The organism is Streptomyces albus subsp. albus, assembly GCF_000725885.1.
GTDB classification, from domain to species: Bacteria; Actinomycetota; Actinomycetes; order Streptomycetales; family Streptomycetaceae; genus Streptomyces; species Streptomyces albus.
The window spans coordinates 1-55,953 of sequence record NZ_JODR01000026.1 but is presented as its reverse complement, the minus strand read 5'-3'; the positions used below and the strand labels follow the sequence as shown (position 1 = coordinate 55,953).

The 55,953-nt window shown below is 73.7% G+C and carries 51 protein-coding genes and 1 pseudogene (1 of these 52 only partly in view); 30 read left to right on the top strand and 22 right to left on the bottom strand.

Annotation, left to right across the window (positions count from 1 at the left end):
* Window positions 1-136: the start of a TetR/AcrR family transcriptional regulator gene (locus tag IO40_RS0126750; RefSeq protein WP_016470956.1), read on the bottom strand. It extends 503 nt beyond the left edge of the window; the window shows 136 of its 639 coding nt (coding positions 1-136); it begins with the start codon at window positions 134-136; the stop codon falls past the left edge of the window.
* Between the two features lie 208 nt (window positions 137-344).
* Here IO40_RS0126750 and IO40_RS0126745 point away from each other — a divergent pair, with 208 nt between their 5' ends.
* Window positions 345-1,763: a carboxypeptidase regulatory-like domain-containing protein gene (locus IO40_RS0126745; RefSeq protein WP_016470957.1), complete on the top strand. Its 1,419-nt coding sequence runs from the start codon at window positions 345-347 to the stop codon at window positions 1,761-1,763.
* A gap of 3 nt (window positions 1,764-1,766) precedes the next feature.
* On the opposite strand, the gene IO40_RS0126740 is transcribed toward IO40_RS0126745, so the two are convergent.
* Window positions 1,767-2,978, bottom strand: coding sequence for a PP2C family protein-serine/threonine phosphatase (locus IO40_RS0126740; RefSeq protein WP_016470958.1), 1,212 nt, complete (start codon window positions 2,976-2,978; stop codon window positions 1,767-1,769).
* 244 nt (window positions 2,979-3,222) lie between these two features.
* On the opposite strand from IO40_RS0126740, the gene IO40_RS0126735 reads away from it, so the two are divergent.
* The gene (locus tag IO40_RS0126735; RefSeq protein WP_041968883.1) at window positions 3,223-3,747 is read left to right on the top strand and encodes a MarR family winged helix-turn-helix transcriptional regulator; all 525 of its coding nucleotides are present in this window, start codon (window positions 3,223-3,225) and stop codon (window positions 3,745-3,747) included.
* Between the two features lie 92 nt (window positions 3,748-3,839).
* Window positions 3,840-4,256, top strand: a complete 417-nt coding sequence (locus tag IO40_RS0126730) for an SRPBCC family protein (RefSeq protein ID WP_031031508.1) — start codon at window positions 3,840-3,842, stop codon at window positions 4,254-4,256.
* Window positions 4,257-4,333: 77 nt separating this feature from the next.
* Here IO40_RS0126730 and IO40_RS0126725 read toward each other — a convergent pair whose 3' ends face one another.
* Window positions 4,334-4,726, bottom strand: a complete 393-nt coding sequence (locus tag IO40_RS0126725; protein ID WP_016470961.1) for a DUF2267 domain-containing protein — start codon at window positions 4,724-4,726, stop codon at window positions 4,334-4,336.
* A 334-nt stretch (window positions 4,727-5,060) separates the two neighbouring features.
* Between IO40_RS0126725 and IO40_RS0126715 the strand changes: the two genes are divergently transcribed.
* Entirely contained in the window at window positions 5,061-5,255 is a 195-nt protein-coding gene (locus tag IO40_RS0126715) for a hypothetical protein (protein WP_031176279.1), read from the top strand.
* A 132-nt stretch (window positions 5,256-5,387) separates the two neighbouring features.
* Here the strand turns inward: IO40_RS0126715 and rpsR are convergent, their stop codons facing one another.
* The 4 genes from rpsR to rpmG all read right to left on the bottom strand — a co-directional run bounded on the left by rpsR (window position 5,388) and on the right by rpmG (window position 7,282).
* On the bottom strand, window positions 5,388-5,624 hold the full coding sequence (gene rpsR, locus IO40_RS0126710) for a 30S ribosomal protein S18 (RefSeq protein ID WP_016470962.1): 237 nt from the start codon (window positions 5,622-5,624) through the stop codon (window positions 5,388-5,390).
* A gap of 64 nt (window positions 5,625-5,688) precedes the next feature.
* The gene (locus tag IO40_RS0126705) at window positions 5,689-6,840 is read right to left on the bottom strand and encodes a CobW family GTP-binding protein (RefSeq protein ID WP_016470963.1); all 1,152 of its coding nucleotides are present in this window, start codon (window positions 6,838-6,840) and stop codon (window positions 5,689-5,691) included.
* Entirely contained in the window at window positions 6,837-7,094 is a 258-nt protein-coding gene (locus IO40_RS0126700) for a type B 50S ribosomal protein L31 (protein WP_016470964.1), read from the bottom strand. Before IO40_RS0126700 ends, IO40_RS0126705 begins: the two co-directional genes overlap by 4 nt.
* 23 nt (window positions 7,095-7,117) lie before the next feature.
* Window positions 7,118-7,282, bottom strand: coding sequence for a 50S ribosomal protein L33 (rpmG, locus tag IO40_RS0126695; protein ID WP_030406076.1), 165 nt, complete (start codon window positions 7,280-7,282; stop codon window positions 7,118-7,120).
* Between the two features lie 65 nt (window positions 7,283-7,347).
* Between rpmG and rpmB the strand changes: the two genes are divergently transcribed.
* Complete coding sequence (gene rpmB / locus IO40_RS0126690) at window positions 7,348-7,584, top strand: 50S ribosomal protein L28 (protein ID WP_016470966.1); 237 nt, start codon at window positions 7,348-7,350, stop codon at window positions 7,582-7,584.
* Window positions 7,584-7,889 (top strand): 30S ribosomal protein S14, encoded by a 306-nt coding sequence (gene rpsN, locus IO40_RS0126685; RefSeq protein ID WP_016470967.1) that lies wholly within the window; start codon window positions 7,584-7,586, stop codon window positions 7,887-7,889. Before rpmB ends, rpsN begins: the two co-directional genes overlap by 1 nt.
* A 222-nt stretch (window positions 7,890-8,111) precedes the next feature.
* Here rpsN and IO40_RS0126680 read toward each other — a convergent pair whose 3' ends face one another.
* The gene (locus IO40_RS0126680; protein ID WP_016470968.1) at window positions 8,112-8,333 is read right to left on the bottom strand and encodes a hypothetical protein; all 222 of its coding nucleotides are present in this window, start codon (window positions 8,331-8,333) and stop codon (window positions 8,112-8,114) included.
* Between the two features lie 586 nt (window positions 8,334-8,919).
* Between IO40_RS0126680 and IO40_RS0126675 the strand changes: the two genes are divergently transcribed.
* The 3 genes from IO40_RS0126675 to IO40_RS0126665 all read left to right on the top strand — a co-directional run bounded on the left by IO40_RS0126675 (window position 8,920) and on the right by IO40_RS0126665 (window position 10,899).
* Window positions 8,920-9,156, top strand: a complete 237-nt coding sequence (locus IO40_RS0126675; protein ID WP_016470969.1) for a chaplin — start codon at window positions 8,920-8,922, stop codon at window positions 9,154-9,156.
* A gap of 273 nt (window positions 9,157-9,429) precedes the next feature.
* Window positions 9,430-10,455 carry an MDR family NADP-dependent oxidoreductase gene (locus IO40_RS0126670; RefSeq protein WP_016470970.1) on the top strand — a complete coding sequence of 342 codons (1,026 nt, stop codon included), beginning with the start codon at window positions 9,430-9,432 and terminating at the stop codon, window positions 10,453-10,455.
* 39 nt (window positions 10,456-10,494) lie between these two features.
* Window positions 10,495-10,899 carry a MerR family transcriptional regulator gene (locus IO40_RS0126665; RefSeq protein ID WP_016470971.1) on the top strand — a complete coding sequence of 135 codons (405 nt, stop codon included), beginning with the start codon at window positions 10,495-10,497 and terminating at the stop codon, window positions 10,897-10,899.
* 45 nt (window positions 10,900-10,944) lie between these two features.
* On the opposite strand, the gene IO40_RS0126660 is transcribed toward IO40_RS0126665, so the two are convergent.
* The 5 genes from IO40_RS0126660 to IO40_RS0126635 all read right to left on the bottom strand — a co-directional run bounded on the left by IO40_RS0126660 (window position 10,945) and on the right by IO40_RS0126635 (window position 18,916).
* Window positions 10,945-12,630: a hydrogenase maturation protein gene (locus IO40_RS0126660; RefSeq protein ID WP_016470972.1), complete on the bottom strand. Its 1,686-nt coding sequence runs from the start codon at window positions 12,628-12,630 to the stop codon at window positions 10,945-10,947.
* A gap of 1,581 nt (window positions 12,631-14,211) precedes the next feature.
* A complete protein-coding gene (locus IO40_RS35360) occupies window positions 14,212-14,787 on the bottom strand; it encodes a helix-turn-helix domain-containing protein (RefSeq protein ID WP_016470974.1) in 576 nt (191 codons plus the stop codon).
* A gap of 119 nt (window positions 14,788-14,906) precedes the next feature.
* Window positions 14,907-15,908: a LacI family DNA-binding transcriptional regulator gene (locus IO40_RS0126645; RefSeq protein WP_016470975.1), complete on the bottom strand. Its 1,002-nt coding sequence runs from the start codon at window positions 15,906-15,908 to the stop codon at window positions 14,907-14,909.
* 267 nt (window positions 15,909-16,175) lie between these two features.
* Window positions 16,176-17,105: a LuxR C-terminal-related transcriptional regulator gene (locus IO40_RS0126640; protein WP_078659837.1), complete on the bottom strand. Its 930-nt coding sequence runs from the start codon at window positions 17,103-17,105 to the stop codon at window positions 16,176-16,178.
* Window positions 17,106-17,131: 26 nt separating this feature from the next.
* Entirely contained in the window at window positions 17,132-18,916 is a 1,785-nt protein-coding gene (locus tag IO40_RS0126635; RefSeq protein ID WP_016470977.1) for an AMP-binding protein, read from the bottom strand.
* A gap of 169 nt (window positions 18,917-19,085) precedes the next feature.
* Here IO40_RS0126635 and IO40_RS0126630 point away from each other — a divergent pair, with 169 nt between their 5' ends.
* The 3 genes from IO40_RS0126630 to IO40_RS0126620 all read left to right on the top strand — a co-directional run bounded on the left by IO40_RS0126630 (window position 19,086) and on the right by IO40_RS0126620 (window position 21,838).
* Entirely contained in the window at window positions 19,086-19,970 is an 885-nt protein-coding gene (locus IO40_RS0126630) for an NAD(P)H-binding protein (RefSeq protein ID WP_033230260.1), read from the top strand.
* Window positions 19,971-20,109: 139 nt separating this feature from the next.
* Entirely contained in the window at window positions 20,110-21,189 is a 1,080-nt protein-coding gene (locus IO40_RS0126625) for a PP2C family protein-serine/threonine phosphatase (RefSeq protein ID WP_016470979.1), read from the top strand.
* Between the two features lie 133 nt (window positions 21,190-21,322).
* Window positions 21,323-21,838, top strand: coding sequence for a lytic polysaccharide monooxygenase auxiliary activity family 9 protein (locus IO40_RS0126620; RefSeq protein ID WP_016470980.1), 516 nt, complete (start codon window positions 21,323-21,325; stop codon window positions 21,836-21,838).
* A gap of 93 nt (window positions 21,839-21,931) precedes the next feature.
* Here the strand turns inward: IO40_RS0126620 and IO40_RS0126615 are convergent, their stop codons facing one another.
* A complete protein-coding gene (locus IO40_RS0126615; RefSeq protein WP_016470981.1) occupies window positions 21,932-23,119 on the bottom strand; it encodes an amidohydrolase family protein in 1,188 nt (395 codons plus the stop codon).
* Between the two features lies 1 nt (window position 23,120).
* A complete protein-coding gene (locus IO40_RS0126610; RefSeq protein ID WP_016470982.1) occupies window positions 23,121-24,590 on the bottom strand; it encodes a type I glutamate--ammonia ligase in 1,470 nt (489 codons plus the stop codon).
* Window positions 24,591-24,805: 215 nt separating this feature from the next.
* Between IO40_RS0126610 and IO40_RS0126605 the strand changes: the two genes are divergently transcribed.
* Entirely contained in the window at window positions 24,806-25,774 is a 969-nt protein-coding gene (locus IO40_RS0126605; RefSeq protein WP_016470983.1) for a helix-turn-helix domain-containing protein, read from the top strand.
* 194 nt (window positions 25,775-25,968) lie between these two features.
* On the opposite strand, the gene IO40_RS0126600 is transcribed toward IO40_RS0126605, so the two are convergent.
* From IO40_RS0126600 to IO40_RS0126590, 3 genes are all read right to left on the bottom strand, one after another.
* Window positions 25,969-26,982 carry a BtrH N-terminal domain-containing protein gene (locus IO40_RS0126600; protein WP_016470984.1) on the bottom strand — a complete coding sequence of 338 codons (1,014 nt, stop codon included), beginning with the start codon at window positions 26,980-26,982 and terminating at the stop codon, window positions 25,969-25,971.
* A gap of 26 nt (window positions 26,983-27,008) precedes the next feature.
* Window positions 27,009-27,389: a VOC family protein gene (locus IO40_RS0126595; RefSeq protein WP_031031591.1), complete on the bottom strand. Its 381-nt coding sequence runs from the start codon at window positions 27,387-27,389 to the stop codon at window positions 27,009-27,011.
* A gap of 212 nt (window positions 27,390-27,601) precedes the next feature.
* A complete protein-coding gene (locus tag IO40_RS0126590; protein ID WP_016470986.1) occupies window positions 27,602-28,825 on the bottom strand; it encodes an acetyl-CoA C-acetyltransferase in 1,224 nt (407 codons plus the stop codon).
* 1,031 nt (window positions 28,826-29,856) lie between these two features.
* Between IO40_RS0126590 and IO40_RS0126580 the strand changes: the two genes are divergently transcribed.
* The gene (locus tag IO40_RS0126580) at window positions 29,857-31,350 is read left to right on the top strand and encodes a 3-hydroxyacyl-CoA dehydrogenase (RefSeq protein WP_031176276.1); all 1,494 of its coding nucleotides are present in this window, start codon (window positions 29,857-29,859) and stop codon (window positions 31,348-31,350) included.
* Between the two features lie 44 nt (window positions 31,351-31,394).
* Here IO40_RS0126580 and IO40_RS0126575 read toward each other — a convergent pair whose 3' ends face one another.
* Window positions 31,395-33,335, bottom strand: coding sequence for an AMP-dependent synthetase/ligase (locus IO40_RS0126575; protein WP_031176275.1), 1,941 nt, complete (start codon window positions 33,333-33,335; stop codon window positions 31,395-31,397).
* Between the two features lie 525 nt (window positions 33,336-33,860).
* On the opposite strand from IO40_RS0126575, the gene IO40_RS0126570 reads away from it, so the two are divergent.
* On the top strand, window positions 33,861-34,544 hold the full coding sequence (locus IO40_RS0126570) for a hypothetical protein (protein WP_016470990.1): 684 nt from the start codon (window positions 33,861-33,863) through the stop codon (window positions 34,542-34,544).
* A gap of 1 nt (window position 34,545) precedes the next feature.
* Here IO40_RS0126570 and IO40_RS0126565 read toward each other — a convergent pair whose 3' ends face one another.
* Entirely contained in the window at window positions 34,546-35,895 is a 1,350-nt protein-coding gene (locus IO40_RS0126565; RefSeq protein ID WP_031176274.1) for a PucR family transcriptional regulator, read from the bottom strand.
* Between the two features lie 584 nt (window positions 35,896-36,479).
* Between IO40_RS0126565 and IO40_RS0126560 the strand changes: the two genes are divergently transcribed.
* The 11 genes from IO40_RS0126560 to IO40_RS0126510 all read left to right on the top strand — a co-directional run bounded on the left by IO40_RS0126560 (window position 36,480) and on the right by IO40_RS0126510 (window position 48,454).
* On the top strand, window positions 36,480-37,097 hold the full coding sequence (locus IO40_RS0126560) for a hypothetical protein (protein ID WP_016470992.1): 618 nt from the start codon (window positions 36,480-36,482) through the stop codon (window positions 37,095-37,097).
* 83 nt (window positions 37,098-37,180) lie between these two features.
* Complete coding sequence (locus IO40_RS0126555) at window positions 37,181-38,710, top strand: DUF6801 domain-containing protein (RefSeq protein WP_031176273.1); 1,530 nt, start codon at window positions 37,181-37,183, stop codon at window positions 38,708-38,710.
* A gap of 28 nt (window positions 38,711-38,738) precedes the next feature.
* Window positions 38,739-39,827: an ABC transporter ATP-binding protein gene (locus tag IO40_RS0126550; protein ID WP_031176272.1), complete on the top strand. Its 1,089-nt coding sequence runs from the start codon at window positions 38,739-38,741 to the stop codon at window positions 39,825-39,827.
* Window positions 39,824-40,708: an MlaE family ABC transporter permease gene (locus IO40_RS0126545; protein ID WP_016470995.1), complete on the top strand. Its 885-nt coding sequence runs from the start codon at window positions 39,824-39,826 to the stop codon at window positions 40,706-40,708. Before IO40_RS0126550 ends, IO40_RS0126545 begins: the two co-directional genes overlap by 4 nt.
* A 3-nt stretch (window positions 40,709-40,711) precedes the next feature.
* Complete coding sequence (locus IO40_RS0126540; protein ID WP_016470996.1) at window positions 40,712-41,527, top strand: MlaE family ABC transporter permease; 816 nt, start codon at window positions 40,712-40,714, stop codon at window positions 41,525-41,527.
* Window positions 41,524-42,798, top strand: coding sequence for an MCE family protein (locus tag IO40_RS0126535; RefSeq protein ID WP_031176271.1), 1,275 nt, complete (start codon window positions 41,524-41,526; stop codon window positions 42,796-42,798). Before IO40_RS0126540 ends, IO40_RS0126535 begins: the two co-directional genes overlap by 4 nt.
* Complete coding sequence (locus tag IO40_RS0126530; RefSeq protein WP_031176270.1) at window positions 42,795-43,826, top strand: MCE family protein; 1,032 nt, start codon at window positions 42,795-42,797, stop codon at window positions 43,824-43,826. Before IO40_RS0126535 ends, IO40_RS0126530 begins: the two co-directional genes overlap by 4 nt.
* Complete coding sequence (locus tag IO40_RS0126525; RefSeq protein WP_030406097.1) at window positions 43,823-44,872, top strand: MCE family protein; 1,050 nt, start codon at window positions 43,823-43,825, stop codon at window positions 44,870-44,872. Before IO40_RS0126530 ends, IO40_RS0126525 begins: the two co-directional genes overlap by 4 nt.
* Window positions 44,869-46,029 (top strand): MCE family protein, encoded by a 1,161-nt coding sequence (locus IO40_RS0126520; protein ID WP_031176269.1) that lies wholly within the window; start codon window positions 44,869-44,871, stop codon window positions 46,027-46,029. Before IO40_RS0126525 ends, IO40_RS0126520 begins: the two co-directional genes overlap by 4 nt.
* Window positions 46,026-47,216 carry an MCE family protein gene (locus IO40_RS0126515; protein WP_030406099.1) on the top strand — a complete coding sequence of 397 codons (1,191 nt, stop codon included), beginning with the start codon at window positions 46,026-46,028 and terminating at the stop codon, window positions 47,214-47,216. Before IO40_RS0126520 ends, IO40_RS0126515 begins: the two co-directional genes overlap by 4 nt.
* Window positions 47,216-48,454 (top strand): MlaD family protein, encoded by a 1,239-nt coding sequence (locus tag IO40_RS0126510; protein ID WP_031176268.1) that lies wholly within the window; start codon window positions 47,216-47,218, stop codon window positions 48,452-48,454. Before IO40_RS0126515 ends, IO40_RS0126510 begins: the two co-directional genes overlap by 1 nt.
* 212 nt (window positions 48,455-48,666) lie before the next feature.
* Here the strand turns inward: IO40_RS0126510 and IO40_RS39920 are convergent.
* Window positions 48,667-49,017, bottom strand: a pseudogene (locus IO40_RS39920) (hypothetical protein); the annotation flags it as partial.
* A gap of 353 nt (window positions 49,018-49,370) precedes the next feature.
* Between IO40_RS39920 and IO40_RS0126500 the strand changes: the two are divergent.
* The 3 genes from IO40_RS0126500 to IO40_RS34120 all read left to right on the top strand — a co-directional run bounded on the left by IO40_RS0126500 (window position 49,371) and on the right by IO40_RS34120 (window position 51,504).
* Window positions 49,371-49,919: a hypothetical protein gene (locus IO40_RS0126500; protein WP_031176266.1), complete on the top strand. Its 549-nt coding sequence runs from the start codon at window positions 49,371-49,373 to the stop codon at window positions 49,917-49,919.
* 176 nt (window positions 49,920-50,095) lie between these two features.
* A complete protein-coding gene (locus tag IO40_RS0126495; protein ID WP_030406103.1) occupies window positions 50,096-50,596 on the top strand; it encodes a hypothetical protein in 501 nt (166 codons plus the stop codon).
* A gap of 17 nt (window positions 50,597-50,613) precedes the next feature.
* A complete protein-coding gene (locus IO40_RS34120) occupies window positions 50,614-51,504 on the top strand; it encodes a hypothetical protein (RefSeq protein ID WP_030406104.1) in 891 nt (296 codons plus the stop codon).
* Window positions 51,505-51,709: 205 nt separating this feature from the next.
* On the opposite strand, the gene IO40_RS0126485 is transcribed toward IO40_RS34120, so the two are convergent.
* Window positions 51,710-52,738 carry a cation diffusion facilitator family transporter gene (locus IO40_RS0126485; RefSeq protein WP_016471007.1) on the bottom strand — a complete coding sequence of 343 codons (1,029 nt, stop codon included), beginning with the start codon at window positions 52,736-52,738 and terminating at the stop codon, window positions 51,710-51,712.
* 304 nt (window positions 52,739-53,042) lie between these two features.
* Here IO40_RS0126485 and IO40_RS0126480 point away from each other — a divergent pair, with 304 nt between their 5' ends.
* A complete protein-coding gene (locus IO40_RS0126480) occupies window positions 53,043-55,709 on the top strand; it encodes a glycoside hydrolase family 3 protein (RefSeq protein ID WP_234336616.1) in 2,667 nt (888 codons plus the stop codon).
* Window positions 55,710-55,953 lie beyond the last annotated feature (244 nt).

Here is a 55,953-nt window from a genome sequence, read left to right as displayed (position 1 = left end):
AGATGTCGTGGACCGTGACGTCGGCCGGCCCGCGCTCCAGATACAGCCGTACGGCTGCGGCGCGGAGTGCCGAGCGGGTCTCCAGTTTCTTGCGCTCCCGCAGCCCCTGGGCGGCTTCGGCGGTCTGGGCGGCCATCTGTGTGCTCCCGATCACTCGTCGCGGGTCCCTGCCCGGCCTGCCTGGCGCTTTCTACAGTAGTGCATTTTTGCAGCACTGCATCTTTCTGTTAGCGTTGCTAATCATTGGCCATGCCATGCATCCCATGGGTGTGCCAACGCTCTGTCCCGCCGCAACACGGCGGCACCTCGCTCATCGCCCGTACCTAGGGAGGCGGACCCTGTCCATGGCGGAACACAAGGCGGAACCGGAGAGCGCGGGCGGCCCCTCACCGCTCCGCGTGACGGTGCGCACGCTGGCGGAGACGCTCTGGTTCCCGGCGTTCTTCTTCACCGGCTTCCTCGTCTGCTACCTGCTGCCCTTCCACAACCCGGTGCCGCACCACGTGGACGTGGCCGTGGCGGGGCCCACCGCGCCCCAGCTCGAACAGGCGCTGGAGAAGAAGAGCCCCGGCGCCTTCGACATCCACCAGGTCCCCGACGCCCGCGCCGCGCACGACGCCGTCACCGGCCGCGAGGCCACCGCCGCCTATGTGCCGGACGCCCAGCACCCCCGGCTGTACGTCGCCAAGGCCGACGGCTACTCGCTCGAATCGGTCCTCCAGAAGACCTTCACCGCGGTCGCCCAGCAGTCCGGCGGGCAGCTCCAGGTCCACGAGGCCGCACCCACCGCACCGGGTGACGGCATGGGCACCGGTCTCTTCTACGTCGTCCTCTCCTGCACCATCCCCAGCTACGTGAGCGTGATGATGCTGCTGAGGGCCACGACCTTCGGGCGGCGCAAGAAGGTGCTCACGCTGGTCGGCATCGGCGCCGTGGAGAGCGTCGTCGCCTTCTTCGTGGCACGGGCCATGGACGTCATCCCGAACGAACCGCTGGCGATCCCGCTCATCTTCCTGATGACCCAGGCCGTCGCGCAGACCTCCTTCGGGCTCGTGCCATTCTTCAAGCAGTTCTTCCCCGGTGTGGCCATGGGACTGTTCGTCCTGCTGAGCATGCCGTCCAGCGGCGGTGCGATACCCGTCCAGATGGTGCCCGGCTTCTTCCGGGCGCTGCACCCGATCATGCCGATGGGCAACCTGATCGAAGCGCTGCGCGGAATCTTCTACTTCGACGGCAAGGACGTGTGGCGGCACGCGCTCGTGCTGTGCGCCTGGGTGGTCGCCGGTGCGGCTCTCATCGCGCTCGGCGCCTGGAAGGAGCGGCGCGCGGCCCGCAAGGAGGCGGAGGCCGAGGCGAGCGGCGAGGAGCCGCAGGCGGTCCCGGCGGCCGAGGAGCCGCCCGTCGAGGACCCGTCCTTCGAGCTGCCCCGGCCCACCGCGGTGCCGCCCCGCACCCACCGCCTGGGGCAGCAGACACCCACCCTCACCGGCCGGGTCACCGACGAGCGCGGCGAGCCGGTGCAGGGCGTGGCCATCACCGTCACCGGCACCCACGGGCGGGAGCTGGTCCGCGCCATCACGGACCCCAACGGCGAGTACGCGGCGGCCGGGCTGCCCGACGAGTTCGTCAACGTCATCGCCTCCAGCCCCGACCGGCTGGCCGCCGTCGCCCGGGTCCGGGCCCGCGACGGCCACCCGGTGCGGCAGGACTTCCGTCTCGCCCGCCGGCCGGTGCCCGCCGCCGCGGGCCCCGTACGGGGCTGACCCTCACCCGCCCGCCGGCCGGCCGCCCCGGGCCGGTCCGGGGGACGGGGTGCGGGGGCCGTACCAGTCCACACACACGATGAGGGCGTCCTCCTCCAGAGGGCGCCCTCTGCGGTGTTCGGTCAGCGCGTGGAAGACGGCGCGGGGCACCTGGGCCGAGGGCAGCAGCCTGCTGGCGGTCAGCGCGCGGGCCAGTGCCTGGTCGCCGAACGGTTCGCCGGCCGGGGACGGCGACTCGTGGACGCCGTCCGTGGCCAGCAGCAGCCGGTCCCCGGGCCGCACCCGGAAGTGCTCGGTGACGTAGTGGGTGTCCTCGAACATGCCCAGCGGCAACTGCGCGTCGAAGACGAGCGGTTCCACCTTCCCCTCCCGGCGCAGCCAGATGCGCGGCGACCCGGCCTCGACCACCTCCACCTCACCGGTGGCCAGCTCGAACCGGAGCAGCACTGTCGACACATGGGCACGGCCCCGGTGCTGCGCGTAGACCGCCTGGTCGGTGAGGGCGGCCTGGTCGGCGAGGCCCAGCCCGGCACGGCGGGCGTTGCGCATGGCGCTGACCGCCAGATTGGTCAGCAGCGCCGCCTCGACGCCCTCGCCCATCCCGTTGGCGACGGCGATCGTCAGATGTTCCGCCGAGACGGACCAGTCGACGTTGTCGCCGGTGGTGGAGTAGGCCGGTTCCAGATGGGCGCCCAGGGAGAACTCGCGGCGCCGCAGGGAGCGGCCGGGCAGCAACTGCCACTGCATCTCGGCGGCGAGGGTGAGCCGGGTGGCCCGGCGTGCCCGCAGATACAGGTCGGTGTCGCGTTCCGCGACGGTGATCTCGTGGCCCAGTGCCCGGCACAGCTCTTCCAGGTGCGGCAGCAGGCTCCGGGTGTCGGCATCCCCCGGAAAGGTGACCGACAGCACTCCCAGCCGGTCGCCCCGTACGCTCACCGGCAGGTGGACGGTGACGGTGTCCGCCTCCCGGTCCGGCAGTACGAGCGGTTCGAAGGCTCGCAGCGCGCGTCCCTGCGGGCTGTCGTGGATGCGCAGCGGTTCGGTCGAGAGGGGGACCGGCTCGACCACCTGGAGGGTGCGCATACCGTAGTCGGCCATGCGCAGTTCGGCGTCGAGGGCGCCGTGTCGCTCCCGCAGTGCCTTTACGACGACATCCATCAATGCATGCGGGGCGGCGGTGCGCAAGGCCCGCTCGACCACGGCGAAACTGTCCACGTCTCCTGCTTCTCGCTCTGCCATCCGTACGACGGCCGGGCAGGGGGCACTGCTTGCCCTGCGGCCAGACCAGTACATTATCGTCGCACTGCAACATTCGCTGAATGACAACAGATGCCGGACACACGCACGGCCCGTGACCTGGCCTGCGGCTGCCGGTGCGGGTCTGTCGAAGGGGCACCCGGGGCGATAAGCTGCCCCTGCCCCTTCCCTGACGACGAGCAGGTGACGACGAAGCCCCGTGATGCCGGGCGGCGAGAGTGCCGGAAATGTGGAGTGGAACGTGACGTCGACCTCCCACGAGGCAGCCGGGACGGCCGGCGAGGTCATCGAGTTGCTGGAGGTCCTGTGGGAGCACGGCCGGGACGCGGTCTCCACCTCCCCCGTCTCCTCCTCCCAGCTGCGGGTCCTCTACTGTCTCGACCGTGACGAGGGGATGAACCTGCGCACACTGGGGGAGCTGCTGGGCTCGGCGCCCTCCTCCGTGAGCCGCCTGTGCGACCGCCTCCAGGCGCTCGGCTTCCTGGAACGCCTGCCCAGCCCCGTCAGCCGCCGCGAGCTGGAACTCCACCTCACCCACCAGGGGCGCAAATACCTGCGCGACCTGCGGCTGCGCCGCGAGGAAGCGCTCACGGCGACCCTGGCGGCCATGCCACCGCGGGCCCGTTCCGTGCTGTACGAAGGGCTGCGGGCCTTCCGCGACGCGACCGAGGACACCGCTCCGCTGCGGCGGCTGCCCTCCCTCGGCGACATCGACCGCACGGCCTGAGACTCCCGCCCGCCGCCGCGCCCGCCGGGAGAGGATGTGGTGTGCTGGTGGACGGGGGCAGTTGCCGTCGAGCGCCGAGGAGCACAGCCGCGATGGCGCGCTACGAACTGACCACCACGCTGACCGCCGACCCCGACGCCCTGTTCGCGCGGCTGAGCGAGACGGCACGGCTGCCCGAGCATGTGAGCGAGGTGACCGGCGCCGAACCTGTCGGACCCACGCAGACCGGTGACGTCCCCGACGGAGACGCCCGGCTGCGGGTGGCTGCCGATGTCGGGGGAGTACGCCGGGTGGCCGAGGTGCGGGTGGCCACGGACCCGGCCGGCCGCGCCGCCGTCTGGCGCACCCTCGGCCCGGGCGGCCACCGCGGCAGGCTCTACGTCACCGACGCGGCCCCCGGCGATGTGCGGGTCACGGTCACCGTGGAGACGGGCGGCCCGGACGACCCGCGGCTCCGCGCCGCCCTCGACCACGCGCTCGGCACTCTGCACCGCCGCTACCGGTCGTAGGCCCGACACCGGCGTTCCCTCCGGACAGGCCGGTGGCCCGCCCCCGTCAACGGCGGGCGGGCCACACACCGAGGTCGTCAGCGGCTGAGTTCCGCCTTGCCGAAGAGCGTGGCGTAACCGCTCGGCAACTGGCTGATCAGCTGGTTCAGTTCCCCGCCCGAGACCGCGTCGGCCAGCGTGGAGAGCACCGCGCTGGCGTCCCACTCGGCGGTCCGGGGACGGGCCCCGGTCTGTTCGGCGACACGCTCGCAGAACTGGGAGACACCGAAGGTCTCCGGCGCCTCCTCCCCGGCCTCGGCGACGGCCGGCCCCAGCGGGCCGGGCAGCTGGGCGGCCAGCTCCTGCGCCTTGACGGGGGTGATGCGGGTGGCGAGCACGCCCAGCACCGCCCGGGTGACCTGTTCGGCCTCCTGCTGGTCGCGGTACTCGCCGCGCTCGCGTACCTGGGCCAGGAACTCGTCGTACCTCATGGTCGGCTCCTTCGTGCCGCTGGGGGCGGGGCTGTCCCGCCACGCGGTACCCCGCACGAGGGCCGCTACCCCGCGTCCGCGAGCGGTGCTCCCGTGTAGTTCTACGCCGGCCCGGCCGCGGCGACCAGGACCCGGCCGTGGCGCAGGGGTTCCCTCACCGCGGCGCGCAGCGGCAGCACCGACTTCTCGGTCACCGGCCCCGGCACAGCCGCGGGGCGCCGTGCGCCGCGAGCCGGGCGTCCGGCTGGTCCCGGATCCGCTCGTCCGGCCAGTCACCGGGGTCGGTGCCGTTGGGCGCACCTTGAAGCAGAGCCGGCCCACCGCGGGGGAGCGCATGCCCGCCGGCGCGATGCTCTTCGGGCGTGCGCGGCACCGGGGCGGCTCCACCAGCCGCGCACCGGGAACGCCGCAGGCCGGCTCCCGGGCGCTGGAGCGCGGACGCTCGTCCCCGGCCATCCTGGACGCGCTCCTCGATGGCGAGCCGCTGCCGGACGGAACCCGCCGGCGCCGCCCGTCACCACGGCCGTGACGGCGTCCGGCCGCGCAGCCCCCCCGGTACGCCACCGCGATCGCCAAGCGTTCGCGGGGCCGCCGTCGCGCAGCACGTCCGGGGGCGGCGCCGGGGACGGCCGGGACCCGCCCCTCGGGGGCCCGGCCAGGGTCAGCGGCCGGCGTAGGGCAGCAGGGCCATCTCGCGGGCGTTCTTGATGGCCGCCGCCAGCCGGCGCTGCTGCTGCGCGGTGACACGGGTGACGCGGCGGCTGCGGATCTTGCCGCGGTCGGAGATGAACTTCCGCAGGAGTTCGGTGTCCTTGTAGTCGATGTACGTGATACCCGCGGCGTCCAGCGGGTTGGGCCGGGGCCGGGGCGGCTTGCGGTCGGCGCTGCGGCGGGGCATGGATCCTCCGTTCTCGGTGATTGCGTCGGGGCCGGACGGGAGCCCGGCGGTGGGTGGCGCGCCGTCAGGGGGCGGGCGCCAGCAGGGCGTCGAAGGCGGCCGGGAACCGTTTCCACCCCTCGGGCCCGGCGGCGTACTCGGCGTCCGTGAGCAGACAGTCCTCCAGCAGCCGGGTCAGCCCCTCGCGGTCCAGTCCGGGCGAGGTGAAGACCAGGTGCTGGCCGCGGTCGCCGTGTTCCGGGTGCCAGTCCAGGGCGGCGGCGGCCCGGCGCACGGGCGGCATCAGTTCCCAGGCGGCGTCGGGCAGGGCGGCGAGCCAGGGCCCGGACTCCTCCACGCACAGTGCGCCGCCGGCGGCGTCCCAGGACAGCAGGGTGTCGGGCCGGTCGGCCAGCCAGAACCGGCCCCGGCTGCGCGCCGCCGCACAGGCCAGGTCCTCCAGCGCCTGGTAGAGCCGTTCGGGGTGGAAGGGGCGTTCGCCGCGCCAGACGAGGGTGGCCACGCCCGCTTCGTCGGCCTCCTGGGGCAGCAGCGCGCACGCCGGGTGCTGTGCCGCGGCTGCCGCCTCCACGTCGAAGCCGGCGAAGACGGCACGGGCCAGCTCCGCGTCGCCCAGCGGAATGTGACGGGCGGTCGGATGGAGTTGCCGGAGCAGTGCGCGGTCCTCGTCGTCGGCCTCCTGCTCGTCGACGAGGGCGAGGACCGGTGCGTACTCCAGTTGCCGGGCGAAGGTGTCGGCGACCGTGCGCCGGTCGGTGGGCGCGGCGGCCAGCCCCGCCTCGCTGAGGTCGTCGCCGCCCGCGAGGCTGGGCAGTACGAGGGCGGGTTCGACCGCGGTGATCACGTTGCTCACCGTGATCCCGTCCCCGCCGTGGGCGGCGACGACCTCGGCCATGGCCTTCGGCTCGACGGAGTCCCACAGTTCGACCACGGCCAGCCGTGCCGAACCGGCCAGCCGCGCCACTTCGGGCACGAGGTCCTCGCGCAGCGCGCAGCAGGCGCAGTCGTTGACGAGCGGGGCGCGGCCGACGTCGAGCGTGCCGCTGCGGTCGCGTACGACGCGGGTCACGGTGCCGGGTACGGCGGTCCCCAGATCGTGGTGGAGGGAGATGCTGCCCGGCACGGTGCGCAGCAGCCAGGTGACGACGCGCCTGCGGGCCTCGGCGTGCATCCCCGCCACCAGGACGAGCGGCAGCGACGGATCGGCGTCCGTCATCGGCGTCCTCCGTCCCTGCCGTAGCGCCGCTCGAACCGCTCCACGCGTCCGGCGCTGTCCACGACGCGGGCCGTGCCCGTGTAGAAGGGGTGGCTGTGGGAGGAGATCTCCACGTCGACCAGGGGATAGGTGTTGCCGTCCTCCCATTCGACGGTCTGCTCACTGCTGAGCGTCGAGCGGGTCAGGAAGGCGAAACCGGCGCTCTTGTCGCGGAAGACGACGGGGCCGTACGGGGGGTGGATTCCGGGCTTCATGGCGTGCTTCTCCCTGTCTCGCCTCAGCGCTCTTCGCGGAAGGTGACGTGGCGGCGGGCGCGGGGGTCGTATTTGCGCAGGGTGAGCCGGTCCGGGTCGTTCCGCCGGTTCTTGCGGGTCACGTAGGTGTAGCCGGTGCCCGCCGTGGAGCGGAGCTTGATCAGGGGGCGGATGTCGTTGCGAGCCATGGCGGCCACTATATTGTTAATGGAAATCATTTCCAACTGGAGTCCGCGAGAGGTAGGTAACACCCGTGTCCGCCCACTGCCAGCTCACCGGGGCGCAACCGCGCTTCGGGAAAACCGTCTCCCACTCGCACCGGCGCAGCTCCCGCCGGTTCGACCCGAACATCCAGCGCAGGCGCTACTGGCTGCCCAGCGAGGGCCGGCACGTCCGGCTCACCCTGAGCGCGAAGGGGATCAAGACCGTCGACGTCATCGGCATCGAGGCCGCGGTGGCGCGCATCCGCGCCGCGGGAGGACGGGTCTGATGGCGAAGAAGAGCAAGATCGCGAAGAACGAGCAACGCCGCGCGGTCGTCGCCCGGTACGCCGCCCGCCGGGCCGAACTGAAGGAGATCCTGCGCAGTCCCGCATCCTCGGAGGAGGAACGGCGCGCCGCCCAGGCCGAGTTGCGGCGCCAGCCCCGCGACGCCAGCGCCACCCGTGTGCGCAACCGGGACAGTGTGGACGGCCGGCCGCGCGGCCACCTGCGGGCCTTCGGTCTGTCCCGGGTGCGCTTCCGCGCGCAGGCGCACGCCGGGTACCTGCCGGGGGTCACCAAGTCCTCCTGGTGACCCCGCCCCGAGCCCGCGCGGAGCCTGCCGCGGGCCGGTGATGAGCCGCTGCCGCGGCCATACGCGCGCCGCCCGGGACCGCTCGAAGCGGTCCCGGGCGGCGGGACAGGCCGTGCGGCCGTGGCGGCACAGCGGGCGGGGGTTCCTCCTTGGAGGTTCGGACGGAGCCCCCGCCCGTCAGCTGTGTGCGCCGATGGCCCCCGGGCCTTCGTTCGGGCTCGGTCAGCCGTTCTGCATCGGGCCGAACGCGAAGATCTGGGAGCCGTTGATGAAGGTGTCGTTGTCGTCGACGTCCACCGAGGTCCACTTCTTGTGGGCCTCCTTGTGAACCGAGTTGTACTCGTGGTGGCCACCGCAGGCCGAAGCCGTGGTGGCACCGGCGGCGGCCAGACCGAGGGCGGCCAGGCCGATGGCCAGGGAGCGCGTGACGGTGCGCATGCGCATGGAAACCTCCATGGGAAGCACGGAAGAACAAGGACACGTTCATCGTCACCGGCCGCCCCGGGCATCCCAGACCAATATATGAAGGACACGGCATATCCGACCCGAACGGCCGACGGTATGCCGCCCGGAGCGGGTGCCGGCACAGGAGCCGCCCCGCCGGTGCGTCCCGCACGGCACCTCCCCGGCGGCCCCACGACCGCCGGCGGGACCCGCCCCGCAGGAGCCGCCGCGACGGGACGGGCGTACCGCACGGCTCCCCGGCAGCGGTGCCGTTCCTCCGCGACGCGGCCCCCGCCCGGCGCCACGGGCGGACCGTGTCGCCGCTTCGGCGGACCCGGGTGAGGGCCGGGCGGCGCACACGGCGGGTCCCGCTCCCGGGGCGGCCCGTCACAGGCCGCGGGGAACGGATCTCCGTACCCGGGTGGCGCGTTGTGCGTTCTCCCCGCGTGGCCGGTCCGGCCGCGAGCCCCGAAAACTCCCCCGTTCGGGTGAGTGTGTCCGTGTTGGGCGTGGCGACGGAATGCGGGCTTCCGTACGCGGTGCACCCTTGTGCGCGTCTTGGTACTGAGAACAAGGGAGGATCGCTATGCGCATCCGTACCGCGGTTGTCGCCTCCGGTCTGGCAGCCACCACAGTCCTCGGCGGCGCGAGTGCCGCGTTCGCCGACGCCGGAGCCCAGGGCGGCGCGGCGAACTCGCCGGGCATCGTCTCCGGCAACGTCCTGCAGGTCCCGGTGCACATCCCGATCAACCTGTGCGGCAACTCCATCAACATCGTCGGGCTTCTGAACCCGGCCTTCGGCAACAAGTGCGTCAACGACTGACGCAGTCTCCGGTGCGGCGGAGGACCGGCCCGGTCCTCCGCCGCGTGCGGGAGACACCCGTTGTCGCCTGAGCGCCCCGCCGGTTTCCGGCGGGGCGCTCGTCTGCGCGGGCACACCCCGCGCCCGCGGCTGCCCGTCCCGCCTCGCCGCCGCACGGCCCCGCCTGCGCTCCGGCGCTTGCCCTTGACGTACGCGTCAAGGGCTACGGTCCCGGCGAACCGCGGCCCGGGTCCCGTCCCGGAGCCGTGCCGACGCCAGCGTGCAGGAGGCACCGTGCGACCCGTCACTCACCATGAGATCCGGCTGGCCCGCCGCCCGCGGGGCGGCCCCGGCCCGGACACGTTCGAGATCGCCGAGACGACGCTGCCCGCGCCCGGCCCCGGCCAACTCCTGGTCCGCAACCGGCTGATGAGCGTCACCGCCGTGACGCGCACGCTGCTGGACGCCGGCGAACAGGGCGATCTCCCCATGCCGCCGTACGCCGTGGGGGAGCCGCTGTGGGGCCCCGCCCTCGGCGAGGTCGTCGCCGTCGGCGACCCGGGCCGGGGTGACGGCCCGGCGGTGGGGGAGCTGGTCCACCACTACCGCGGCTGGCGCGAGTACGCCCTGGTCGAGGCCGGGGAAGCCGAGCGTCTGCCCACCGCGGGTCCACAGGCGCTGCCCGACCCGGCCGCCCGTCTCGGTCAGGGCTTCCCGGCCTGGCTCGGCGTCGTACGCGGCGCCCAGGTACGGGAAGGCGACACGGTGTTCGTGTCCGGGGCCGCCGGGGGCGTGGGCTCTCTCGCCGGCCAGTTCGCCCGCCGGTACGGTGCCGCACGTGTCATCGGCAGCTGCGGCTCGCCCCGCAGGGCCGAGGCCCTGGTGAAGGAACTGGGCTACGACGCGGCCGTCGTCCGCGGCGCGGGCCCCGTGGAGGACCAGTTGCGCGAGGCAGCCCCCGACGGTGTCGACGCCGTCTTCGACAATGTCGGCGGCGAACAGCTCGAAGCAGCCCTGCGGCTGGCCCGGCCCGGCGCGCGCGTCGCCGTCGTCGGTGCCCTCGCCCGCCAGCTCGGCGACGCGCCACCGGTACGGCTGGACACCTTCGCGCTGCTCAGCCGCGGAGTGACGGTGCGGGGCCTGCCCGCATCCGCCCACCGGGACGCGCTGCCGCGCTTCCGGAAGGAGTTCGCGGCCGGTCTGCGCGACGGCTCCCTGACCGTGCCGTACACCGTGCTGAAGGGAATCGAGCAGGCACCCCGCGCGTTGACCGAACTGCTGGAGGGACGGCACGTCGGAGCGGTGCTGGTCGAGCTGTAGCCGGGGCCGTGGGCCGCCGGCCGCGGGAGGGCGGGAAGAATGCGGATCGGGGACGCGGCGGCCCTCGTCGGGGTGACACCGAGAGCACTGCGCTACTACGAGCAGCGCGGGCTGCTCCGGGTCAGGCGCAACGCGGTGGGACACCGCGAGTACGACGAGGCGGAACTGCGGCGGCTGCGTGTGGTGCGGGGGCTGCTGGAGGCGGGGCTGACGGTGGAGGACGCCCACGAGATCCTCGCCCGCCTGCGGACCGGGCCGGCGGCGGTCCCCGGTGCGGCGGCCCCCGGTGGGAACACGGACCCCTGCCCGGCCCGCAGGGTGGTGCACCGCAGGCTCTCCGCGCTCGACGAGGACATCGCCCTCCTCAGACGTCGTCGCGACCGGCTTGCCGCGCAGGCCGAGGACCGCTTCGCCGCCGTGTTCGGCCCCGCCCCCCGTTCCTGAACGCGGGGTCCTCCCCCCGGGGCCGGGGGAGGACCCCCGCCGGGTTCAGCCGCGCAGGATGGGAGGAGTGCCCTGGGGCGGCGGCTCCTTGCGGAGGAACGCGGCCCGCAGCGCGTGATGAGGGGCCCCGGGATCGAAGAGGACCCGGTGCATGGCGGCCAGTTCCTGGTCCCGGTAGGAGGCCAGGGGTTCGGTCGCCTCGTCGCGGGCCCGGTTGGCCTTCTTCGCGGCCAGCCGCTGATGGGTGTCCGGGTCCTCGGCCAGCGCCGCGGCGAGCTCCGCCACCTGTTCGCCGAACCGGTGCGGCGGCACCGGCAGCACCCGGTCGACCAGGCCGATCCGGCGTGCGGTCGCGGCGCTCATCGGCTCGGCGTCCCGCATCAGCGCCTCGGTGATCTCCGGCCCGACCCGGCGCGGCAGGGTGTAGGTCCAAAACTCAGAGCCGGGCAGGCCCATCAGCCGGTAGTGCGGGTTGAGGACGGTACCGGCCCTGCACCACACCTCGTCGGCGGCGGCGGCCAGCATCACGCCGCCCGCCGCCGCGTTGCCGCCCAGCGCGGCCACCACCAGCCGGTCGGTGGTGGTCAGCACCGCCTCCACCACGTCGTCGAGGGCCTGCACATTGGCCCAGCCCTCGGCCGCCGGCCGGGCGGCGGCCTCCATGACGCCCAGGTGGATGCCGTTGGAGAAGAAGTCCCGCGCGCCGCCCAGCACCACCACGCGGGTCGGCCGGGTGCAGGCGTACCGGTAGGCGGCCAGCAGCCGCCGGCACTGGACGGTGCTCATCGCCCCGCCCGGGAAGGAGAAGCGCACGTGTCCCACCCCGTTCCGCTCGCGGTAACTGATCTCCGCGTAGGTGAGGCGTTCCGGGGCGAGTTCGAGCGGCGCGGGCCGTTCGGGGACGTCGGGCAGGCGGTTCCCGAGGGCGAGGGTGGCGGGCAGCTTGAAGGTGGCCCGCCCGTCGGGCCCGGGCCGGGGGCGCAGCCGGGGGATCCACACAGCGCCGTCCACGGTGGCCCGGCAGACGGCACCGGTGCGGGTGGCCAGGATCTCGCCGGGGGTGCCGTGCAACTGGTCCTCCGGGTGGCCGCCGTGCAGGTACCACTGTTCACCCAGCAGTTCGTCGAGCACCCCGGGCTGTGACTCGGCGGCCCGCAGGGTGCGCAGCACGGTCAGGGTGTCGTCGGACCGCCAGTCGATGCGGCGGTCGCTCTGCCGGACCGCCGGCCGCACCACCGGGGCGAGGTCCTGCTGGGAGCGTGGCCGGTAGCCGCCGGTGGCGAACCGGGCGACGGCGCTCCTGACGGCTTCGAGCGCCGCGTCGGCGATCTCCCCCCGGTACAGGTCGCTCTTCGCGACGCCGCCGGGCAGTTCGCAGTCGGCCGAGGCCCAGATGTCGCCCGCGTCCGGTTCGGCGCCGGCCTGCAGTACGGTCACGCCCCAGCGGGTGCGGCCCTCCCGTACGGCGTGGTCGAGCGAGGAGGGGCCGCGGTCACCGGGCGGGCCCGGCCGTACGACGAGGCAGGTGTAGCGGGACCACACGTCCTCGGGCACGACGGTGCGCAGCATCGGCGCGACCACCAGTTCGGGCTCGTACCGGTCCACCACGTGCCGTACCTCGTCGCCGTCGCGCACCACCTCGGTGGCCACGACGTGGCGGGCGTCCCGCAGTTCGGCCTGCACCCGCTGGGTCAGACTGTTGAAGGCGCTCGCGATGAGCAGGATCCGCACCACGACCTCCTGGTGAGTGTTCTTCGTGTCTCGCAGGGCTCGGCATCAGCAGCTGCGGGGCAGGTGTGCGCGCAGCGGTGGTTCCCCGGTGCGCGGTGCGCCAAGTGGGGCGCGGGCGGCGGCCGTGGCCGGCCGCCTGGGCGGGCGGGCACGCGGCCCGTCCGGGTACCGCAGGGCATGTCCGGCGGGGACGGCCCGGACCGGGGCGGGCCGCGTGGCGCCGCTCGACGGCCGGCCCCGAACGGCGGGTGCGCCGCGGACGGGGGGGTCGGCCGCGGGCCGAGGAGGCGCAAGTCCGGGGCGCACCGCGGCGGTGGCCCGTGTCGGACGGGTCCGGCGACGGCCGCCGGCGGCGTACCGTCCCCCGCGCACTCCCCGGAGGCGGCCACGCCTTCCCGGCGGCCCCGGATACCGGCGGCCACGCCGTCACCGGTACGGGTGTGGTGGCCGGCCGGACCGTACCGCCCGGCCGGACCGTACGCGGACGGGAGGAAGATGTCCGACGTAGGCGCCGGATCGGGCCGGCCGCCGCCTCCCGCCCCGGGTGACCGGACCGGACGCGGGCGCCGCGGCCCGGCGCCACAGGACCGCCGCCGGCACGGCCTCCGCCGCCTTCGCCGCGTGCGCAGCGGTGCCGGAGAACGGGGGAGCGGGCTCCGCCGTGCCGCGAGGGACCGGCTCCGGAAGCGACTGCCGGGGGCGGCCGGTGCGCCCGACCGGCACGGGCCGCCCGGGAACGTCGCCGGCAACACACCGCCGGGGAACAGCAGTGACAACGCGCCACCCCGGGCGCGCACTTGAGCGCGGGTCCTCGCGAACCCCCGGGGCCCGTCCGGTCGCAGGGCGGTGGCCGGGACGCGTGATCCACATGCCCGCCCCCGTCCGCGCGTCGGCCCGGTACGGCAGCCGCCGCGCTCCGGGCCGGCCGGCCGGGGACGTCCCCGTCACCCGCGCACCGCCGCAGGACGCGCTCAAGGCGTGCCCCGGAGCCTCCCCGGCGGCCGGACCGGCACCCGCGGTGTCCGCACGGGCGGGCGGAAAGGGGAAGAGCGGCATGTCCCGGACGGAACCGGCGCTCCCGCCCGCCCGCGGCATCACAGGCCCGGTGCCGTCCGCGTCGCGCTCACGCGTTGGCTCCTCGGCCTGGCAGACCTCTGCCATCGCGATGGACGTCTCGTGCATCGGTCACTTCCCCTGCGGTGGAGCACCGGGCTCGGGCCCGCACCATTACAGAGGCGTGGCCGCCCGCTCCCGCGCCGCCACGCCGCTGCCGGTCCCGCCGTCCGCCGTTCGGCGGCCCGCCGCGGCCCCGGGCCCGACGGGTCGTCAGATACCGGTGAGAGGCGCCGGGCAGGAACGATGCCGCTGCCCCCGGGCGCACCTCCGGCTGCCGGCCCGGTGGGGTCTTCCCCGCCGGTACGGCGTCCGCGCGGCCGAGGGCCCGGGGTGCCTTGGGACCCCTCCCACCGTGTCCGAGAGGACGGTCCCTGTGCGCACGGACGGCGGGTGCACGGCCGGGCACCCGACGAGGCGGGCGGCGGGACGGCCCCGGCACGGTGGCCGGGGCCGTCCCGATGCGGGTCACGCGTGCTGCGGCACGCGGGGTGCGGCGGCGCCTTCCGGGCGGACGGGCCGCCAGCGGTCGGGGGCGTGCTGCTCCACGATCCCGTGCTCGGCCAGACCTTGGAGGTGGCGCAGGATGGTGCGGGACTGGTATCCGACGCCGGCCGCCAGTTCCTCGACCGTGGTGCCCGCCGCGCCGCTGCGGCGGACCTGTTCCCAGGTGCGGGCCGCGCTCTGCCCGAGACCGCCGTCCCGCGCCGGCGTGCGGAAGAGAGCACTGATCGCCTCGTCCCAGGGCCCGGGCTGCGGTTCGCCGTCCGGTGCCCGGTCCGGCTCCCGCGCTGCTGTGTTGTCCTGCGCCGGGGCCGGCTCGGGCGCCGGCTGCGGGTCCGCGGCGGGGGCGGGGGCGCTGCGGGGGGCCGGGGTGGCGGGGCGGTCGGCGGAGTGGTCGGTGGCGGGTGTCGGCGCAGGGCCGGTGCCGGTGGTGGGCCGGCCCGCTGTCGCCCGGGTGGCCGTCGCCCGGTTGGCGGGGCCGACCGGGCGGGGCGTGCGGTTGACCTTGCGGTGCCTGCGTCCCTTCTGCCGCTTGCTCATCGTGCGTTCACCTGCCCGAAGGGCCGCCGTGCCGCCGGTTCCTGCTCGGGGTGTCGTCGTGCAGTGATCATGTGGGGCTTAACGACCGACCCGGCCGTCCGTCGATCCGCCGATCGGGGTCAGCCGGGACCGGCCGTGCTGTCGCGCGGTTCGAGGGTGGTGCGCAGCACCAGGGTCCGCAGCGGCATGTCCGACCCGGCGATGCGCTCCTGGAGCAGGGCCGCGGCGGCCTCGCCCAGTTCGTAGGCGGGCAGCCGGACCGTGCTCAACGAGGGGTGGACCAGCGAGGCGAAGGGGATGTCGCCGAAGGAGAGGACGCCGCAGCCGGGCGGCTCGGCGCCCGCCTCGCGCAGGGCCCGCAGTGCGCCGACGGTCATCAGGTTGTGGGCGGCGAACACCGCGTCGGGCGGCTCGTCGAGCGCGAGCAGTTCCCGCATCGCCGCGTAGCCGCCCTCGACGCGCGGGACCGCGCGGCGGGTGTAGGTGCGGACGTGTTCCTCGCGAACACCGGCCTCCAGCAGCGCGGCACGGTGGCCGGCGAGGCGGTCCTCGGCCGTGGAGACGCCCGCCGGGCCGGTGAGGCAGGCTATGCGCCGGTAGCCCCGGGCGACCAGGTGGGCGGTGGCCTCCTGGGCGCCGTGCCGGTTGTCGACCGTCACCGCGTCCACCTCGGCCGTGCGCGGGCGCCGGTCCACGGCGACGACGGGTATGCCGCGCGCGGCCGGTTCCGTCAGGTCGGTGCGGGTGCGGGAGGCGGCGGCGACCAGCACGCCTGCCATGTGCTCGGCGACGGCCACCTGGAGGTAGCGGCGTTCCTTGGCGACGTCCTCGTCGGTGTTGCACAGCACCACGGACAGGCCGGTGCGCTGCGCCGTGTCCTCGACGCCCCGGGCGAGCGCGGTGAAGAAGGGGTTGGCGATGTCGGGGACGAGCAGGGCGATGGCGCTGGAGCGCCGGGTGCGCAGCGAACGGGCGACACGGTTGGGGGAGAAGCCCAGCGCGGCGGCGGCCTCCCTGACGCGCCGGGCACGTTCCGGGGTGACCCGTCCGCCGTTGAGGACGCGGGAGACGGTCGCGGGGGAGACCCCCGCGGCGCGCGCCACATCGCTGATGGTTGCCACCGTCTCCTCGCTTCCGGCGGTGCGGTGCGGGCCCGCCGTGCTGCCGGCGGACGGCGCCGCGCCGCCTGCGTCGACCCCCTGGACGTCGCACTGTAGTTGCCCTGAAAAGGGTTTCACAGGCGTGTGGGTGCACGGCCGGTGCGTACCTCGGGCACGGGGCGGAATCGATTTCCGCTCCGCTCCGGGCGGGTGTCACGGCCGTGTCCGCGAAGGGGTGGCACCGCCTGCCGCGGCGGCGGGCCCGCAGGGGGGCCCGCCCGTGGGACATCAGGGCAGCAGGCCCCACCTGCGGGCCGCGGCGACCGCGTGGTGACGGCTGTGGACCCCCAGTTTTCGGGTGGCGCTGCGCAGATACGCCTTGACCGTCTCGGGTACCAGACTCAGATGCCGGGCCGTCTCGGCGTTGGTGCAGCCCAGGGCCACGTAGGAGAGGACGTCGAGTTCGCGGGGTGTGAGCCGGGGGCGGTCGGCCGCCGGGTCGTCGCTGTCCTCGGCGTCCTCGGTGCCGTCGGCCGCGCCGGTCGCCAGGAAGCGGTCGCACGCCTGGCGGAGCCGGTCGCGCAGCTCGGTGTCCTCGATCTCGTGGGCGATGCCGCGCAGTTCGGCGTGCAGGTCGCGCAGCGCGTCCAGCCGGGGCGAGGGGGGTGGCGGGGCGGAACCGGCCCGCTCCAGCAGCCGTACCCGCCGGTCCACCTCGTCTCGTACGGCGATCTCGCCGGCCAGCCGCCGGGCGGTGTCCACCAGCGCGGCGGTCGTCCGGTCGCCCAGCGGCGCGGTGTCGCGGGATGCGGCGTACAGCACGCCCCGCACCCCGCCCTGCACGGTGACCGGGACGGCGACGATGGCGCGGATGCCCTCCCGGCGGACCGGGCTGTCGTAGTCGTGGGTGATCGTCGTTGCGGGGACGTAGTCGTTGACCGCGTAGGGGCGTTGCCGGGCGATCACATAGCCGCCCAGCCCGCGGCCGGGTACGACGCGCAGGCCGCGCATCGAGTCCGTCAGCGTCCCGACGAACTCGGTCAGCCGGAGCGCGCCGTCACCGATCTCGCCCCCGAACACGCAGCGCACTCCCGTGCGTTGCCGGGCGATGCGCAGTGCCTGGCGGAAGGCGTCCCCGTCGTCCGGGCGCAGCGGATGCCGGCCGGACGGCGGGGGACCGCCCCAGGAGAGGGGCGGGAAACGGTCGGGGGTCGGCAACCTCGACTCCTCCCTGCGACGAATGGTCAGTCGGTCCGGCCTGCGGGGCCGGCCGGCGGGTGCGGGTCCTTCTCCTGGCCGGGCTGCGTGAGGCCCAGCAGTTCGAGGGACCTTCGCCGCATCTCGACCTTGCGTATCTTGCCGGTCACGGTCATGGGAAACGCGTCGACGACGTGGACGTAACGGGGGATTTTGTAATGGGCGAGCCGGCCGGTGCAGAACTCGCGCACGCTTTCGGCCGTCAGCGGCTCCGCGCCGTCCCGCATCCGTATCCAGGCCATCAGCTCCTCACCGTAGCGTTCGTCGGGCACACCGACGATCTGGGCGTCGAGGACGTCCGGGTGGGTGTACAGGAACTCCTCGATCTCCCGCGGGTAGATGTTCTCCCCGCCGCGGATGACCATGTCCTTGATCCGGCCGGTGACGCTGATGTAGCCGTCCTCGTCCATCACCGCGAGGTCGCCCGTGTGCATCCAGCGCGCGGCGTCGACGACCCGGGCGGTGGCCTCGGGCTGTTCCCAGTAGCCGAGCATCACCGAGTAGCCGCGGGTGCACAGTTCGCCGGGTTCGCCGCGCGGCAGGCAGCGGCCCGTCCGCGGGTCGACGACCTTCACCTCCAGGTGCGGCCCGACCCGGCCCACGGTGGACACCCGCCGCTCCAGCGAGTCGTCGGCGCGGGTCTGGGTGGAGACGGGTGAGGTCTCGGTCATGCCGTAGCAGATGGACACCTCGGTCATGCCCATCCGGTCGATGACCTGTTTCATCACCTCGACCGGGCAGGGCGAGCCGGCCATGATGCCGGTGCGCAGGCTGCCCAGGTCGAAGGCGGCGAAGTCGGGTTCGGCCAGCTCGGCGATGAACATGGTGGGCACCCCGTACAGCGAGGTGCAGCGTTCCTGCTGCACCGCGTGCAGGGCCGCCCGCGGGTCGAAGCCGGGGGAGGGGATCACCGTGCAGGCGCCGTGGCTGGTGGCCGCCAGGTTGCCCATCACCATGCCGAAGCAGTGGTAGAAGGGCACCGGCAGGCAGATGCGGTCCTGCTCGGTGTAGCCGCACAACTCCCCGACGAAGAAGCCGTTGTTGAGGATGTTGTGGTGCGAGAGGGTGGCGCCCTTGGGGAAGCCGGTGGTGCCGGAGGTGTACTGGATGTTGATGGGGTCGTCGGCCGAGAGGGTGCCGGCGATGCCGTCCAGCAGCCGGCGGATCTCCGCGGCGTCGCGACGGCGCCCGCGCGCGAGCAGGTCCTCCCAGTCCTCCTCCGCCTCGCCGGTGTCCGCGGCCTCTTCACCGCCGATGAGCACCACATCGGTCAGCTCGGGGCAGGCGGGGCGCACCTGGCGGATCATCGCCGTGTAGTCGGAGCTCTTGTGGTTGCGGGCGGCGACCAGGGTGCGCACCCCCGCCTGCCGCAGTACGTACTCCAGTTCGTGCACGCGGTAGGCGGGGTTGACGGTGACGAGGATCGCGCCCAGCTTGGCCGTCGCGTACTGCGTCAGCGTCCACTCCGGGCAGTTGGGCGCCCAGACGCCCACCCGGTCCCCCTTGCGGACGCCCAGGTCGTGGAGGCCCGCGGCGACCGCTTCGACATCGGCGGCGAACCGGCGGTAGGTCCAGCGCCGTCCGCTGCTCACGTCGACGAGGGCGTCCCGCTCACCGTGTGCCGCGACGGCCCGGTCCAGGTTCTCCCCGATGGTGTCGCCCAGCAGGGGGGTGTCCGAGGGGCCCGAGGCGTAGCTGTGCCGGGGAACGGGGCGGGGCGTGCGGGCCCGGTCACGGGCGTCGGCGGCACTGTGCGGAGCGGATGCGGGCACGGGCGGCCTCCACGGTGGTCCGTCGTATGTCGTGCGTCACATCTACCGGTGGTAAGGGGCGGTGCGCTACCCCTTGTCGGGGGTAGTGCGGTGCCGGTGCCGGGGCGGGTGGGGGCGGGCCCGGCAAAGCGGTCGCGGTCCGCGCCGGAATCCACTTGGCTTGAGCACCATGAAGATGGTGATCACCACCCCCACAGGTCATGTCGGCTCGCGCGTCGTCCCCCTGCTCCTCCAGGCGGGGGTGCGCCCCACCCTGCTGGCCCGGGACCCGGCCAGGCTTCCCGCGGCGGTGCGCGAGCGCGTCGATGTGGTGCGCTGCGACCAGGGCGACGGCGACGCCGTGGTCCGGGCGACCGCTGGTGCCGACGCGCTGTTCTGGGTGAACCCGCCCACCGACGCGGAGGACCCGGTCGAGGGCTACGCCCGCATGGGTGCCCACGCGGCCCGCGCCGTGCGCGAGAACGGCATCGCCCGCACCGTCTTCCTCAGCAGCGGCGGCGCGGAGCTGCGGTCCGGCGCCGGGGAGATCGACGGGCTCGGCCGTACGGAGGAGATGCTGGACGCCACCGGGGCGCACGTCCTCCATCTGCGCTGCGGGTTCTTCCACACCAATCTGCTCTTCGAGGTGGAGACGCTGCGTACGGAAGGCGTGCTGCGCACCACCCTGCCGCTCGACCACGCGATGCCCTGGGTCGACCCGCGCGACATCGGCGACGTGGTGGCGGCCCGGCTGCTGTCCACCGACTGGACGGGCCGGCAGACCCAGGGGGTGCACGGCCCTGCGGATCTGACCTACACCGAGGTCGCGCGGATCCTCACCGAGGTGCTGGGCCGCCCGGTGCGGGCCGAACACGTCGGCGACGACGAGGTGCGCGAGCGGCTGCGCGCCGCCGGCCTGGGGGAGAAGCAGATCGAGGGCGTGGTGGGCATGTCCGTCTGGATGCGGGAAGGCCACCCGGTCGAGGACCCCCGCTCCGTGCTGACCACCACCCCCACCACGCTGGCCTCCTGGGCGTGGGAGCACCTGCGCCCGCTGCTCGCCTCCTCCGCCTGAGCCGCCGTCCGCGGAGTCCGCCCGCGGGGCCGCCCGGACGGCTCGCGGGTGCCATGAACGTGCAGAAATGTACGCAAATGGGAGAATCGCTACCGCGGGCGAACGCCCTGCGTGGAGGACCGACAGACAGGAGGGCTGGGTGGGCGGCCCCGCGGTAGCGCTGGTGAGAGTGCCGTACGCGGCGCCGCCACTGCTGCTGCTCGGCGGAGTGGCGGCGGACGTGTTCGCGCCCGAGCCCTACTACGGGCTGCCACTGCTGGCCTGCACCTCGATGGTGGCGGGCATGGTGTACTCCTTCCGGGTCAGCGTGCTGTTCGCGCTCGCCGCCTGTGTCGCGGCGGCGAGCGCCGCGGGATATCTGGGGCGCGTGCACTCCGCGCTGTTCACGGACGTGGCGGCGGTGCTGGTCGTCAGCGCGGTGGGGCTGTGGATCAAATGGCTCGTCGACCGGCAGGGGCGCAGTCTCGCCGTCGCGCTGACCGTGGCGGAGGCCGCGCAGCGCGCGGTGTTGCCGGCCCCGCCCAACGGGATCGGGCCGCTGTCCGTGGCCGACCGCTACGTCGCGGCGCAGGCGGGGGCCGCGATCGGCGGCGATCTGTACGCCATCCAGGACACGCCGTTCGGCATCCGCGCGCTCATCGGCGACGTACGGGGCAAGGGGCTGCGCGCCGTCTCCGCCGTCTCGGTGGCCGTCGGCGCCTTCCGGGAGGCGGCCGAGCACGCGCCGACCCTGCACGATCTGGCCGACCGGCTGGACCGGGCCCTGAACCGGGAGGGGGAGCGGCGCAAGAACAGCGAGGACGACATCGAGGGGTTCGTCACCGCGCTGCTGGTCCAGATCCCGCCGAGCGGGGAGACGGTCACCGTGCTCAACCGGGGGCATCCGCCGCCCTATCTGCTGCACGACGGCGCGGTGCTCTGTCTGGAGCCGACCCATCCCGATCTGCCGCTCTCGACCGGGCTGGGACCCTCGCACGGCGCCCCGGTCGAGGAGACGTTCCCGTTCGCGCCACAGGACTCGCTGGTGCTGGTGACCGACGGGGTCACCGAGGCCCGCAACGAGGAGGGTGTTTTCTTCGACGTCCAGCGGGGGCTGGCGGGCCGGGGCCTGCGGGGCGCGGACGAACTGGCGGATGCCCTGGTGAAGGCGGTGACCGAGTGGACGGGCGGTCAGCGGCAGGACGACCTCGCGGTGTTGGTGCTGACCCGGGGCGAGTGAGGCGGGACGGTTTCCGTGCTGCGCGATGTCTTGACCGTGGATGGACAACAGATAAAGTCTAGACCAATCGGATGACCCCCCACCGAGGCCGGTGCGGCCTGCCCGCCCCGGCCTCGCCGCCGGAGGAGTTGACATGCACAAGAAAAGGAAGCTGGCCGCAGTCATCGGCGCCGGACTCTCCCCGCTGTTCGTCCTCGGCCTCTCCGTGTCCCCCGCGAGCGCCCACGGCTACATCAGCGACCCGGCCAGCCGCCAGGCGCAGTGTGCCGCAGGCGTCGTCGAATGCGGCTCCATCAAGTACGAGCCGCAGAGCGTGGAAGGACCCAAGGGCCTCAAGGACTGCGCGGGCGGCCACGACGAGTGGGCCGAGCTGCGGGACGCCAACCGCGGCTGGAACGTGGCCAACGTCGGCAAGACGGCCACCTTCAGCTGGACCCTGACGGCCCCGCACCGCACCACCACCTGGGAATACTTCATCGACGGCCAGAAGATCGCCGAGTTCGACCAGGGCGGGCAGCAGCCGCCCAACCACCTCTCCCACCAGGTCGACTTCAAGAACTTCTCCGGCCGCCAGACGGTGCTGGCGCGCTGGAACGTGGCCGACACGGCCAACGCGTTCTACGCCTGCGTCGACGTCAACATCGGCTGAGGCGCACCCCGCACGCACGCCCCCTCGCCCGCCATGGGCGGCCGAGGGGGCGTGCCCCGTGTTCCGGCACCGCCCCCTCCGCCGCGCGCCCCGTCAGAGCCCGTACAGCCGGCGTGCCGTGCCGCCCGCCACCAGCCCGGTCACCCGCCGCGCATCCTTGTGCGACCACTCGCCCCGCTCCACCCACGCGCCGGTCAGCTCCGTCATCGCCTGCCGGAAGAGCTGGGCGCCGACCAGGTACAGCTCGGGGATGCCGTAGGCGTCGGTGGAGAAGAGCAGCTTCCCGAACGGCGTCAGCTCCAGCAATTCGGCCAGCACGGCGCGGGCGCGGGCACCCGTATGGCCAAGCGTGAGCCCGAAATCCGCGTACACGTGCGGGAAGACCGCGGCCAGATAGCCGGCGCCCCGGTGGTACGGATAGCAGTGCAGCAGCACCAGCGGGGTGCCGTAGGGGGAGACCGCCCGGATGAACTCGGTCAGCAGCAGCGGGTCGCAGCGGTCCAGCCGCAGATCCGGGTCCCCGAACCCGGTGTGGAGCTGGAGGGGGAGCCCGGTGCGCACCGCGGACCACAGCAGATGCCGCACGAGCACCGGGTCGGTCAGCCTGCCGCCCGGCGCCCGCGTCTCCAGCCAGCGGTCGGCGGCGGCGTGGATCTCGGCGGCACCCGGCGGCACCGGGTCGAAGTCCAGCCCGCACCGGTAGGCGGCCACCGACTTGAAACCGCGGGCCGTACGGGCCGACTCGCCCACCGCGTCCGACACCTCCGCCAGGAACGAGGACGCGTCACGGGCCGCGTCCGCCGCGCGCTCGGCCAGCCGTTCGAGGCGGACGATCTCATGGGCCTCCGCACCGGCGGTCTCGGCCAGCTCCCCGGGAGTCAGCAGCGGGCCGGGCACCCCGGTGTCCACCAGGTAGGTGGAGATGCCCGCGGCCCGCAGCAGCCTGCCGGTCACCTCGGCGGTGCCCAGCGCGGCCCGGCGCTCCAGGTACGTGTGCGGCGCACAGTGCGGCTCCAGCCCGAGCACGGGCGCGCACCACCGGCGCACCGCGAAGCCCAGCTGGGTGTCGAAGTAGCTGAACGAGGTTGTCGCCCGCTCCCGGCCCGGGGAGGCCGCGGGCCGCTGCGGTATGTGGGCCTCGGTCAGCCAGCCCTCGAACGTGGCACGGTCGGGACCGGTGCGCAGCACCCCGTGGCAGTGCTGGTCGAGCAGGGGCGGAAAGCGGGGGAAGACCGTCGCGGTCCCCGGCCCGGCGGCCTCCGGCTCCGGGAGCGCTGCCATTTCAGTACCTCCCGCGGGTCGCGGCGGCGATCTCGTGGTCACTCGCGCCCTCGAACAGGGCGATCTCCCCCGCGCGCACCGCGCGGACCGCGCCGAACAGTTCCTCGCCCAGGGCCGCGCGCAGCACCCGGGACTCCTCGAAGCGGCGCAGGACCTCCTGGGCCGAGCCGGGCAGCCGCATATGGGTGCCGGTACGTGCCGGGTCGCCCGAGACGGGGTCGGGCAGCCGGGCGCCGTCACCGTCCGCCAGCCCGGCGAGCCCCGCCGCGATGACACCGCCCACCAGCAGATACGGGTTCGCGGAGGCGTCCACGCACTTGATCTCCGCATTGGCGGCCTGCGGCATCCGCTCGCCGCCCGCCACGAACCGCAGTGCCGCCTCACGGTTCTCCAGCCCCCAGCACTGGTGCGCCCCGGCCCAGCGGGAGGGGCGCAGCCGCAGAAGGCTGGCCGGAGAGGGGGCGCCCAGGGCCAGCAGTTCGGGCAGCCGGTGCAGCACGCCGGCCCAGAACGCCTCCGCCTCGCGGGTCATCCCGCATGGACCCGGTCCGCCCGAGGACAGATTGCGGCCCGAGCGCCACAGGCTCAGGTGCAGATGCCCGCCGTTGCCCACCCCGTCCGGTTCCACCACCGGTCCGAACAGGGCGGTCAGCCCGTGCCGCAGCGAGACCGCACGCACGGTCTCGCGCACCAGTACGGCCAGATCCGCCGCGCCCACCGGGTCGGACGGCGCGGTGGAGACCTCGAACTGGCCCGGCGCGTACTCCGGGTGGATCTGGAGCACCTCGACACCCTGGGCGGTGAGCGCCGCGAGCACATCGCGCAGATAGTCCGAGGTCTCCACCAGCCGGGCCATCCCGTAGGCGGGGCCGGTGGCCGGGTAGGCGGGTTCCGCCGCCGGGCCGGGCGCCGGGCCGCGGACGACGACCCACTCCGTCTCGAAGCCGGCCTTCAGGGTGATGCCGTGCTCGTCCAGCGCCCGCCGGGCCATGCGCCGGGCGAATCCCCGCTGGCAGGCCGCGTAGGGCCGGCCGTCCTGCTCGTGGCGGTCCACCGGGGCCCACGCCCAGCCCGGCTGCGCCGCGAGCACCGTCAGCCGGTCCAGGTCGGGCACCAGCCGCAGATCGCCGTCGGGGCCGCCGATGTGCGGGCTGTCCGTCATGGAGTCGTCCACGAGATAGACGTCGAAGCACGGGGACATGCCCACTCCCGTGCGGATCACCTCTTGGAGGCGCCGGGCCGGTACCGCCTTGACGCGGGTGAGGCCCGCGTTGTCCACCCAGGTGAGCGCCACGCCCTCGACCCCCGCCTCGGCCAGCCGCGCCGCGGCGGCACCGGCCCGCTCGGCGGCGGGGCCCGGCCCTGGGCCGCCGCCGGGACCTTGTACGGCTTCCGGGTGTACCGCCGCTCCCGCATCCCCGTGCGCCGTCGTCGTCGTTCCGTGCGGCGGAGGCCGCCGTGTCGTTCCCATGAGGGAGGCGTTTACTCCGTCTCCGCGATCAGGGCAAGTCGCCACACACTGCCCGGAGCGGCATTCCGGGGATGTGCCAAGGGCAAGAAGCATCGGCGCGACGTGCCTGACATCAGGGCTAGTTGGGCAGTACCCCCCTGTGAGGCCACGCCGGAGCGGGGAGGGAACCTTGGAAGGTGGCGAGACCATTGCGGCTACGGTACGGGAGCAGCGGTATGCGCATCACTGACGTCACTGGCGGCGAGGCCGCCGCCAGAGACGCCGTGCGGCACGGCGAGAGGGAAGGCACCGGCATGTCGCCGGCCGTACCCAGAAGAGTGCTGGGCATCCGGTTGCGGAGGCTGCGCGAGGCGCAGTACATATCGCCCAGGGAGGCCGCCGAGGCCATCCGGGTCTCTCCCCGGCACATCGAGGACGTCGAGCAGGGCCGGACCGGCTGCGCGCTGAGGGACGTCGCGGACCTGCTGACCATCTACGGCGTCACCGACGAGAGCGAGCGCGCCGTCCTCACGGCCCTGGCGCAGCAGGCCGACAGGCCCGGCTGGTGGCACGCCTTCCAGGGCGTGGTGCCCGGCTGGCTGCACAACTACCTCGGCCTGGAGCAGGCGGCCAGCGTGATCCGGACCTACGAGGTGCAGTTCGTGCCCGGTCTCCTCCAGACGCGGGAGTACGCGCGAGCCGTCATCGAACTGGCGCACGAGGAAGAGCCGGAGGCGGGCATCCAGCGGCGCGTGGAGCTGCGCATGCGGCGCCAGCAGATCCTCTTCGGTCCCCGCTCCCCGCACCTGTGGGCCGTCATCGACGAGGCCGCGCTCCGGCGCCCGGTCGGCGGGGCGGCCACGATGCGTGCCCAGCTGCGCCATTTGATCGCACTGAGTGAACTGCCGCAGGTCACCATTCAGATCATGCCGTTCAGCGCGGGCGGCCACGCGGCGGCGGGCGGCCCCGTCACACTGCTGCGGCTGCCCGAGAGCGAACTGTCCGACGTCGTCTACCTGGAGCAGCTGGACTCGGCCTGCTACCTGGAGGACGAGACCGACATCGAGGCGTACCGCCGCGTGACCGACCGCCTGGTGACCCGCTCGATGCCGCCGGACGAGACCCGGGAGATGCTGCGCACGATCGCCGAGGAACTGCCCGAGGAGGAGCCCGCGCCCACGGTGCGGCGCTTCCTGCGCGGCTAGGAGGGCGTTCCGTCCCCAGCGCCCTCCGCCCCTCCGAACCCGCCCCCCGGTTCGGACCAGAGGCCGGTGAGGGCAGCACCGTCCGGTGTCCGGCCTGCGCGAATCGCGGTGGTCCGCAGCCGGTCCGGGCCTCGTGCCTGCGCCGGGCGAGCCGGCCGGCGGGCCGGGCGACGATGGCCCGGGTACCCCGGATGTCAGGGCGCAAGCGTGCCCGGGGCGTCACTTCCCAGACGGCTGAGCGCCTGCATGGCTCCGCGCTCCACGCGTGCGAGAGCGTGGAAGAGGGCGCCTGCCCGGGCGAGGCACCGCTCGTCGCCCGTTGTGCCGGCCTGCGCGATCAGTGCGGCGGCCTGGGACCACATGGTGGCCGCCTCGGCGTACAGCCGGTGTCCGGTGCGCAGATGGCCGCTGTCGAGGAGCCGGCCGCATTCGGCGAGGAAGTCCCGGTAGAGGTTGCGGAACAGCGCACCTCCGGTGCCCGCCTGCTCCATCAGCAAGGCGGCCCGCGGCAGGTCCCGCTGCGGGGTGCCGGTGCGCCGCAGCCAGGTGCGCACCAGCTTGCCCGCCTTCTCGATGCCCCGGTGGCCGAGGTTGGCGATGGGCGGATCGAGGAAGGCGTGCGCGCAGGCGGTGACGGCCGGCACGATCCGCTCCCGCACGTCGGGCAGCGGCTGCTCAGCGGTGAGGGTGAAGGAGCGGTGCCTGGCGGTCATCGGGCCGCGCGCCGCCCGGGCTGCGGCGAGGGCGGCCAGGCCGGTGGACACGGCTCCGCCCTGCTGCTCGGTGTCGACCAGCAGGGCGTTGTGCTCGTCGTAGCCGTACAGGGCGACGACATGGCCGCCGAAGTGCACCTTCGGGGAGAAGTAGTCCAGATGGTGGCTGTCGAGCTGGAGCCCGACGGGACGGCCTGCCTCGATGTCGGTCACCACGTTCTGCCACGCCTTGCGCGCGGAGGTGGTCTCCTGGACCCGGAGTTCCAGGCCGAGGTTCGCGGCCAGGTTCCTCGTCAGCTCGAACGGTCTGACGCGTCCCCCGAGGAAGGGGAAGCCCATGTTCTTGCCGTCCCAGTAGACGAAGGACAGGCCCGAGCCGAGGCCGAAGAGCATCGGCTCGGACAGATCGAGCCCTTGGTGCCGCAGCAGCACTCCCAGAGCCGTCGTCTCGCAGTGCTGCCCACCGCGGGCCTCGACGCCCGCCACCGTCGTCATGCCGTGCGCCCCCTCGGCCGGCGTCCTCACAGCGGGTCGAGGCGGGCCTTGAGCAGGCAGAACTCGTTGCCCTCGGGGTCGGCGAGGACGTGCCACTGCTCCTCGCCGGTCTGGCCGATGTCGGCCCGGCGCGCGCCGAGCTTCAACAGGCGCTCCAGCTCGGCGTCCTGGTCGCGGTCGGTGGCGTTGACGTCGATGTGCAACCGGGGCTTCCCCGGCTCCGGCTCCTCCCTGCGGCCGAGGATGAGGGTCGGCTGCGGGCCGCCGAACCCTTCGCGCGGCCCGATCTCCAGGGTGCCGTCCTCCTCGCGGTCGAGCACCACGAAGTCGAGGACCTCGCACCAGAACCGCGCCAGCAGCTCGGGGTCGCGGCAACCGAGCACGAGCTCACTGATACGACACGCCATTGCCGGAACCCTCTCTGAGCGGGGAACTGCACGAAACCGCAACGCGGGGGAGTCCTGGGACCCCGCGGCGGGCAGAGCAGAACGTACCCGGCGGGGCGAGCGGACGGGAAGAGATTTTCGAAAGCTCCGGCGGGGTGCCGCACGGCCGGGCCGCCGGCGGAACGCCCCGCGTGGTGCGGGCCGGCCCCGGCGGCGAGCGGGCCCCGGCCCGGTCAGCCGGCGTCGGGGAGGCGTTCGAAGACCGCGGCCAGGCCCTGTCCGCCGCCGATGCACATGGTCTCCAGACCGAAGCGCGCGCCGGTACGCCGCATCGTGTGCGCGAGCGTCACCAGGATGCGGGCGCCCGTGGCCCCCACCGGGTGACCCAGCGAGATGCCGGAACCGTTGACGTTGATCCGCTGCTCGTGGTCCCGCTCGGTCAGACCGAGCGCCCGGGTGCAGGCCAGCACCTGCGCGGCGAACGCCTCGTTCAGCTCGATCAGGTCCAGGTCGGCCAGCCGGAGCCCGGCCTTGGCCAGCGCGTCACGGGTGGCGCCGACCGGGCCCAGCCCCATCGTGGCGGCCGGCACCCCGGCACGGGCGAACGACACCAGGCGCACCACGGGCCGCAGCCCCAGCCGCTCGGCGGTCCCGGCGGTGGTCACCAGACAGGCCGCAGCGGCGTCGTTCTGGCCGCTGGCGTTGCCGGCCGTCACGGTCGCCTCCGGATCCTGGGCGAGCCGCACCGGACGCAGCGCCGCCAGCTTCTCGGCCGTGGTGTCGGGCCGCGGGTGCTCGTCGGCGGCGACGACGCTCTCCCCCTTGCGGGTCCGCACGGTCACCGGCACCGTCTCCGCCGCGAACAGCCCCTGCGCCAGCGCCCGTCCGGCACGCTGCTGGGAGCGGAGGGCGAGGGCGTCCTGCTCCTCCCGGCCGACGGAGAACTCCCGGCGCAGGTTCTCGGCCGTCTCGATCATCCCGCCGGGCACCGGATGGTGGACGCCGCCCGCCGTGACGCGGCCCCGCGCCAGGGAGTCGTGCAGCGTCAGAGCCGGGCCCTTGACGCCCCAGCGGCCCTCGTGCGTGTAGTAGGGCGCCGCGCTCATCACCTCGGCGCCGCCCGCGATGACGACCTCGCTGAACCCGGCCCGTATCTGCATCGCCGCGTCCAGCACCGCCTGGAGGCCCGAGCCGCAGCGCCGGTCCACCTGGACGCCGGTCACCGAGGGGGGCAGGCCCGCATCCAGTGCGGCGACCCGGCCGAGCGCGGGCGCCTCCGCGCTGGGGTAGGCCTGGCCCAGGATCACCTCGTCCACCTGTGCGGGGTCGATGCCGGTCCGGGTGACGATCTCGGAGATCACCAGCGCGGCCAGCTGCTCGGGCCGCTGTCCGGCGAGGGCGCCGCCGAACCGGCCGATGGGGGTGCGCAGGGGTTCGCAGATGACTACGTCGGACATCGTGTGTCCTTTCCGGGTCGGGAGGGGGCGGGCCGGTGCCTCGGCCGGTGGGGCGGTACCGGTCTGGGCGGCCCGACGGTGGGGCCGGCAGCGCCCGCAGCACCGCGGGCGGGCCGGTGGGCGGGCGATGGGCCGGCCCGGTCCGCCGGACGTGGGTGCGGGAGATGAGGGTGGTGCCGGAATGCACGGCCCCGGGCGCGAGGATCGTGTACGGGCCGGGCGCCTGGTGGACGAGACGCGGGAGGGGCCGGGCGCGCTCGCGGGTGCGGAAGGCCGCCCCGCGCGGGCCGCAACCGGCGTTCGCGGGGAGGGCGGTGACGCATGGCCCGTCCGCCAGGCCGGCCACTCCGGTCCGCAGGGACGCAGTGGCGGCGGACGGTGGCAGGCCGGCGCGCTGACCGGTTCCTCCTCGGCGGTCGCCCGGCCAGCCACCCCGGGCATGCCGGCCCGCAGCCGGACGCAGCCGAGGCCCGGCGGGCTGCCCCCGACCCGCATCAGGGCCGGCCTCGCGTACGCCTGACCCCGCGTCACCGGCTCGGCCCCCTGGGCGCGCTGTACCCACCGCGCGGCCGAGCCGGAACGGTACGGCGTGACGGGCAGCGCCCGTGCGACCGACGCCCACCCGGCCGGCTGCCCGCGGCCCCGGCCACCCTCGTCGCGGCCCGAAGACCGGCCGGGGCCGCGCGGCACCGGTCCCGGGAACGCCTCACCCGCGCCGGCCGGCCGCACCGGGCGCGTACCGCGTGTGAAGAGGCGGCCCCCCGGCTCCCGTTCCGGTCGGCGGATCCGCCGGCTGTGCGGCGGCCGTACCGGCCCGATCCGCTCGGCGGCCCGCCCGGAGTGGGGTTCCTCGGCACGGCGACGAACGCGGCGAGGTGGCGCAGCTCCACGGTGGGCTCACTCTCCGGGGGCTCCCCGAACCGATCTGTTGTCCGTCCCGGGAAGACCCTAATTTGGTAGCCGAATCGGATCAATGCCGCGGCCGGCGGTCAGGATCGGCCGGCACGCGCCCCGGCGAGGAGGAGCCGTACATGCGCATCAGGGTTGTGGGGGCGGGCACCATGGGCCGCGGTATCGCGCAGTGGGCCGTCACGGCCGGGCACACGGTGGAGCTGAGCGATGCGCGGCCCGAGGCGGTGGCCGACGCCGTCACGTTCGTCGGCACCATGCTGGAGCGGGCCGTGGCCAAGGGGCGGCTCGGCCGCGCGGAGGCCGACCGCGCACGGTCCGCGCTGTCCGCCCTGGAGTCGCCCCTCGAAGCGCGCACCGGCGCCGCGCCGGATCTGGTGGTCGAAGCGGTGGTGGAGGACCCGGAGGTCAAGGCGGAGCTGTTCACCGGGCTGGAGCGGGTACTGCCCGCCGGCACCGTGTTCGCCACCAACACCTCGTCCCTGTCGGTCACGGCGCTCGGCGCGCGGCTCGCGGATCCGGGACGCCTCGCCGGGCTGCACTTCTTCAACCCCGTGCCACTGATGAGACTCGTGGAGGTGGTGCCGGGCGCGGCGACCCGCGAGTCCGTCGTCGAACTGCTGACGGAGCTGGTGGCCTCCTCCGGGCACCGCGCGGTCACCGTCGCGGACACGCCCGGTTTCCTCGTCAACCACGCCGGTCGGGGGCTGGTGACCGAGGCGTTCGCGCTGCTGGAGGAGTCCGTCGCCGGGCACGCCGCGCTGGACCGGATCGCCCGGGACGTCCTCGGCCTGCGCATGGGGCCCTTCACGCTGATGGATCTGACCGGCCTCGATGTGACGTCCTCCGTGATGGAGACCGTCTGGACCGGCTTCCGCCACGCCGACCGGCTGCGCCCCTCCTATCTGACGGCGAACCGGGTCGCCGCCGGACTGCACGGGCGTAAGACGGGGCGGGGCTTCTACGCCTACGGCGACGGCGAGGCGGGCGCGGAGGTGCCGGAACCCCGCATCGAGGGCGGTGACCCGGCGCGGCCGGTGCGGGCGTTGGGGGAGGAACTCGCCGCGCTCGCCGGCGCGGGCCAGGGCACCGACGCCGGGGACGACGCCCTCGTCCTGGTCCCGACGTGGGGGACCTCGGTGGCCGCGGCCGTCGCCGCCGGCGGACTCCCCGCCGACCGCACCCTGGGTGTCGATCCCCTCTCGCTCGACAGCCCGCGCCGCGTCCTGGCCGTCACACCGGCCGTGCGGGACACGGCCGTCGGAGACGCCGTCGCCGTGCTGGCCCGCGACGGGCACGCGGTGACGGTGGTGCGGGACACGGCGGGCTCGGTCGCGCAGCGGCTGCTGGCCTCCGTCGTGAACGTCGCCGCGGGCATCGCCGAACGCGGTATCGCCGCACCGCAGGACATCGACGTGGCCGTCACCCTCGGACTGGGCTACCCCCACGGCCCTCTCGCCTGGGCGGACCGGGTGGGGGTCGCGCGGATCGTGGACCTGCTGCGCAACCTCCAGGCCGAGACCGGCGATCCCCGGTACCGGCCCAGCCCATGGCTGGTCCAGCGGGCGCATCTGGGCCTGCCCGCGACCACGCCGGCGGCCCCCCTCCCGGAATGAGCGGGCCGGGCCCCGGCACCGGGCCCGCGCCGGCCCGGCCGCCGTCACCGCTCCTCGTCGTAGAGCGCCTCGATCTCGTGCGCGTACGCCTCGGCCACCGCGGCGCGCCGCACTTTGAGGGACGGGGTCAGCAGGCCGTTCTCCTCGGTGAACTCGCCCTCGACGATGCGGAAGCGGCGGATGGCCTCGGCCTGCGAGACGGCTTCGTTGGCGTGGTCCACGGCCCGCTGCACCGCGGCCACCAGTTCCGGGTGCTCGCGCAGCCGTGCCGTCGGGGCGTCGGGCGGCAGTTCGCGCACCGCGAGCCAGTGGGCGACCGCTTCCGGATCCAGGGTGACGAGAGCGGCCACGTAGCGGCGGCCGTCGCCGACGACCATGCACTGCCCGACGGGGGAGCGGCTGCGCAGCCGGTCCTCCAGCGGGGCGGGGGAGACGTTCTTGCCGCCGCTGGTGATGAGGATGTCCTTCTTGCGGCCGACGATCGTCAGATATCCGTCCGCGTCCAGCCGGCCCAGGTCGCCGGTGGCGAACCAGCCGTCGCGCAGCACCTCGGCGGTGGCCTCGGGCCGGTTCCAGTACGCGCCGAAGACGATGTCGCCCTTGACGAGCACCTCACCGTCGTCGGCGATGCGCACGGCGGTGCCGGGCACTGGGCGGCCCACGGTGCCGGGGCGCGGGCCGAGCGGCGGGGTGACGGTGGCCGCGGCGGAGGTCTCGGTGAGCCCGTACCCCTCGTAGACGACGATGCCCGCCGCGTAGAAGAACAGATTGAGCCGGCGGTCCAGGGGCGAGCCGCCGCTGATGGCGTAGCGCAGCCGGCCGCCCAGCTCCTTGCGGACGCGCCGGTAGACCAGCAGGTCGTACAGGCCCCAGGCCAGCCGGGTACCGATCGAGGGGCCTTTGCCGGTGCCCAGGAAAGCGGCCAGGTGCGCCTCGGCGAAGCGCACGGCCACCCGGTCGGCGCGGTCGAAGGAGGCGGCCCGGCCCATCCGCTCCGCCGTCTGCCGGCCCGTCTCGTGGATCTTCTCGAACAGGTACGGCACGCCCACCAGGAACGTGGGCCGGAACGAGCGCAACTCGGGCCGCAGCTCGTCCGGTTTGATGCTGGGGCAGTGCCCGAGTTCGATCCGCGCCCACAGACACGCGATCTGGAGGGTGCGGCCCAGGACGTGGGCCAGCGGCAGGAACAGCAGGGTCGCGCCGGTCTGCCCGGTGACGGCCTGGAAGACCGGATGCAGCAACTCGACCGTGTTGGCGGCCTCCGCGTGGAGGTTGCCGTGGGTGAGTACGCAGCCCTTGGGCCGGCCCGTGGTGCCGGAGGTGTAGCAGAGGGTGGCGATGCTGTCGGGGCCGAGGCCGGCGCGGCGCCGGGTGATCTCCTCGTCGGGTGTCCCGCGCCCCTCCTCGGCCAGCCGCTCCAGCGCGGGACGGCCGCCGCCGGGGCCCGGGTCGATGTGCCACAGCTGCGGGCGCCGTGCCAGGGCGTCGAGCGCGGGCCGGGCGGTGGCCGCGTGCTCGGCGGTCTCCACGAACAGGAAGGCCGCCTCGCAGTCGCGCAGTATCCACTCGACCTGCTCGGTGGAGGAGGTCGGGTAGACGGGGACGCCCACTCCGCCGGCGGCCCAGACCGCGAAGTCGAGGACGCACCACTCGTAGCGGGTGCGGCACATCAGCGCGACCCGGTCCCCGGGCTCCAGCCCGGCGGCCACCAGTCCCTTCGCGGTGGCGGTGACCTGCGCGGCGAACGCGGCGGCGGTCACCGGCTCCCACCGGCCGGCCCTCTTGCGCCGTACGACGACGGTGGTGGGCGCCTCGGCGGCGTTGGTGAAGGGGATGTCGGCGAGGCTGCCGGTGGTGGGGGCCGTGACGAGCGGACGGGCACGTGCCTCGCGCACCGTGCCGCCTTCCTCGACCACCTCGACCGGGCCGCGGCCGGCGAGGTCGCCGCGGCGCTTCGCCGCCCTGAGATCCTTCCTGACGCCCATCTCTTCGGCTCCTGTTCGCGGGTGCGTAAGTGGTGCCTGGGTGGGTGGTGCGGGATCGGGTGACCGCCGGGCGGGGTCCGAACGGGCCGGCGGGAGTGCCAACTTACTGATGCGTAAGCAGAAATCAATGCCCCGGACACCACCGGCCGCAGCCGCACCGGGGCCGCTTCGGTGCCGCCGGAACACCCCCGCGCTTCCGGGCGGCGGCACCCGGCGCGCTGGGGCCGCAGTGCCCCGCGTACTCAGCCGCCGATGAAGAACGACCGCCGCGATGCGCGGTAACAGACAAGAAACCGGGCCCGTTCCGGCACGCGCCGAGAAAACGGGAAACGGCTGGTTGCGCGACCGGTTACCCGCTCGTAGCGTTCGGTTCCACCGGGGCGCCGCCTTTCCGTCGGCGTCATGGCTCGCGAGTCGTATCCCCAGGCCGCCCCACGCGGCCAGGACCCCGTGACCGTGCCCCGAGCCGGCTGCGGGGTCCGCTCATGCGCGTAAGTGCGTTCCGCCCACATCCCAGGAGCTGCCATGAGACGCACGCTGTCCGCGTTCCCCGAAGACCGCCGCCGAGCCGCCCGGCGGGCGGGCGTCGCCGCCGCCGCGCTCGGCTGCGTGATCCCCCTCCTCGCCGTCGGCACCGCGCAAGCCGACTCCTCGTCCGGCTCCGCCGCCGCGCCCGTCCGGCTCGACTACCCCCTCAACGGCACCACCCATCTCACCGGCACCGGCAGCGACCTGGCCCTGGGCCCCGGCACGCTGAAGACCTCCACGAACCTGACCACGGGCGAACTGACCGCCGAGACCCAGCTCCCCGACGCGCCCGGCTCCTTCAAGGCCCTCGGCATCCCCATCTCGGTGACCACCGAGTTCATCGAGGAAGAGCCGACCACCGGCACCCTCGACCTGAAGACCGGCGCCGTCAGCACCACCTCGCACCTGACGCTGCGGCTGAAGAACCTCAAGGTCGCCGGCATCCCCACCCCGGTCGGCCCGAACTGCAAGACCAGGACACCCGCCGTCATCGGCCTCAAGTCCGAGCCCGGGTTCAACGTCTTCACCGGCGGCACACTCAGCGGGACCTACACCATCCCCAAGTTCGAGCACTGCCTCCTGGCCACCCCGGTCATCAACAGCATGGTGCCCGGCGACGGCAACACCCTCTCCCTCACCCTGGGCAAGGCGGCCCGGCCACCGGCCGAAGCCGGCTCGTGAGTCAGCCGCCCTCGTGCCCCCTGGGCAACTCCGGCTCCCGGTCCCGCGCATGCGCACCGGCCGGGAGCCGCACCGCCGTACGGCGGCGCAACTGCAGCGCCCGCAACGCCAGCTCCGTCGCGAACCGCTCGTCCGGGTCGCCCAGTTGGGCACCCAGCACGCGTTTGAGCGCCCGCATCCGGTAGCGCACCGTCTGCGGGTGCAGATGCAGGGCCTGGGCCATCTGCGCCGCCGTGCCCCGCGTCGTCAGCCAGGTCAGCAGCGTGTCCACCAGGCGGTCCCGCTGTCCGGCCGTCAGCCCGGACAGCGGCGCCAGCTGACGGGCCGCCAGATGCTCGGCCAGTGCCGGGTCGCCGGCCAGCCATAGCGTCACCAGATGGTCCTCGCAGCGGATCAGCCGCTGCGCCGGGACCAGCCCCGACTCGACCAGCCGCAGTGTTTGCCGCGCCCAGCGCAGCGAGTCGGCCGCCCCCGAGGGCGGCACCGTCACCCCGATCACGGCGTGCCGCTCGCCCACGGCGGTCTCCAGCATCGCCGCCCGCTCCTCGTCGATCTCCCCGGGCACCAGCAGGTGCGGCTGCCGGTCCTCCAGGTCGGCCAGCACATCGTCGGCGAGGCCGGGCAGGCGTAACCGGCCCCGCTCCGTCTCCGCGGGCAGCGCCACCAGGGTGACCCGGGCCGGGACGGGCCAGCCCACCCGCTGGGCCAGCTCCGTGACCGTGGGGTGCGCCGCCGTGCCGGGAGCCTGGGCGGTGCGCCGGCCGCGCAGCGGGCCGTGCCCGGGGGCCGGCCCCGGTTCGGCCGAGGAGGCCAGCAGCAGCCGCAGCAGCCGGCCGCGCTGCGACTCCCACGCCTCGTCGCCGCCGCCCCTGGCCTCCACATAGCCCTCGCGGCACAGCGACTCGATGACATCGGCGTAGGCGAACACGGCGTCGGCGAACGCCACGATCATCGACGCCGGGAGGTTGTAGCGGGTGCCCACGCTCGTGGCCCGGCGCAGCCCCACCCGCGCGGCGACGCGGAGCGCCGACTGGAGACAGCGCAGGCCGCGCCCCTCGTGCGCCTCCAGCCTGCCCAGGCTGCGGCAGAGCGCGTCCCGCTGCGCGGTGTCGGCGGACGGGTCCGCGACCAGTTCGACGAACGTGGTGAGGTTCTGGCGCACGCAGTGCAGCAGCACCGTACGGTCGGGCCCCTCCAGCAACGGCCGGTACTCGGGCACCATCCGCCCGATCTCCTGCACCATCTCCTCGGCGACACCGGGCAGTTCCGGCCACATGATCGAGGCCAGCTCCTGGGGGAGCGGGGCCGGTGCCTGCGCGCGGGACTGGGACGCTGCTGCTGTCTGCGCCATGGACGTACCCTCCACTGTCGGCCTGGGGCAGTAGGAAAAGCCAACCGGCCAAGGTGGGGGACGAGTCCGGTGTCGCGCTGTCGGTGCGGCCGGCGGGCTCACGTCGGAACGCGCACTCCCGATGCCGTACGGCGTGGGGGCGGCACCTGTTGCGGTGCGTACGGCATCGGCGCTCGTGCACGGCAGACCATAGACCAGCGGGCGTCGCCGCGCAGCCCCCCGGAGCTGGGAAACGCGCGGGGTGGGGGCGGGGCGGTCACGCTGCCACCGGCCCGGCCACGCGTCATCCGGCAGGGGGTGCCATGCGCACCGGATGATGAAGAATCCGCCCTCCGCGCGCGGCCGGCACTCTATGGATGACAAAAAATCCAGCCCCGGAAAAACGCCGGGCCGCTTCTTGCACCCGGGTATTGCACGGGCGCATTACCAGTGCGTAGCGTCCTTTCCTGCCAGCCCTTCGAAAGGGCATACGGAAATTGGCGTGGCGCAGCGTTTCGTGCGATGAGCAGCGGCTGTGCTGAGAAAGTCGCCCCGGTGCGGAGTACAGCTCTTCAGGATCCCACATCCAGTGGAGGGAATGTCACGTGCGCAAATTCACCCGACGGGCCGCCGTGGCGGCCGTCGCCGCAACCGCTGCCCTCGGCTTCTCCGCCGCCTCCGCCTCCGCCACCTCGGCGGTCACCTGGACGGTGACCCCCGGCGGGGCGTTCTCGGCCGACGCGGCCAACCCCACCCTCTCCGTGCCCAACGCCGACCTGTTCTGCGACTCGTCGTCCGCCGCGGGCACCCTCAAGACCGGCTCCGGCAACGCGGGCGCCGGCCTCGGCAGCATCAACAACCTGACCTTCTCCGGCTGTTCCCTGGCGGGCATCAGCTTCAGCGTCGACGTCTCCAGCCCGCTGAGCATCAACGCCGAGTCCGTGGACCCGAACAACCCGAACCGGGTGATCGGCACGATCTCCGGCATCACCGCCAGCATCTCGGATGCGGACGGGCTGTGCACCGCCTCCTTCGCCGGGCCGGGCGGCGGCAACGCCACGGTGACCGGCTACTTCGACAACAGCACCCACCAGCTCGTCGTCAACGGCGGCAACCTGCAGGCCACCGAGGCCGACTGCCTCGGCCTGATCAACGCCGGTGACTCCGCCACCTTCAACGCCGCCTACGACACCGACCCGGCCCAGACGATCACCGCCGACTGACACCGGCCCGTCCGCGACCGACCCCCGCCGCACCCGCCCGCACCGGGCGGGTGCGGCGGACCCGCAACCTTCCGAGGAGCAGCGTGAGACCCAGCCTCCGAGCCCGCCGGCGCACCGCGCGGGGCGCCGCCGTGGGGGTGCTCGCGGTGGTGGCCGGGGTGCTGCCGGGCACGGGCTCGCAGGCCCGGGAGAACGCCGTGCGGGCCGACATCGCCTACACCTGCGCGTCCGGCGAGAGCACACGGCAGCTCGACGCCACGGTCTTTGCCCGGTTCCCCGCCCACGGCACGCCCGGCGAGCCGCTGCGCATCGAGGAGCTGCGCCTCGACGTCACTCTCACCCGGGAGGCGCTGGCCGGGCTGCTCCCCGAGGGCACCACGTCCCTCACCTCCCGTGCCGGGCTGACGGTACGGGTGGCCCAGGGCGGGACGGCCGCCGACGCCGCCTGGGACGACCTGGCGGCCGACGAGACGCAGATCCCGGCCACGGGCGGCCTCACCCTCGCCCACCGCGGCACGGCGCCCCCGGTGACCGTCGCCCACGAGGGGAAGGCGGCCTTCACGGCCGGGGCCCTCACCCTCGATCTGGCACCACGGCCCGCGTCCTCGGCGCCGCCCGGCCAGGACGGCCAGGCCGGCGGGCCCGCCGCGCAGCAGGCCCCCGTCCAGGTGAGCTGCCGGCCGTCGGACGGTGAGGAGGCCCTGCTGGCCACCGTGCCGGTCGGTGACCCGGACGGAGAGCCCGGCAGCCCGTCGGCCACACCCGGTTCCCCGGGCTCGCCCGCGCCCTCCGCGTCCGGCGGCGGTTCGGACGACGAGGAGGACGGGCCCCGGCAAAAGAAGTCCGTCATCGACGTCGGCGACGCCGAACTGCCGCCCGCCGAACCGTGCGAGACGGAACGGCCCACCGGCGAACTGGACCGCTCCAAGCTGCCGGCACCGCCCGAGGGCATCCCCGTCAAGGTGAACCCCACCGGCGGCGTCCACTGGTGCGCTGTCGCCGTGGGCGTCTCCAACGTGCGGAAGCTGGGCGGCGCGATGGTCGTCAACGACCCCCGCGACGGGGCCACCACCGTCAATCTGCTCACGCAGAAGGAGTGGGCGGTCGGCCCCGGCTACAACCAGACGCGGCACCTGGGGGAGATCGACCTGCCGGACTCCACGGCCACCTTCCTCGACTTCGACTTCATGCCCGTCACCGCGCGCATCAGCTTCGAGACGTCCCCCATGACCATCGTCGCCGTCCAGCGCGGTTCCGGTTCACCCAACTACACCACCGTCCACATGAACCTCTCGCTGCGCATGCACGACGTGAAGGTCAACGGGGAACCCCTCGACGTGGGGCCCGCGTGCCGCACCGAACGGCCCATCGCCGTCGAACTCAAGGGCAAGCAGCCCGAGTACGAGGTGCTCAAGGGCGGCGTCCTGCGGGCGCAGCTCGACATCCCGCCCTTCACCGGCTGCGGCACCGGCGGTGAGGACCTGGATCCGCTGTTCACCGCCAGCATCTCCGGCAAGGGCAACTACCTGAAGCTGGTGCAGAGCCAGCCCTGCAACATGCGGCCGAACCTGGGGTGCGCCGCCCCGCCCAAGGTGCCGGAGCTTCCCGAGTGAGCGGGCGCGAGGGGGAGGGGGCGCCGGCATGGGCATCGAGGTAGTCGTCGAGGGGCTGACCAAATCCTTCGGCCGCAAGAACATCTGGCAGGACATCACGCTCACCCTGCCGGCGGGAGAGGTCAGCGTCATGCTGGGGCCGTCCGGCACCGGCAAGACGGTGTTCCTCAAATCGCTGATCGGCCTGGTGAAACCGGAACGCGGCAGCGTGCTGGTGGACGGGGTCGACATGGTCCGCAGCCGCGAGCGCGACGTGTACGAGGCGCGCAAGAAGTTCGGGCTGATGTTCCAGGACGGTGCGCTCTTCGGCTCGATGAACCTCTTCGACAACATCGCCTTCCCGCTGCGCGAGCACACCCGCAAGAAGGAGTCCGAGATCCGCCGCATCGTCATGGAGCGGCTGGAGATGGTCGGGCTGGCCGGCGACGAGGACAAGCTGCCCGGGGAGATCTCCGGCGGTATGCGCAAACGCGCCGGCCTCGCCCGCGCCCTCGTCCTCGACCCCGAGATCATCCTGTGCGACGAGCCGGACTCCGGACTCGACCCGGTGCGCACGGCCTACACCTCGCAGCTGCTCATCGACCTGAACGCGCAGATCGACGCGACGATGCTGATCGTCACCCACAACCTCGACATCGCCGCGACCGTCCCCGACAACATGGGCATGCTCTTCCGCCGCCATCTGGTCACCTTCGGGCCGCGGGAGGTCCTGCTCACCAGCGACGAACCGGTCGTCGCCCAGTTCCTCAGCGGCAGCCGCAGCGGGCCGATCGGCATGTCCGAGGAGAAGGACGCCGCCACCCTCGCCCGTGAGGCCGACGACGGCGCCCCCGGACCGTTGCAGACCGTGCCCCGCGAAGTCGTCCCCCAACTGGAGCCCACCCCCGGGCTGCCCGAGCGGCAGGCGGTGCGGCGGCGCAGGGAGCGGGTGCTGGGCATGCTCGACCAGCTGCCGCCCGCGGCCCGCCGCGCCATCGAGGCCAGCCTGCCGCAGCACACGCCCCTGCCCCGGCGGGTCAGCACCACCCGGCGCCCGCCGGGCACCGGGCCCGAACCCGGCGTGCCGGCGGCCGGTGCGGAATCCCCGGCTCCCCGCCCGCCCCAGGAGCGGCCATGACCGCGACCGAGCAGCCGCCCCCGCCGCCGGACGGCAGACCGCCCGAGCCGTCCGGCCCGTCCCGTCCTGCCGCACCGCCCGCGAGCGGTGAGCCGCCCGCCGTCAGGACCCCCCTGCCCGGGCTCGGTTTCCTGCGGGAGCCGGGCAGACTCTTCGCCCTGTCGGTGACCGTGGTGCGGGCCACCTTCCGGCGGCCGTTCCAGGTGCGGGAGTTCATCGAGCAGTTCTGGTTCATCGCCAGCGTCACCATCCTGCCGGCCGCGCTCGTCTCGATCCCGTTCGGCGCCGTCATCGCCCTCCAGGTCGGATCGCTGGCCAGCCAGATCAGCGCCCAGTCGTTCACCGGTGCCGCCAGCGTCCTGGTCAACATCCAACAGGCCAGCCCGCTGATCGTCGCCCTGCTGATCTCCGGCGCCGCCGGTTCGGCCATCTGCGCCGATCTGGGCTCCCGCACCATCCGCGAGGAACTGGACGCCATGGAGGTCATGGGCGTCTCCCCGATCCAGCGGCTGGTGGTGCCCCGGGTGCTGGCCACCGTGTGCGTGGCCGTCCTGCTCAACGGCATGGTCTCGGTCGTCGGCACCCTGGGCGGCTACTTCTTCAACGTCGTCCTCCAGGACGGCACCCCCGGCGCCTACCTCGCCAGCTTCTCCGCGCTGGCGCAACTGCCCGACCTGTACATCAGCGAGATCAAAGCGGTCGTCTTCGGCTTCATCGCCGGCATCGTCGCCGCCTATCGCGGACTCAACCCGCGCGGCGGGCCCAAAGGCGTCGGCGACGCCGTCAACCAGTCCGTCGTCATCACCTTCCTGCTGCTCTTCTTCGTGAACATGGTCCTCACCGGGATCTACCTCCAGCTCGTCCCGCCGAAGGGGGCGTGAGCGATGGCCTTCCTCGCCCGCCTCTTCACCTGGCTGGACAAACCCGGCGACCAGCTCCTCTTCCATCTGCGGGCCCTGCTGTGGGTGCCCAAGGCGCTGCTGCGCTATCTGCGCGAGGTGCTGCGGCTGCTCGCCCAGGTGGCGTTCGGCAGCGGCGGGCTCGGCGTCATCGGCGGCACCGTCGGTGTGATGACGGCGATGACCCTGTTCACCGGCACCGTCGTCGGCCTCCAGGGGTACGCCGCGCTCAACCAGATCGGCACGGAGGCGTTCACCGGCTTCATCTCCGCCTACTTCAACACCCGCGAGATCGCGCCTTTGGTCGCCGGGCTCGCCCTGTCGGCCACCCTCGGTGCGGGCTTCACCGCCCAGTTGGGTGCCATGCGCATCAACGAGGAGATCGACGCCCTCGACAGCATGGGCATCCGCTCCATGCCCTATCTGGTCACCACCCGCATCATCGCGGGCGTCATCGGCATCCTCCCGCTGTACGGCATCGGGCTGCTCAGCTCCTATCTGTCGTCCCGGTTCATCACCGTCTTCTACAACGACCAGTCGGCCGGTACCTACGACCACTACTTCGGGCTGTTCCTGTCGCCCACCGACGTCCTGCTGTCCTTCCTGAAGGTCTTCATCTTCTCCGTCATGGTGATCCTCACCCACTGCTACTACGGTTACCGCGCCACCGGCGGGCCCGCGGGCGTCGGCATCGCCGTGGGCCGGTCCGTGCGGAACGCGATCGTGCTGATCAGCGTCACCGACTTCTTCCTCAGCCTCGCCCTGTGGGGCGCCACCACCACCGTGAAGGTGGCCGGATGAGCCCCGCGGTGCGCCGCAGGCTGGCCGGCGTGGTCTTCCTGCTCGTCCCGGCGCTGCTGATCTGGCTGGCCGTCGCCGTCTACGACAAGCAGTTCACCGACGACGCCGAGATCACCGTGCACACCTCGCAGGCGGGCAACGAGATGCACGTCAACGCGGATGTGAAACTGCGCGGTGTCGTCGTCGGCCAGGTGCGCGGCATCAGCTCCGACGGGCGGGGTGCCCGGCTGCGGGTGGCGCTCAAGCGGGACAAGCTGGCGGACATCCCCGCCGACGTCCGCGCCCAGATGCTGCCCACCACCGTCTTCGGGCAGCGCTACGTGGCCCTCGTACCGCCCCGGCACCCCTCGCCGCGGCCCCTGCGGGCGGGCGCCACCATCCCGCAGGACCGCAGCCGCAACGCCATCGAACTGGAGCAGGTACTGGACAACCTGCTGCCCACCCTCACCGCCGTGCAGCCGCAGAAACTGTCCGCCACCCTCACCGCCGTCGCCCGGGCGCTGGAGGGCAGGGGCGGCAAACTGGGGGACACCCTCGTCACGCTCGACTCCTACCTGGCGAAGCTCAACCCGCACCTGCCCGCCCTCAACCGCGACATCCGCGAACTCGTGCAGGTCAGCCATCTGTACGCGGACACCGCGCCCGACATCCTCGGCGCGCTGTCCGACTTCGCCACCACCAGCAGCACCCTCGTCGAGAAGGCCGGCGACCTGTCCACCGCCTACGGCGCGGCCACCGGCACCGCACGCGAGGTCACCACCTTCCTGCGGGAGAACCGGGGCAACATCATCCGGCTGGCGCACGCGAGCCGCCCCACGCTGCGCACCCTCGCCGCCCAGTCGGCGGCCTTCCCCTGCACCCTGCGCACCCTGGCCACCTTCGTGCCCGTCATGGACCAGGCGCTGGGCAAGGGCACCGACGAGCCCGGACTGCATGTGAACCTCAAGGTCGTACGCTCCCGCGGCAAGTACGTCGCCGGCAAGGACACCCCGGCCCCCTACACGGGCGGCGCCGGGCCCCGCTGCTACTCCGTCCCCTACCTCGGGCCCGCCGGCGGCACCCCGGCCGCGGACATCGGGAAGGCCGGCAGCGACCCCGCCCCCGAGGGCGCCACCATCGCCGACGCCCGGGGCGGCACCGGAATGCCCAACTCCCCCCAGGAGAACCGGCTGATCAACGAACTGCTGGCGCCGGACGGCGGACAGCTCCCCGGCTGGAGCAGCGTGCTGGTGGGGCCGGCGCTGCGCGGTACGGAGGTGAGACTCAAATGACGCGCACCTCACTGGCCGGACCCCTGGTCAAATCGCTGATCTTCGTCCTGGTGACCTCGCTGGCCACCGCGGTGCTCGCGGTCAGCATCTCCAACACCGGGGTCGGCGGCACCGACTCCTACCGGGCGCGGTTCTCCGACGTCACCGGCCTGGTCGAGGGCGACAGCGTACGGATCGCCGGGGTACGGGTCGGACAGGTGGAGGACATCCGGGTGGTGGACCGCCGTGTCGCCGAGGTGCGGTTCACCGTCGAGGAGGGCCGCACCCTGCCCGCCTCGGTGCACGCCTCCGTCAAATACCTCAACATGGTGGGCCAGCGCTATGTGGATCTGCGGCGCGGCAGCGGCCCGGTCGGGAAGTCCCTGCGTGCGGGCGGCACCATTCCGCTGCGGCGCACCACCCCCGCGCTCGACCTGACCCAGCTCTTCAACGGCTTCAAACCGCTGTTCGAGGGGCTCTCGCCGAAGGAGACCAACCAGCTCGCCGGGGAGATCGTCCAGGTGCTCCAGGGCGAGGGCGGCACCGTCACCTCGCTGGTCGGCCGCATCAGTTCGCTGACCAACACGCTGGCCCGCAAGGACCGGGTGATCGGCTCCCTCATCGGCAACCTCAACACGGTGCTGGAGACCGTCAACAGCCGCCAGGAGAACTTCAACGAACTGGTCACCAGTCTCAGCGATCTCGTGGCCGGATTCGCGAAGGACCGCAAACCCCTGGGAGAAGCCGTCGCGGCCATGGGCGGACTGACCACCACCACGGCGGGATTCCTGCGGGACGGCAGAGCACCGCTCAAACAGGACATCCGCGAACTGGGCCGGCTCTCCCGGCAACTGGACGAGGGAACCCCGCAGTTCGAGAAGTTCCTGCGGAACTCCCCGGAGAAGATGCGCACCCTCGGCCGTATCGCCTCCTACGGCTCCTGGTTCAACACCTACCTGTGCGAGGCCCGCGTCGGCGGGCTGCGCACCAGCGACGGCAGCGAGCCGCCCACCGGTATCGCCGTCACCGAGGAGAGGTGCCGGGCATGAGCGGAAAGCGGCGGCCGAGGATGCCGCGCCTCAAGCCGATGTCCGAGCGCAACCCCATCGCCGTCTGTCTGGTGGGCCTCGTCCTCCTGGCCCTGCTGGGCACCGCCGTCTACCGCGCCGACGACCTGCCGCTCATCGGCGGCGGCACCACCTACACCGCCGAGTTCACCGAAGCCGCCGGGCTGCGCTCCGGAAACGAGGTGCGGGTCGCCGGGGTGAAGGTGGGCGAGGTCTCCGACGTGGTGCTGGACGGTGCCAAGGTGAAGGTGTCCTTCGAGGTGAAGGACACCTGGGTCGGCAACGCCAGCCGGGCCGCCATCAGCATCCGCACCCTCCTCGGCGAGAAGTACCTGGCCCTCGACCCGCTCGGCAGCGGCCCCCAGGATCCGCACGAACACATTCCCACCAGCCGTACCACCTCGCCCTACGACGTGACCCAGGCGTTCACCGGCCTCGGCCGCACCTTCGAGGAGATCGACTCGGCGAAGCTCGCCGAGAGCTTCCGCGCCGTCTCCGACACCTTCGCCGACACCCCCGCCGAGGTGCGCGGCGCCGCCAGGGGCCTCTCCAAGCTGTCCCGCACCATCTCCTCCCGCGACACCGAACTGGCCGGGCTGCTGCGCGGCAGCAAGAAACTCACCCGCACCCTCAAGGGCCAGCGCGACGAGTTCACCACCCTGCTGACCGACGGCAATCTGCTGCTGGCCGAGGTGCGCGCCCGCCGGGGCGCCATCCACCAGCTGCTGACCGGCACCCGCGACCTGGGGCGCGAACTGACCGGGGTGGTGGACGACAACAACGCCCAGCTCGGCCCCACCCTGCGCGCCCTCGACCGGGTCACCGGCGTGCTGGCCAGGAACCGTGAGCGGCTGGACGCGGCCCTCGCCGTCGTCGGACCGTACTACCGCCTCATCGGCAACACCCTGGGCAACGGCCGCTGGTTCGACAGCTATCTGTGCGGTCTCGTCCCCAAGCGGTACCTGCCGCCCGGCACGCCGCCCGAGGACGACTGCCGCCCGCCGAGACCCGGAGGTGAAGGCCGATGAAGAGCACCGCGTCCCGCTCCCGCCGCCGGACCGTCGCCGTCACCGCCGCCCTCGCCCTGGTGGCCGGCGCCGCCGCCGGGGGAGCGAGCGTGCTGGACGGCTCCGACGGGATGCGCGTCACCGCCTGGTTCGACCGGGCCGTCGGCGTGTACGAGGGCTCGGACCTGCGCGTCCTGGGCGTACGGGTCGGCCGGGTGGAGGCGGTCGAACCGCACGGCAGGAAGGTGGAGGTCACCCTCCGCATCGACGACGGCGTCAAGGTCCCCGCGAACGCCCGGGCCGTCGTCATCGCCCCCAGCCTCGTCTCCGACCGCTACGTCCAGCTCACCCCCGCCTACACCGAGGGGCCCCGGCTGGCCGCCGACGCGGTCCTGCCCTCCGGCCGCAACTCGGTGCCGCTGGAGGTCGACCAGCTCTACGCCAGCATCACCGAACTCAGCGACGCGCTCGGGCCCGAGGGCGCCAACGCCGACGGAGCGCTCTCCGAACTCCTCGACGTGGGCGCCGCCAACCTCGACGGCAACGGCGCCGCCATCGGGGAGTCCGTCGAACAGTTCGGCAAGGCGGCCAAGACGCTCGACGGCAGCAGCAGCGACCTGTTCGCCACCGTCAGCTATCTGCGCTCCTTCACCAGCATGCTCAAACGCAACGACAGCCGCGTCCGCACCGCCGAGCGGCGGCTCGGCGACATCACCACCTTCCTCGCCGAGGACAAGGAGAGCCTGGCCGCGGCCCTTACCCAACTGGCCACCGCGCTGGGCAAGGTGAAGAAGTTCATCGCCGACAACCGCGGCGACCTCAAGAAGAACGTCGACAAACTCGCGCCGGTCACCCAGACCCTCGTGGAGCAGCGGGCCTCCCTCGCCGAGGCGCTGGACGCCGCACCGCTGGCCGCGGACAACGTCCTCAAGGCGTACAACCCCGGGCACGGCACCCTCGACAACCGCGCCAACATCAACGAGCTCAGCATGGGCGGACCCCTGCTGCCCGCCACCGGACCGGCCGCCTCCGGCACCGCCGGACTCGTACCCGTCGGGCCCCGCGCCCGCAAGACACTGCCCGCCGTCCCCCTGCCCCCGGCCGGCACGGTCTACGGCACTCCCGACGACGGACGCGCCGCGAAGAACGGCAAGGGAGACAAGGGGGCGGGCGGATGAGCGCACGACGCGGCGGACGCCGCAGCACGGCCGTACGCGTCGGCACCGGCGTGACGGCCGCCGCCCTCGCCGCCGGGCTCGCCGCCGCGCTGCTGGGCGGCGGCGTGGACCTGCCCCGCTTCGGCGGACTGGAGGACCTGCCGCTGCCCGGCGGCGCCGACCTGGGCGACCACCCCTACACGGTGACCGCCGAATTCCGCGACGTGCTCAGCCTCGTCCCGCAGTCCGCGGTCAAGGTGAACGACGTCACCGTCGGGAAGATCACCAAGATCGCGCTGGCCGGGAAGGGCTGGACGGCCAAGGTCACCATGCGGATCAACGGCGACGTGAAACTCCCGGCCAGCCCCTACGCCCGTATCGAACAGTCCAGCCTGCTCGGCGAGAAGTACGTCCAGATCCTCCCGCCGCCCGAAGGGGAGCCCGCCGGTCCGGCAGTACGCCCGGCCGCGCACACCTCCGGCGGCACCCGCGCCCACATCCCGCTCTCCCGCACCAACCGCAACCCCGAGGTCGAAGAAGTGCTCGGCGCCCTGTCCCTGCTGCTCAACGGCGGCGGCGTCAGCCAGCTCAAGACCATCACCGGCGAACTGAACAAGGCACTCGACGGCAACGAGGAAGAGGTGCGCTCGATGCTCCGCCGGGTCAACACCCTCGTCGGCAGTCTGGAGCGGCACAAGGGCGACATCACCCGCGCTCTGGACGGCGTCAACCGGCTGTCCGCCACCCTCGCGGCCCGCAAGAAGACCATCGGCACCGTCCTCACCGACGTCAGCCCCGGCCTGCGGACGCTGGAGGACCAGCGCGGCCAGCTGATGACGATGCTGCGCTCCCTCGACACCCTCTCCGGGGTCGCCGTCGACACCGTCAACCGCAGCAAGGACGACATCGTCGCCGACCTCAAGGCACTGGCCCCCACCCTGCGGCGCCTCGCCGACTCCGGCCAGGACCTGCCCGACTCCCTCCAGGTGCTGTTCACCTACCCGTTCACGGACGAGGTGCTGCGCGGCGTCAAGGGCGACTACCTCAACCTCTATCTGAAGGTGACGGCACCGCAAGGCACCACCCTGCGGCCTCCGCTGGAGGAGGAGCCCATCCCCACCGACCCGGGCGCCCCGGCCGCCGGCGGTACGGCCGCGCTGCCGCTGCCCGCCGTCACCACGGCACCGGACGCCGGAGGCGCGCACTGATGCTGACCCGTGGCACCGTCCTCAAGAACATCGCCTTCCTCGCCCTGGCCGTCCTCGTCCTCGGCGTCATCGGCGTCCGCTACGCCGACGTGGGCCGCTACGTCGGACTGCGCGACTACTACACCGTCCGCGTCGAACTCGCCCGCACCGGCGGCCTGTACGAGCACGCCAACGTCACCTACCGGGGCGTGTCCGTGGGCCGGGTGGGCACCATCGACCTGACCGACAGCGGCGTCGCGGCCGAACTGAAGATCAAGAAGTCGGCGCCGCGGATCCCCACCGACCTCGAAGCGGTCGTCGCCAACCTCTCCGCCGTCGGCGAGCAGTACCTCGACCTGCGGCCCGACACCGGTGACGGCCCCTATCTGGCGGAGGGCTCCGTCATCCGCCAGGCCCACACCCGGCTGCCCGCACCCCCCACCAAGGTGCTCGGCAGCATCGACAACCTCGTCTCCTCCGTCCCCCACCGCTCCCTGCGCACCGTCGTCGACGAACTCGGCACCGCCTTCGAAGGCCGCGGCGACGACCTGGAAGTGCTCCTGGACACCGGCAGCGGATTCCTGCGCGCCGCCGACGCCGCCGAACCCGAGACCGCCGGGCTCATCGTGGACGCCCAGACCGTGCTGCGCACCCAGCGCCAGGAGAGCGCCGCCCTGCGCGACTTCGCCCACGGCGCCGGGCAACTGCTTGAGCAGCTGAAGACGTCCGACCCCGACTTGCGGGCACTGATCGCCCGCACCCCCGGCGCCGCCACCCAGATCACCGGCCTGCTGCGCGACCTCGACCCCGGGCTCGGGGTGCTGCTCGCCAACCTCACCACCACCAGCGAACTGGCCCTCACCCGCGAGCGCGGCATCGAGGAACTGCTCGTCAAACTGCCGCGCGTGGCAGCCGCCGGTTCCACCGCCATCACCAAGAAGGGCGCCACCTTCGGCATGTCGCTCGCCTTCTTCGACCCGCTGCCCTGCACCGCGGGCTACCAGGGCACCCGCTACCGCAGCGGCCTGGAGACGGGGAAAGCCCCCGCCTTCAACGACCGCGCCCGCTGCACCTCGCCGTCCTCCAGCGGCAAGAACGTCCGCGGCTCTGCGCACGCCCCCACCGGCGGCCCGCTGCCCGCCCCCGCCCGCCCCGGCTCCCTCGCCGACGACGCGGCCGACCGCCTCTCCGCTCCCGCGGACGGCACCCACCGGCCCGACGGCATGGCCGGACTGCTCGGACTGCGGGAGGAGAGATGAGCACCGACGTGACAGAACCGGCCGACACCGGCCTTCCCCTGGGGGCCGGAACGAAGGAGGGCGGCCCTGCGGGGGCCGGCGGCTCGGGGGCCGGCGCTTCGGAGGGCGGCCCTGCGGAGGACGGCACTTCGGAGGGCGGCTCCCCGGAGGCCGGTGGCTCGAAGGAGGGCACCTTGAAGGCCGGCGCTTCGGAGCGCGGTGCCTCGAAAGGCAGCGCCGCGAAGGAGGGCGCCTTGCAGGACGGCACTCCGAAGGACGGCGGCGGAAAGAAGAGCAGCGCGGGCGGCAGCGCCCAAGGCCGTGCGGAGGGCGGCGCCCCGGCGGGCGGGGCGGGCCGGGGCGACGCCCGGGAGGCCGACGCTCCGGCGGGCGAGGACGGTCCGGACGCCGCCGCCGGCGGCGGGCCGCAGCCGACGCGCCGGGCCGTGTGGACGGCCGGACTGCTGGCGGCGGCCCTGCTGTTCTGCGCCTGCGCCGGCTGGCTGCACTGGCGCGCCCACACCGACGCGGACCTCGCCCACTCCCGCGCCCGCGATCAGGCCCTCGCCGCGGGCCGTACCCATCTGGCCACCCTCAACACCATCGACGCCGGGCACATCACCGCCGGGCTCCGCGACTGGCGCGCCGCCACCACCGGCCCGCTCCGCGACCAGTTGCGGCGCAGCGCCGCCAAGGACGCCGCAGCCCTCCGGGAGCGCGGCACCGACGCCCGCGCCCGCGTCACCGCCGCCGCCCTCACCGGCCTCGACACCCGTGCGGGCACCGCCACCCTGATCGCGACCGTACGGATCAGCACGACCACGCGGGCCGGCAGTCCGGCCACCGACCGCAAACGGATGAGAGCCGGTCTCGAACGCACTCCGGACGGCTGGAAGCTCACCTCGCTGGCCCCGGTTCCGGTGGGGGAGGGGAACTGATGGCACGACCGGCTGCCACCCGTCTGCTCTCGGCACTCGCCGCACTGGACGGCCGCCGCGCCCGCGGGTGCGCGGTGGCGGTGCTCGTGCTGGCACTCGTCGCCGGGGGCGGTCTCCTGTTCCGCGCGCAGCAGTTGACCGGCAGCCCCTCGGCCCGGAACGCAGCGCTGACGGACCACGCCGCCACCAGCAGGGTCTCCGGCGAGGTGGGCGACGCGCTCGCCCGTGTCTTCTCCTACACCCCCGAGGGGCTCGACGACACCGAGCAGGCGGCCCGTGAACTGCTCGCGGGCAAGGCCGCCCGGCAGTACGAGACGCTTTTTGCCCGGGTACGCCGGCAGGCGCGGGAGCAGAAGCTGACGCTGGCCACCCGCGTCGTCGAGACGGGTGTGACGCGGCTGCGCGGGGACCGCGCCGAACTGCTGGTCTTCCTCGACCAGACCACGACCCGCGCCGACCGCAAACCCACCAGCGCCGCCGCCCAGTTGTCGGTGACCGCCCGACGCCAGCACGGCGACTGGCGCATCGTCGCGCTCACCGCTCGGTGACCGGCAGTCGCGGGAGACGACCGCGGACTGCTCGTGGCCGGAAGGGCCGGGACCGGCACAGACCTGAGAGACCCGAAGGACCGGAAGAGAGGCAAGAGGTGGCACCAACAGCGGGTGAGGAGCGCGCGCGGGCCGGCCGGTTCGCGGCCGGCGGGCCGGTACGGGCCGTGGCCGTGATGCTGACGCTCGCGGCGTTGTGCTGTGCCGTCTGGGCGGGCTTCACGTGGTACGCCGCCGCGCACGACGACACGCTCGCCTACGCGGCGACCCGGGACGAGGTGCGCGAGGCGGGGGAGCAGGCGGTGCAGAACCTCAACACCCTCGACCACCGCCGGCTGGAGGCCGACCTCGACTCCTGGGAGGACTCGACCACGGGCGAGCTGCGCGCCCAGCTGAAGAAGGGCCGCAAGCAGTTCGCGCAGCAGATACGCGCCGCCAGGACGGTCAGCTCGGCACGCATCCTCTCCAGCGCCGTCGCCGAGCTGGACGAACGGGCGGGCCGGGCCGGGGTGCTCGTCGCGGTCCGCACCACCGTCGAGGCGCCCAAGGAGAAACCCGCGACCAAGCAGACCCGGATGCGCGCAGAACTCACCCGCACGAGCCACGGCTGGAAGCTCAGCGCCCTCGCCCAGGTGCCGGTCGGCTACACCGCCGACACCCCGGACGAGCGCGACTGACCCAACGAGGAGCAGCCATGTCCACCACCCGCCACCTCGTCAACCGCCGGCGCCGCCTCGCCGCCCAGCCGCGCCCCGCGCCCCGTGGCCCCGCCGCCGACCGGGCAGGGGAGGAGATCCAGGACGTGCAGGGGGCACGGGAGGCCGAGGTCCAGGACGCCGTCCCGCCCCGGAGGGCTGCCCGGCCCCGCCCGGCGGGCGCCCGCCCCAGGGCCCGTACCGGCGGGAAGCGGATCGCCGCATCCGGCGCCCCGCCCCGCGACTCCGCCGAGGGCCCGGCCGGCAGCACAGCCCGCCGCCTGCCGGCCCCGCTGGCCCGCCTGCTGCGGGGGACGGGCGCCGGGCACCGCCTGCTGCTGTGCTGTGCCGTGCTCACCCTGGTGCTGGGCGGGTTCGCGGGGTGGGCGGCAGCCGAGGCGGGGGCGCTGCGGGACGCGTCCTCCGCCCGTAACACCGCACTCGCCGACGCGGGCCGCACCAGCGAGGTCAAGGGCGAGGTCACCAGCGCGGTCAACGCCCTCTTCTCCTACGACCACGCCGCTCCGGGCAGGACCGAGCGCGCGGCGAAGCGGCTGCTCACCGGGCGCGCCGTCGCCCAGCACCGGGAGCTGCTCGCCCCCGTCCGGCGGCAGAGCGGTGAACAGCGGATCGTGCTGACGACGACCGTCACGGACAGCGCCGTCACCGCGCTGGAGGGCGACCGCGCCCGGGTGCTCCTCTTCGCCGACCAGCACAGTGCCCGTACCGCAGGGGGCAAGGCCGGGGCGAAGGGCGCGGAGCGCAAGAAGGGGAAGAAGGGAAAGGCGGAGAAGGACGACGGTGCCACGTACGCGGGGGCCATGCTGGCGGTCAACGCGGTGCACCAGGACGGCCGCTGGAAGATCGCGGCGATCGACACTCTCGGCTGACCGTCGGCGCAAGAGCCGCCCGCGGACCCCCCACAGGCCGCGGGCGGCAGCCCAGCGGTGGCGTTCGGCCCGCACGTCGCAGACGTCCGGGCAGCCGACTCCAGAGTGCCCCCGTTCGCCTCCGGCCAGCAGGGGCCGAACGGCCCCTCTCGGCACCGGCCCCCTGCGCGCGGGCCCGAAGGCGCGGGCAGGGGGCCGGTGGCGGTCAGTGCGGGTGCGGTCCGTCGTGGTGGACGGGACCGTGTGGGGCCGGGCAGTGCGCGGTGGTGAGCGTCAGGGCGTGCGCGCCCGCGGGGAGCCGGTCCGCGTGGTCTATCTGGAGCGTGGTGTGGGTCAGGCCGTACCTGTCGGCGAGCAGCCGGTCCAGGTTCCGGCGCACGCGGTGGCAGTCGCCGCCCGGCTCCACCAGGACGTGTGCGGAGAGCGCCGGCTGGCCCGAGGTGATCGTCCACACGTGCAGGTCGTGCACCTCGGTCACCGCGTCGGCCGCTGCCAGCGCGTCCCCGATCTCGTCCGGGTCGAGGCCGACGGGCGCCGCCTCCAGGAAGATCCGGCCCGACTCGCGCAGCAGCCCGTAGCCGGCCTTGAGCATCAGCGCGACCACCAGCAGTGTGGCGATGGCGTCGGCCTGCGAGAAGCCGGTGATCAGTACGACGAGACCGGCGACGGCGGTGCCGATGAAGGCGAACAGGTCGTTGAGGATGTGCTGGTAGGCGCCCTCGACGTTGAGCGAGGAGCGGTTGGCGCGGGAGAGGAACCAGGTAGCCAGGAGGTTCACCACGATGCCGGTCACCGCGGTGGCGACCACCATCCAGCCGGTCACCTCGGGCGGGTCCAGCAGCCTGCGTACCGCCTCGTAGCCGAGCCACAGCGCGGCCAGTATCAGGGTGAGGCCGTTGGCGTGCGCGGAGAGAATCTCGGCGCGTTTGAGACCGAAGGTGTAGCCGCCGCGGGCGGGCCGTGCGGACAGCCGCATCGCCACCAGTGCCAGGACGATCGACACCGCGTCGGTGAGCATGTGCGCGGCGTCCGAGAGCAGTGCGAGCGAGCCGGCCACCACCGCGATGGACGCCTCGACGGCGATGAACGCCGTGATCAGCGCGAGTGCCAGCGTCAGCCAGCGCCGGTCCGCGTCCGCCGACACCCCGTGGCTGTGCCCGGCGTGCCCGTGGCCGTGCTCATGGCCGTGGCCGTGCCCCTGGGCCGGCTGTCCGTGTTCCTGCGTCGCGCCCACCAGTCCGTCCTCCCCTTCGGTGAGCCGCCCGTGGCGGCCCCTTCGGCGAGCCGCCTGTGCGGCTTCGGCTGCATGCAGTGAAACCCACAGCGCCAAAAGGTGCAAAGGTTGCATCGGTGACCGTTGTCAATACCGATAACACCGCTCTGACCTGCGGTTTCTTCATGATTCCCGTTGTCGCCCGAGGGGCCGGAGCAAACCGTCCGCCGTCTTGTCCGGCGTTGGCGCGGCTGAGCCGGGGCGGATCTGAGAGGCTGACGGAAAGCCAGTGATCGACATGAGCGACATGAGCGGTGTGAGTGGCATGAACCCTGCATCCCCGACGGGCGGCGCCGGCGACAGGTCCGGCACGGAGGCGGACAGCGCCGGACGTGCGGACGACCCCCGACGTACGGATGACACCGGCCGTGCGGAGGAGGACGGCTGTGCGGACGACGCCGGACGGGCCGCCCGGATCGCGGCCGTCGAGGCGGCACTGGCCGAACTGAACCTGCCCGGCACCGCGGACCTGCTCGGCGGCACCGACATGTGGTCGGTCGGCCCGGCGGGCCGGTGCGGCAGACTCGTCTTCTCCGACGGCCCCGCCGGGGTCCGCGGCGAGGACTGGACCCCCGAGGACCCGAGCCTCGCCCTCCCCTCACCCACCGCCATCGGCGCCACCTGGGACATCGCGGCGGCCCACCGCGCCGGGCTGCTCCTCGCCCAGGAAGCCCGCCGCAAGGGCGCCCACGTGGTCCTGGCCCCCACCGTCAATCTGCACCGCACCCCCTACGGCGGACGCCACTTCGAGGCGTACTCGGAGGACCCCGAGCTGACGGGCGTGCTCGGCGCCGCCCTGGTGGCCGGCCTCCAGGAGGGCGGGGTGGGCGCCACGCCCAAGCACTACGTCGCCAACGACGCGGAGACCGACCGCTACACCGTCGATGTCCGCGTGGACGGCCGCACCCTGCGCGAGCTGTACCTGGCGCCGTTCGAACGCATCGTGCGCACCGCCCGCCCCTGGGCGCTGATGGCCGCCTACAACAGCGTCAACGGCGTCACCATGAGCGAGCACGACGTGCTCAACAACGACGTGCTGCGCACCGAGTGGGGCTTCGACGGCGTCCTGGTCTCCGACTGGACAGGCGCGCGCTCCACCGTCGGCTGCGCCCGCGGGGGCCTCGATCTGGCCATGCCCGGCCCGCACACGGTCTACGGCGAACACCTGGTCGCCGCCGTCCGCGAAGGCAAGGTGGCGCCGGAGACGGTCGAGACCTTCGCCCGGCGTGTGCTGCTGCTGGCAGCCCGTGTCGGCGTCCTGGAGGGCGCGCCCCGCGCCGTCCCCGCGTCCGGGCTGCCCACGCCCCTGGACGGCAGGGCGGCCGTCCGTGACCTGGCCGCCCGCTCCTTCGTGCTGCTGCGCAACGAGAACGACGCGCTGCCGCTGGAACCCGCGCGGGAAGCGCCCGCGCAGACCCCGCCCCCCTCCGGACCGGCCGCGCGGCCGGTGCGCCGGATCGCGGTGTCCGGCCTGCACGCCTCCGCGCTCCGGTTCGGCGGCGGAGGCAGCGCCCAGGTGTTCCCCGAGCGGGTCGATGCCCCGCTGGACGCGCTCCGCGATGCCCTGCCCGCGGATGCGGAGCTGTCGTACGAGCCCGGGCCCGATCCGCGCTCCCGGCTGGCCGCCGCCACCCCCGCCGACGGCTTCCGCCTGGAGGCGGTCCTGCACGGCCTCGACGACGCCGAACTGGTCCGCACCCACCAGCGCGACGGCAGCGTGCGCTGGATGGGCAGCCTGCCCGGCGGCGCGTCCTTCGCCGATCTGGGGCGCGTGGAACTGGTCGGCACCTTCACCCCGGTACGCGGCGGCACCCACCGGCTGGCGGTGCGCGGCGTCGGACACTTCCGGCTGGAGGCCGGAGGGCGGGTGCTGTACGACGCGGAACTCCAGCCCGACAGCGAGGACCCCGCCGCGGCCTTCCTCAACCCGCCCCAGAGAGTGTTCCTCCTCGACGCGGAAGAGGGCGCGGAGATGCCCGTCCGTCTCCTGCACTCGGTCTCCTCGCCCGGCGTCGGCGGACTGTTCGGGCTGGTCTCCTTCGAGCTGGGGTACGGCGCACCGGCGGTGCCCGACGACGAACTGATCGAGCGTGCCGGCCGCGCCGCCGCCGAAGCGGACGCCGCCGTCGTCTTCGTCGGCACCACCGACGAGTCGGAGAGCGAGGGCGTGGACCGGGAGACCCTTGCCCTGCCGGGCCGCCAGGACGATCTGGTCGTCCGCGTCGCCCGGGCCAACCCCCGCACGGTCGTGGTCGTCAATGCCGGCGCCCCCGTGCTGATGCCCTGGCGGCAGGACGTGGCCGCCGTCCTGCTGTGCTGGTTCCCCGGGGAGGCGGGCGGTGCCGCGCTCGCCGACGTGCTGCTCGGCACCGCCGAGCCCGGCGGCCGGCTGCCCACGACCTGGCCCGGAGCGGAGGACGACCTGCCCGTGCGCCAGGTCGTCCCCGACAGCGACGGCCAGCTCCCCTACACGGAGGGCCCCCTCATCGGCTACCGGGCCTGGTGCCGTCACACCGACGCCCCGCCCGCCTACTGGTTCGGCCACGGCCTCGGATACACCACGTGGCTGTACGAGACGCTGCACGTCACCGTGTGCGAGCCCGGCACCCGTCGTGACGGGGACCCCTACGCCCCTGTCGCCGAGGTCACCGTCCGGGTGCGCAACAGCGGCAGTCGCCACGGCCGTGAGGTGGTCCAGCTCTATCTGGGACCCGAGGGGCCGGACCGCCGACTGGCCGCCTTCGCCGTCGTGGAAGCCGCCGCGGGCTCCTCCGCGCAAGCCCGGCTGACGGTGCCGCTGCGCGCGGTCCAGTCCTGGGACGACACGATGCTGACCTGGCGTACGCACCCTGGCCCCCACCTCTTCGCCGCGGGCCGCAGCGCCGCCGACATCCGCCTCACGGCCGAGCTGTCCCTGCCCGTTGAGGGCTGAAGACTGGTGGCAGGGGGTGTGGGGCCGGTGTCCTGTGGGTGAGGGCGCGGGGTGCGGGATGTGAGGGCGCCCATAGGGGACAGGTCACATACGACCTCGTGTCGTATGTCCGGTATGCCGGGATCGGGGGTGGGGGTGGGGCGGCTTCCCGTATCGGGCATATCGGACTATGCGGGGTCGTAGGTCACATGTTTGCGGGGGTGGGGAGCCGGTTCCCAGGGTGGGTGCCAGGTCGCGAGGAGAC

Bases quoted from the DNA above. Each gene is read 5' to 3' on its own strand.
- IO40_RS0126745 (WP_016470957.1), top strand. From the start codon at position 345: ATGGCGGAACACAAGGCGGAACCGGAGAGCGCGGGCGGCCCCTCACCG.
- IO40_RS0126735 (WP_041968883.1), top strand. From the start codon at position 3,223: ATGCCGGGCGGCGAGAGTGCCGGAAATGTGGAGTGGAACGTGACGTCG.
- IO40_RS0126730 (WP_031031508.1), top strand. From the start codon at position 3,840: ATGGCGCGCTACGAACTGACCACCACGCTGACCGCCGACCCCGACGCC.
- IO40_RS0126725 (WP_016470961.1), bottom strand. From the start codon at position 4,726: ATGAGGTACGACGAGTTCCTGGCCCAGGTACGCGAGCGCGGCGAGTAC.
- IO40_RS0126715 (WP_031176279.1), top strand. From the start codon at position 5,061: ATGCCCGCCGGCGCGATGCTCTTCGGGCGTGCGCGGCACCGGGGCGGC.
- rpsR (WP_016470962.1), bottom strand. From the start codon at position 5,624: ATGCCCCGCCGCAGCGCCGACCGCAAGCCGCCCCGGCCCCGGCCCAAC.
- IO40_RS0126705 (WP_016470963.1), bottom strand. From the start codon at position 6,840: ATGACGGACGCCGATCCGTCGCTGCCGCTCGTCCTGGTGGCGGGGATG.
- IO40_RS0126700 (WP_016470964.1), bottom strand. From the start codon at position 7,094: ATGAAGCCCGGAATCCACCCCCCGTACGGCCCCGTCGTCTTCCGCGAC.
- rpmG (WP_030406076.1), bottom strand. From the start codon at position 7,282: ATGGCTCGCAACGACATCCGCCCCCTGATCAAGCTCCGCTCCACGGCG.
- rpsN (WP_016470967.1), top strand. From the start codon at position 7,584: ATGGCGAAGAAGAGCAAGATCGCGAAGAACGAGCAACGCCGCGCGGTC.
- IO40_RS0126680 (WP_016470968.1), bottom strand. From the start codon at position 8,333: ATGCGCATGCGCACCGTCACGCGCTCCCTGGCCATCGGCCTGGCCGCC.
- IO40_RS0126675 (WP_016470969.1), top strand. From the start codon at position 8,920: ATGCGCATCCGTACCGCGGTTGTCGCCTCCGGTCTGGCAGCCACCACA.
- IO40_RS0126665 (WP_016470971.1), top strand. From the start codon at position 10,495: ATGCGGATCGGGGACGCGGCGGCCCTCGTCGGGGTGACACCGAGAGCA.
- IO40_RS35360 (WP_016470974.1), bottom strand. From the start codon at position 14,787: ATGAGCAAGCGGCAGAAGGGACGCAGGCACCGCAAGGTCAACCGCACG.
- IO40_RS0126630 (WP_033230260.1), top strand. From the start codon at position 19,086: ATGAAGATGGTGATCACCACCCCCACAGGTCATGTCGGCTCGCGCGTC.
- IO40_RS0126620 (WP_016470980.1), top strand. From the start codon at position 21,323: ATGCACAAGAAAAGGAAGCTGGCCGCAGTCATCGGCGCCGGACTCTCC.
- IO40_RS0126615 (WP_016470981.1), bottom strand. From the start codon at position 23,119: ATGGCAGCGCTCCCGGAGCCGGAGGCCGCCGGGCCGGGGACCGCGACG.
- IO40_RS0126610 (WP_016470982.1), bottom strand. From the start codon at position 24,590: ATGGGAACGACACGGCGGCCTCCGCCGCACGGAACGACGACGACGGCG.
- IO40_RS0126605 (WP_016470983.1), top strand. From the start codon at position 24,806: ATGCGCATCACTGACGTCACTGGCGGCGAGGCCGCCGCCAGAGACGCC.
- IO40_RS0126600 (WP_016470984.1), bottom strand. From the start codon at position 26,982: ATGACGACGGTGGCGGGCGTCGAGGCCCGCGGTGGGCAGCACTGCGAG.
- IO40_RS0126595 (WP_031031591.1), bottom strand. From the start codon at position 27,389: ATGGCGTGTCGTATCAGTGAGCTCGTGCTCGGTTGCCGCGACCCCGAG.
- IO40_RS0126590 (WP_016470986.1), bottom strand. From the start codon at position 28,825: ATGTCCGACGTAGTCATCTGCGAACCCCTGCGCACCCCCATCGGCCGG.
- IO40_RS0126580 (WP_031176276.1), top strand. From the start codon at position 29,857: ATGCGCATCAGGGTTGTGGGGGCGGGCACCATGGGCCGCGGTATCGCG.
- IO40_RS0126575 (WP_031176275.1), bottom strand. From the start codon at position 33,335: ATGGGCGTCAGGAAGGATCTCAGGGCGGCGAAGCGCCGCGGCGACCTC.
- IO40_RS0126570 (WP_016470990.1), top strand. From the start codon at position 33,861: ATGAGACGCACGCTGTCCGCGTTCCCCGAAGACCGCCGCCGAGCCGCC.
- IO40_RS0126565 (WP_031176274.1), bottom strand. From the start codon at position 35,895: ATGGCGCAGACAGCAGCAGCGTCCCAGTCCCGCGCGCAGGCACCGGCC.
- IO40_RS0126550 (WP_031176272.1), top strand. From the start codon at position 38,739: ATGGGCATCGAGGTAGTCGTCGAGGGGCTGACCAAATCCTTCGGCCGC.
- IO40_RS0126545 (WP_016470995.1), top strand. From the start codon at position 39,824: ATGACCGCGACCGAGCAGCCGCCCCCGCCGCCGGACGGCAGACCGCCC.
- IO40_RS0126540 (WP_016470996.1), top strand. From the start codon at position 40,712: ATGGCCTTCCTCGCCCGCCTCTTCACCTGGCTGGACAAACCCGGCGAC.
- IO40_RS0126535 (WP_031176271.1), top strand. From the start codon at position 41,524: ATGAGCCCCGCGGTGCGCCGCAGGCTGGCCGGCGTGGTCTTCCTGCTC.
- IO40_RS0126530 (WP_031176270.1), top strand. From the start codon at position 42,795: ATGACGCGCACCTCACTGGCCGGACCCCTGGTCAAATCGCTGATCTTC.
- IO40_RS0126525 (WP_030406097.1), top strand. From the start codon at position 43,823: ATGAGCGGAAAGCGGCGGCCGAGGATGCCGCGCCTCAAGCCGATGTCC.
- IO40_RS0126520 (WP_031176269.1), top strand. From the start codon at position 44,869: ATGAAGAGCACCGCGTCCCGCTCCCGCCGCCGGACCGTCGCCGTCACC.
- IO40_RS0126515 (WP_030406099.1), top strand. From the start codon at position 46,026: ATGAGCGCACGACGCGGCGGACGCCGCAGCACGGCCGTACGCGTCGGC.
- IO40_RS0126510 (WP_031176268.1), top strand. From the start codon at position 47,216: ATGCTGACCCGTGGCACCGTCCTCAAGAACATCGCCTTCCTCGCCCTG.
- IO40_RS0126500 (WP_031176266.1), top strand. From the start codon at position 49,371: ATGGCACGACCGGCTGCCACCCGTCTGCTCTCGGCACTCGCCGCACTG.
- IO40_RS0126495 (WP_030406103.1), top strand. From the start codon at position 50,096: ATGCTGACGCTCGCGGCGTTGTGCTGTGCCGTCTGGGCGGGCTTCACG.
- IO40_RS34120 (WP_030406104.1), top strand. From the start codon at position 50,614: ATGTCCACCACCCGCCACCTCGTCAACCGCCGGCGCCGCCTCGCCGCC.
- IO40_RS0126480 (WP_234336616.1), top strand. From the start codon at position 53,043: ATGAACCCTGCATCCCCGACGGGCGGCGCCGGCGACAGGTCCGGCACG.